Origin of the sequence: Caenispirillum salinarum AK4 (genome assembly GCF_000315795.1) — a bacterium.
GTDB classification, from domain to species: Bacteria; Pseudomonadota; Alphaproteobacteria; order Rhodospirillales; family Rhodospirillaceae; genus Caenispirillum; species Caenispirillum salinarum.
In genome coordinates, this window is sequence record NZ_ANHY01000019.1 from 1 (window position 1) to 57671 (window position 57671).

52 protein-coding genes (1 of these 52 running past the window's edge) are annotated in these 57671 nt (G+C 69.0%); 21 read left to right on the plus strand and 31 right to left on the minus strand.

All coding sequences use genetic code 11. The features are described 5' to 3' along the window. The 16 genes from C882_RS17450 to urtA form a co-directional block, all read right to left on the minus strand. The coding region (locus tag C882_RS17450; RefSeq protein WP_043646272.1) for a DnaJ domain-containing protein at nt 1–607 on the minus strand (607 nt) is incomplete at its 3' end. A gap of 248 nt (nt 608–855) precedes the next feature. Then, nucleotides 856–2142, minus strand: a complete 1287-nt coding sequence (gene serS, locus C882_RS17455; protein WP_009541984.1) for a serine--tRNA ligase — start codon at nt 2140–2142, stop codon at nt 856–858. A gap of 94 nt (nt 2143–2236) precedes the next feature. Beyond that, nucleotides 2237–2704 (minus strand): YbhB/YbcL family Raf kinase inhibitor-like protein, encoded by a 468-nt coding sequence (locus tag C882_RS23490; protein ID WP_009541985.1) that lies wholly within the window; start codon nt 2702–2704, stop codon nt 2237–2239. A gap of 99 nt (nt 2705–2803) precedes the next feature. Then, nucleotides 2804–3238: a CBS domain-containing protein gene (locus C882_RS17465; protein ID WP_043646322.1), complete on the minus strand. Its 435-nt coding sequence runs from the start codon at nt 3236–3238 to the stop codon at nt 2804–2806. 94 nt (nt 3239–3332) lie between these two features. Continuing rightward, nucleotides 3333–3968, minus strand: coding sequence for an urease accessory protein UreG (gene ureG / locus C882_RS17470; RefSeq protein WP_009541987.1), 636 nt, complete (start codon nt 3966–3968; stop codon nt 3333–3335). Beyond that, nucleotides 3965–4645: an urease accessory protein UreF gene (locus C882_RS17475; protein ID WP_009541988.1), complete on the minus strand. Its 681-nt coding sequence runs from the start codon at nt 4643–4645 to the stop codon at nt 3965–3967. The genes ureG and C882_RS17475 overlap by 4 nt, the downstream gene beginning before the upstream one ends. Beyond that, nucleotides 4638–5126: an urease accessory protein UreE gene (gene ureE, locus C882_RS17480; protein WP_009541989.1), complete on the minus strand. Its 489-nt coding sequence runs from the start codon at nt 5124–5126 to the stop codon at nt 4638–4640. The genes C882_RS17475 and ureE overlap by 8 nt, the downstream gene beginning before the upstream one ends. Before the next feature lie 216 nt (nt 5127–5342). Further along, a complete protein-coding gene (ureC, locus tag C882_RS17485) occupies nt 5343–7046 on the minus strand; it encodes an urease subunit alpha (RefSeq protein WP_009541990.1) in 1704 nt (567 codons plus the stop codon). A 5-nt stretch (nt 7047–7051) separates the two neighbouring features. Next, nucleotides 7052–7363 carry an urease subunit beta gene (locus C882_RS17490; protein WP_009541991.1) on the minus strand — a complete coding sequence of 104 codons (312 nt, stop codon included), beginning with the start codon at nt 7361–7363 and terminating at the stop codon, nt 7052–7054. Between the two features lie 19 nt (nt 7364–7382). After that, the gene (locus C882_RS17495) at nt 7383–7685 is read right to left on the minus strand and encodes an urease subunit gamma (protein ID WP_009541992.1); all 303 of its coding nucleotides are present in this window, start codon (nt 7683–7685) and stop codon (nt 7383–7385) included. 201 nt (nt 7686–7886) lie between these two features. Then, complete coding sequence (locus C882_RS17500; RefSeq protein ID WP_052000209.1) at nt 7887–8735, minus strand: urease accessory protein UreD; 849 nt, start codon at nt 8733–8735, stop codon at nt 7887–7889. After that, nucleotides 8710–9405, minus strand: coding sequence for an urea ABC transporter ATP-binding subunit UrtE (urtE, locus tag C882_RS17505; RefSeq protein WP_009541994.1), 696 nt, complete (start codon nt 9403–9405; stop codon nt 8710–8712). The genes C882_RS17500 and urtE overlap by 26 nt, the downstream gene beginning before the upstream one ends. 12 nt (nt 9406–9417) lie before the next feature. Further along, nucleotides 9418–10203: an urea ABC transporter ATP-binding protein UrtD gene (urtD, locus tag C882_RS17510; RefSeq protein WP_009541995.1), complete on the minus strand. Its 786-nt coding sequence runs from the start codon at nt 10201–10203 to the stop codon at nt 9418–9420. Further along, entirely contained in the window at nt 10196–11359 is a 1164-nt protein-coding gene (gene urtC, locus C882_RS17515; RefSeq protein WP_009541996.1) for an urea ABC transporter permease subunit UrtC, read from the minus strand. The genes urtD and urtC overlap by 8 nt, the downstream gene beginning before the upstream one ends. 27 nt (nt 11360–11386) lie before the next feature. After that, nucleotides 11387–13045 carry an urea ABC transporter permease subunit UrtB gene (urtB, locus tag C882_RS17520; protein WP_009541997.1) on the minus strand — a complete coding sequence of 553 codons (1659 nt, stop codon included), beginning with the start codon at nt 13043–13045 and terminating at the stop codon, nt 11387–11389. Nucleotides 13046–13136: 91 nt separating this feature from the next. Then, on the minus strand, nt 13137–14420 hold the full coding sequence (urtA, locus tag C882_RS17525; RefSeq protein WP_009541998.1) for an urea ABC transporter substrate-binding protein: 1284 nt from the start codon (nt 14418–14420) through the stop codon (nt 13137–13139). Nucleotides 14421–14912: 492 nt separating this feature from the next. On the opposite strand from urtA, the gene C882_RS17530 reads away from it, so the two are divergent. Next, nucleotides 14913–15620: a response regulator transcription factor gene (locus C882_RS17530; protein WP_009541999.1), complete on the plus strand. Its 708-nt coding sequence runs from the start codon at nt 14913–14915 to the stop codon at nt 15618–15620. A gap of 159 nt (nt 15621–15779) precedes the next feature. On the opposite strand, the gene C882_RS17535 is transcribed toward C882_RS17530, so the two are convergent. Both C882_RS17535 and pdxH read right to left on the minus strand, forming a co-directional pair. Beyond that, on the minus strand, nt 15780–16760 hold the full coding sequence (locus tag C882_RS17535) for a cation diffusion facilitator family transporter (RefSeq protein WP_009542000.1): 981 nt from the start codon (nt 16758–16760) through the stop codon (nt 15780–15782). A gap of 47 nt (nt 16761–16807) precedes the next feature. Beyond that, entirely contained in the window at nt 16808–17407 is a 600-nt protein-coding gene (gene pdxH / locus C882_RS17540; RefSeq protein WP_009542001.1) for a pyridoxamine 5'-phosphate oxidase, read from the minus strand. A gap of 220 nt (nt 17408–17627) precedes the next feature. Between pdxH and C882_RS17545 the strand changes: the two genes are divergently transcribed. Beyond that, nucleotides 17628–18122 (plus strand): RT0821/Lpp0805 family surface protein, encoded by a 495-nt coding sequence (locus tag C882_RS17545; protein WP_009542002.1) that lies wholly within the window; start codon nt 17628–17630, stop codon nt 18120–18122. A 142-nt stretch (nt 18123–18264) separates the two neighbouring features. Next, complete coding sequence (locus C882_RS17550; RefSeq protein ID WP_009542003.1) at nt 18265–19242, plus strand: DnaJ C-terminal domain-containing protein; 978 nt, start codon at nt 18265–18267, stop codon at nt 19240–19242. On the opposite strand, the gene C882_RS23495 is transcribed toward C882_RS17550, so the two are convergent. Continuing rightward, entirely contained in the window at nt 19239–19811 is a 573-nt protein-coding gene (locus C882_RS23495) for a GNAT family N-acetyltransferase (RefSeq protein WP_009542004.1), read from the minus strand. The genes C882_RS17550 and C882_RS23495 overlap by 4 nt on opposite strands. 120 nt (nt 19812–19931) lie before the next feature. Beyond that, a complete protein-coding gene (locus C882_RS17560; RefSeq protein ID WP_009542005.1) occupies nt 19932–20276 on the minus strand; it encodes a DUF1476 domain-containing protein in 345 nt (114 codons plus the stop codon). Between the two features lie 140 nt (nt 20277–20416). Between C882_RS17560 and C882_RS17565 the strand changes: the two genes are divergently transcribed. After that, on the plus strand, nt 20417–21169 hold the full coding sequence (locus tag C882_RS17565) for an NRDE family protein (protein WP_009542006.1): 753 nt from the start codon (nt 20417–20419) through the stop codon (nt 21167–21169). Between the two features lie 8 nt (nt 21170–21177). Here C882_RS17565 and C882_RS17570 read toward each other — a convergent pair whose 3' ends face one another. Then, on the minus strand, nt 21178–21447 hold the full coding sequence (locus tag C882_RS17570; protein ID WP_009542007.1) for a hypothetical protein: 270 nt from the start codon (nt 21445–21447) through the stop codon (nt 21178–21180). 354 nt (nt 21448–21801) lie between these two features. On the opposite strand from C882_RS17570, the gene purC reads away from it, so the two are divergent. The 5 genes from purC (at nt 21802) to C882_RS17595 (ending at nt 26186) form a co-directional block, all read left to right on the plus strand. Next, entirely contained in the window at nt 21802–22569 is a 768-nt protein-coding gene (gene purC / locus C882_RS17575; RefSeq protein WP_043646274.1) for a phosphoribosylaminoimidazolesuccinocarboxamide synthase, read from the plus strand. A 96-nt stretch (nt 22570–22665) separates the two neighbouring features. Further along, a complete protein-coding gene (gene purS / locus C882_RS17580; RefSeq protein WP_009542009.1) occupies nt 22666–22908 on the plus strand; it encodes a phosphoribosylformylglycinamidine synthase subunit PurS in 243 nt (80 codons plus the stop codon). 52 nt (nt 22909–22960) lie between these two features. Further along, on the plus strand, nt 22961–23653 hold the full coding sequence (gene purQ / locus C882_RS17585) for a phosphoribosylformylglycinamidine synthase subunit PurQ (RefSeq protein ID WP_009542010.1): 693 nt from the start codon (nt 22961–22963) through the stop codon (nt 23651–23653). Next, complete coding sequence (gene purL / locus C882_RS17590; RefSeq protein WP_009542011.1) at nt 23650–25881, plus strand: phosphoribosylformylglycinamidine synthase subunit PurL; 2232 nt, start codon at nt 23650–23652, stop codon at nt 25879–25881. Before purQ ends, purL begins: the two co-directional genes overlap by 4 nt. Before the next feature lie 65 nt (nt 25882–25946). Beyond that, nucleotides 25947–26186, plus strand: a complete 240-nt coding sequence (locus C882_RS17595; protein ID WP_009542012.1) for a BolA family protein — start codon at nt 25947–25949, stop codon at nt 26184–26186. Between the two features lie 515 nt (nt 26187–26701). On the opposite strand, the gene C882_RS17600 is transcribed toward C882_RS17595, so the two are convergent. From C882_RS17600 to C882_RS17615, 4 genes are all read right to left on the minus strand, one after another. Next, nucleotides 26702–28123 (minus strand): phosphatidylserine decarboxylase, encoded by a 1422-nt coding sequence (locus tag C882_RS17600; protein ID WP_009542013.1) that lies wholly within the window; start codon nt 28121–28123, stop codon nt 26702–26704. 106 nt (nt 28124–28229) lie between these two features. Beyond that, entirely contained in the window at nt 28230–28652 is a 423-nt protein-coding gene (locus C882_RS17605; RefSeq protein WP_009542014.1) for a response regulator, read from the minus strand. A gap of 77 nt (nt 28653–28729) precedes the next feature. After that, nucleotides 28730–30031, minus strand: coding sequence for a GGDEF domain-containing response regulator (locus tag C882_RS17610; RefSeq protein WP_009542015.1), 1302 nt, complete (start codon nt 30029–30031; stop codon nt 28730–28732). A gap of 200 nt (nt 30032–30231) precedes the next feature. Further along, entirely contained in the window at nt 30232–32652 is a 2421-nt protein-coding gene (locus C882_RS17615) for a hybrid sensor histidine kinase/response regulator (protein ID WP_009542016.1), read from the minus strand. 355 nt (nt 32653–33007) lie between these two features. On the opposite strand from C882_RS17615, the gene C882_RS17620 reads away from it, so the two are divergent. The 4 genes from C882_RS17620 (at nt 33008) to C882_RS23500 (ending at nt 38355) form a co-directional block, all read left to right on the plus strand. Beyond that, entirely contained in the window at nt 33008–34789 is a 1782-nt protein-coding gene (locus C882_RS17620; RefSeq protein WP_009542017.1) for an N-acetylglutaminylglutamine amidotransferase, read from the plus strand. A gap of 60 nt (nt 34790–34849) precedes the next feature. Continuing rightward, nucleotides 34850–36640, plus strand: coding sequence for an N-acetylglutaminylglutamine synthetase (ngg, locus tag C882_RS17625; RefSeq protein WP_009542018.1), 1791 nt, complete (start codon nt 34850–34852; stop codon nt 36638–36640). 1 nt (nt 36641) lies between these two features. Beyond that, nucleotides 36642–37775: an osmoprotectant NAGGN system M42 family peptidase gene (locus C882_RS17630; protein ID WP_009542019.1), complete on the plus strand. Its 1134-nt coding sequence runs from the start codon at nt 36642–36644 to the stop codon at nt 37773–37775. 79 nt (nt 37776–37854) lie between these two features. Continuing rightward, entirely contained in the window at nt 37855–38355 is a 501-nt protein-coding gene (locus C882_RS23500; protein WP_009542020.1) for a DUF6647 family protein, read from the plus strand. A gap of 128 nt (nt 38356–38483) precedes the next feature. On the opposite strand, the gene C882_RS17640 is transcribed toward C882_RS23500, so the two are convergent. From C882_RS17640 to C882_RS23505, 3 genes are all read right to left on the minus strand, one after another. Continuing rightward, entirely contained in the window at nt 38484–39122 is a 639-nt protein-coding gene (locus C882_RS17640; protein ID WP_009542021.1) for a biotin transporter BioY, read from the minus strand. A gap of 116 nt (nt 39123–39238) precedes the next feature. Further along, complete coding sequence (locus tag C882_RS17645) at nt 39239–41041, minus strand: ABC transporter ATP-binding protein (protein ID WP_009542022.1); 1803 nt, start codon at nt 41039–41041, stop codon at nt 39239–39241. A gap of 90 nt (nt 41042–41131) precedes the next feature. Then, nucleotides 41132–41752, minus strand: a complete 621-nt coding sequence (locus C882_RS23505) for a methyltransferase domain-containing protein (protein ID WP_052000211.1) — start codon at nt 41750–41752, stop codon at nt 41132–41134. Between the two features lie 212 nt (nt 41753–41964). On the opposite strand from C882_RS23505, the gene C882_RS17655 reads away from it, so the two are divergent. Then, a complete protein-coding gene (locus C882_RS17655) occupies nt 41965–42714 on the plus strand; it encodes an endonuclease/exonuclease/phosphatase family protein (RefSeq protein WP_009542024.1) in 750 nt (249 codons plus the stop codon). Here C882_RS17655 and C882_RS17660 read toward each other — a convergent pair. Continuing rightward, nucleotides 42711–43400 (minus strand): NnrU family protein, encoded by a 690-nt coding sequence (locus C882_RS17660; protein ID WP_009542025.1) that lies wholly within the window; start codon nt 43398–43400, stop codon nt 42711–42713. The genes C882_RS17655 and C882_RS17660 overlap by 4 nt on opposite strands. A gap of 93 nt (nt 43401–43493) precedes the next feature. Between C882_RS17660 and C882_RS17665 the strand changes: the two genes are divergently transcribed. The 4 genes from C882_RS17665 to C882_RS17680 all read left to right on the plus strand — a co-directional run bounded on the left by C882_RS17665 (nt 43494) and on the right by C882_RS17680 (nt 48591). Beyond that, nucleotides 43494–44735, plus strand: a complete 1242-nt coding sequence (locus C882_RS17665) for an NnrS family protein (protein WP_009542026.1) — start codon at nt 43494–43496, stop codon at nt 44733–44735. A 78-nt stretch (nt 44736–44813) separates the two neighbouring features. Beyond that, a complete protein-coding gene (locus C882_RS17670; protein WP_043646279.1) occupies nt 44814–45554 on the plus strand; it encodes a response regulator in 741 nt (246 codons plus the stop codon). After that, nucleotides 45551–46984, plus strand: coding sequence for an ATP-binding protein (locus tag C882_RS24125; RefSeq protein WP_009542028.1), 1434 nt, complete (start codon nt 45551–45553; stop codon nt 46982–46984). The genes C882_RS17670 and C882_RS24125 overlap by 4 nt, the downstream gene beginning before the upstream one ends. Before the next feature lie 62 nt (nt 46985–47046). Next, the gene (locus C882_RS17680; protein WP_009542029.1) at nt 47047–48591 is read left to right on the plus strand and encodes an AMP-binding protein; all 1545 of its coding nucleotides are present in this window, start codon (nt 47047–47049) and stop codon (nt 48589–48591) included. Between the two features lie 274 nt (nt 48592–48865). On the opposite strand, the gene C882_RS17685 is transcribed toward C882_RS17680, so the two are convergent. After that, nucleotides 48866–49474: a thermonuclease family protein gene (locus C882_RS17685; RefSeq protein ID WP_009542030.1), complete on the minus strand. Its 609-nt coding sequence runs from the start codon at nt 49472–49474 to the stop codon at nt 48866–48868. A gap of 81 nt (nt 49475–49555) precedes the next feature. Further along, nucleotides 49556–49861, minus strand: a complete 306-nt coding sequence (locus tag C882_RS25095) for a hypothetical protein (protein ID WP_160166795.1) — start codon at nt 49859–49861, stop codon at nt 49556–49558. An 82-nt stretch (nt 49862–49943) separates the two neighbouring features. Here C882_RS25095 and C882_RS23515 point away from each other — a divergent pair, with 82 nt between their 5' ends. The 3 genes from C882_RS23515 to C882_RS17705 form a co-directional block, all read left to right on the plus strand. Next, nucleotides 49944–54950 carry a PAS domain S-box protein gene (locus tag C882_RS23515; protein WP_160166796.1) on the plus strand — a complete coding sequence of 1669 codons (5007 nt, stop codon included), beginning with the start codon at nt 49944–49946 and terminating at the stop codon, nt 54948–54950. Between the two features lie 22 nt (nt 54951–54972). After that, complete coding sequence (locus C882_RS17700; RefSeq protein WP_009542033.1) at nt 54973–55416, plus strand: response regulator; 444 nt, start codon at nt 54973–54975, stop codon at nt 55414–55416. Between the two features lie 102 nt (nt 55417–55518). Further along, nucleotides 55519–57671: the 5' portion of a Tex family protein gene (locus C882_RS17705; RefSeq protein ID WP_009542034.1), read on the plus strand. The gene runs 226 nt beyond the window's last position; the window shows 2153 of its 2379 coding nt (coding positions 1–2153); the start codon lies at nt 55519–55521; its stop codon lies off the right edge, out of view.

Here is a 57671-nt window from a genome sequence, read left to right on the forward strand (position 1 = left end):
GGAACAGCGGGTGCGGGCGGATGTGGACCGACACCAGCGCATCGCCGGCGGGCCCGCCCTCCCGCCCCGGCCGTCCCTGGCCGCGCAGGCGCAGCGTCTGGCCGTCGGCGATACCTTCCGGCACGGTGACGTCCATGCTGTGACCGTCGGGCAGGGTCAGCCGATGGCGGCCGCCGCCCGCAGCTTCCAGGAAGTCCAGGTCCAGGCGATAGAACACATCGGCGCCCCGCCCCTGCGGCCCGCCGCCGCCCCGCCCGCCATGGCGAAAGAGGTCCGAGAACAGGTCCGAGACATCGGCGAAGTCAGCGAAGCCTTCGGTGCTGGTGTAGGGGCCGCCCTGGGTGGTGTATGTGCGCCAGGTGCGGCCGTGCGGGGCGCCGCCCGCCGCCGCTCCGGCGGCCTCTTGCCCACCGGCGTCGTAGCGGGCCCGGCGTTTCGGGTCGCGCAGGGTGTGCCACGCCGCGGCGATGTCCTTGAAGCGGCTGGCGGCCTCCGCATTTCCGGGGTTCAGGTCCGGGTGGTACTGCTTCGCGAGCTTCCGGTAGGCCTTGCGGATGTCCTCCCGCGAGGCCGTGCGGGAGACGCCGAGCACCTCGTATGGGTCCATGATGGCGGCGTCCTGACATGGAAACGGGTCCGGTCCCGCCAGCCTGCCGCCGGGGGAGCGGACCCGTCTTGATCCAGGTTAGAGCCGTTCCCGATCCAACGGAATCGGGAGCGGCGAATAGGGTCGCAAGTGCGACCCCGCGCCGGTCAGGCGCGTGACGCTGCGTGCCGCCTGGAGCCGAAGGCGTGTGCGAAGCACGCACCGCCGCTCTGACACGCACGCGTCAGAGCACATAGGACCGGACGGCTTTAGCCCCTCGGCGGCTCCAGCACGTCGACACCCAGCCACGGACGCAGCACCTCCGGCACCGCCACCGACCCGTCGGGCCGCTGGTGCTGTTCCAGGATGGCCGGGAACAGGCGGCTAGTGGCGAGGCCGGACCCGTTCAGGGTGTGGATGAACTCCGTCTGCTTGGCCCCCTTGGGCTTGAAGCGGATGTTGGCCCGCCGCGCCTGGTAGTCGCGCGCCCAGGAGACCGACGCGACTTCCTTGTAGATGCCGAGCGACGGCAGCCAGACCTCGATGTCGTAGGTCAGCGCCATGGAGGCGCTGGCGTCCTCGGCGGCCAGCAGCGAGGTGCGGTAGTGCAGGCCCAGTTCCTCCATGATGCCCTGGGCGCGGCCGACCAGTTCATCCAGCGCGGCCTTGCCGTCCTCGGGCGCGGTGAACTGGAACATCTCCACCTTGTTGAACTGGTGGCCGCGGATCATGCCGCGTTCCTCGGTGCGCGCGCTGCCCGCCTCGCGGCGGTAGCACGGCGTGTAGGCGAAGCACTTGGTGGGCAGCTGCTCGGGCTTGAGGATCTCGTCGCGATAGACGTTCAGGATCGCCGTTTCGGCCGTCGGCAGCAGGAAGCGGTCGCGCTCGCCCTCGTCCGTCTGCAGGTGGAAGACGTCGTCGGTGAACTTGGGGAACTGGCCGGCGGCGTATCCGCATTCATGCACCAGCATGTGCGGCGGCAGCAGGAACTGGTAGCCGTCCTTGAAGTGCTTCTGGCAGAAGTAGTTGAGCAGCGCCCATTCCAGCGCCGCGCCCATGCCGGTATACAGCCAGAAGCCGCTGCCGCCGATCTTCACCCCGCGCTCGTAGTCGATCAGGTTCAGGCGCTGGGACAGCTCCACGTGGTCAAGGCCCCAGTCGCCGCGGTCCGGCGCCTCGCCCCAGGTGTGGACGACCTGGTTGTTCTCCTTGCCGCCCGGCGGGACGATCTCGTCGGGAATGTTGGGCAGTTCGGCCAGCAGGCGCTGAAGCTTGTCCTTGATGGCGTCCAGTTCCGGCTCGCCGTCCTCGATGCCCTTCTTGATCTCGGCGGCGCGGGCCTCCAGGTCGGCCGAGTCCTCGCCGGCCTTCTTCTTCTGGCCGATCTGGCGCGCGATGTCCTTGCGCTCCGCCCGCAGCGCCTCGATCTGCCCGATCAACTCGCGCGAGCGCCGATCCAGCTCCAGGATCTCGCTGAAGTCCACGTCGGGCAGGCGCTTGGCGAGCCCACGGGCCACGGCGTCCGGGTCGGCTTTGATCTGCTTGAGGTCGAGCATGTGAGGCGGTCTCGATGTGTGGGTGGGACACGATGTGCGGTGCAGCGGTTATACCCACCCCCCGCCCGCCGCTCAAGAGCCGCCCGGCCCCGCCTTACGGTGCACGGGTGTAGTGGAAGGACAGCTCCGCCTCATCCTTTGCCGCCGCCTCGGCGGCCTCGATCACCGCATGGGCGTCGGCGCCGGGCGCCAAGTCCAGCGTCCGGTCCAGGGCCAGCAGGCGCAGCCGCAGGTCCAGGCGCTTGCTGATGGTGCCGACGGGCGCGTCGTAACCGGTCTTGCCGGCGTCGCCCTTGGCCTGCTCGATGGGCAGATCGTCGGGGTCGGTCTGCGACATGATGCCTTCCGGCAGGCCGCTCATGCCCGGCGCCATGCCGTAGACGCACCAGTGGACGTGCGGCGGCTGGGTTGCGGGCGTCGTCTGCTCCATCACCAGCACCAGTTCCTTCGTGCCGGCCGGAACGCCGGACCAGGAGACGGGCGGCGAGAAGGCGCGGTCGTCCTTGCTGTAGCGCTGCGGCAGCTCTCCGCCGGGCTTGATGGCGTCGCTTGTAATGTGCATTGGCTCCTCCCTTGGTGGTTGCGTCTGCGGACACAACGAACGGCGCCCCGACCGGGTGGCCGAGGCGCCGTCGTATTCGGGCGTGTGCGGGCGGATCGCCTACATCTTGCGTTCCTGACCCGACGGGCTGGCGATGTCGCGATAGGCGATGTACTCGGCGTGCTCGACGCCCGCCTTCGCCAGGTCGGCCACCGTGACCACGCCGCACATCCGCTTGTCATGATTGATGACCGGCATGCGGCGGATCTGGTGCTCGGCCATGCTCTTGGCGGCCTTCTCCACGTCGTCGTCGTCGAAACACCACAGCACGCCCTCGCTCATGGCGTCGCGCACCGTGGCGCTGGACAGGTCGGTGTCGCCGGCGACGCAGCGCACGGTGATGTCGCGATCCGTCACCACGCCGATCAGCTTGTCGTTCTCGCCCACGGGGAAGGCGCCGATGTCCTCGTCCCGCATACGCTTGGCGCATTCGCGGATGGTGGTGTTGGGGTCGACGAGGTGGACGTCCTTGCTCATGATTTCGCTGACGTTCATGGTTTCCTCCACGTCGGGTTTCTGGGGTGGACCGGCCCGGCGGCCGGACTTATCCACCCAACACCTGCCCGGCGGGACGGTTCCCCAGCTACGCCTAGCGACCGCCGAGAGCGGCCCTCAGCCCCCCTTTATGCACAAGGAAATTCACCACTTCCGCCACGCCCTTCCCCTCCTTGACCTGGGCGAAGAGAAAGGGCCGGTCGCCGCGCATCTTTTTCGCGTCCCGGTCCATCACCTCCAGCGAGGCGCCCACCAGCGGCGCGAGGTCGATTTTATTGATGATGAGAAGGTCGGATCGCGTGATGCCCGGCCCGCCCTTGCGGGGGATCTTGTCGCCGGCGGAGACGTCGATGACGTAGATGGTGATGTCCGCCAGTTCCGGCGAGAACGTGGCCGACAGGTTGTCGCCGCCGCTTTCGACGAAGATCACCTCCAGGTCCGGGAACTTCGCGTGCATGTCCGCCACCGCCGCGAGGTTGATGGAGGCGTCCTCGCGGATGGCGGTGTGGGGGCAGCCGCCGGTCTCCACCCCCGCGATGCGGTCCGGCGGAAGCGCCCCGGAGCGGGTGAGGAATTCCGCGTCCTCCCGCGTGTAGATGTCGTTGGTGATGGCGGCGATGCGCCAGTGGTCGCGCATGGTTTTGCACAGCGCGTCCAGCAGGGCCGTCTTGCCCGAGCCGACGGGGCCGCCGATGCCGACGCGAAGCGGAGAGGAAGCGGATGCGGTCATGAGCGGAAGAGCCTCGTGTATTGCGTTTCGTGGAACATGCTGAACAGGTCGACCACCGGCGCCGCCGCGCCCAGGTCGTCCCAATCCCGGCCGAGCGCCGCCGCGGCGGCCTCGTGAACGGTGTCCGCCAGCGCGGCCTGCGCCTTCTGCCCATCGGTCTGCCCCAGCGGCACCAAGCGCACGGCCGCACTCACCAAATTGGCAGCGAGCGCATGGAGGAAGGCCGTCAGCGCGGGCGCCAGCGGCACGCCGTGGGCCGAGGCGGCGACGGCCACCGCGACGGGATAGGCGGGCGGACGTTCCAGCGCCCTGCAGCGGGTCGCCAGATCCTCCAGCCTCGGATGCGGCCAGCTTGCGGTGACGGCGGTGAGGAAGGCGCGGCCCTGGTTGGCGCTCTCCATGGCCAGTTCCGCCGTGCCGCGCAGCGCGTCGGCGACCTCGATCACCCGGTCGAGCGCCGCCCCCTCCGCCCCGTGCGCCTCGCGGAACAGGTCGGCGTCGGAGCGGCCGGCGCCGTGCAGCAGCACGCCCTCCACCCAATCGGTGAGCGTCTGGCGGTCGCGCACGGCGCCTGTCTCCACCGCCCATTCCAGACCATGTGAATACGTATAAGCTCCGACGGGGAAGGAGGGCGAGAGCCACGTCATCAGGCGATAGAGGCCGGACTCGTCAAGCATGGGCGTGGCCGCCCTCATCGTGGGAGTGGGAATGCCCATGCCCGCCGCCGGAATAGGCGCCGCCCTCGGGCTGGAAGGGCTGGGTCTTGCGGGTGACGGAGGCGCCGAGGCCCTCCACCATGGCGGCGATCACATGATCCCAGCCAATGCGGAGCGTCCGGTTATCCACCACCTGAAGCGGCAGGTGCCGGTTGCCCAGGTGCCAGGCGACGCGGGCCAGATGGACGGCATCGGCGCATCCGATCTCCGCCACGTCCTCCGCCGCCGCGATGACGCGCAAGGTCCCTCCGTCCTCCAGCGCCAGCCCGTCGCCGTGGTTGAGCATGACGGCATCGGGCAGGTCCAGCAGCACCGCCCCGCCCTGGTCGGTCTCCAGCCGGATGCGCCGGCGGTGACGCTCGGCCATGGGCAGGGTGACGGAGCCGGTGGCGGATTCGGCATCCCAGGAGTGGGCGGGAAGGACGCGTGTGGCGCGGATCATTCTTGGAAGGGTCTCCTGTATGTTTCTTGAAGCCACTAAGACACAAAGAACACAAAGGCTTCGCGGCTGCGCCGCGATTGATTCGTGAGGGAGGCGCGGCCTCCCTCACACTCCCTCGGGGCGGGGGGTTCTAAGGGGCCAGGACCGGCCGGCTCAGCCAGGCGGGCTCGCTTCGTGTTCTTCGTGTCTTTGTGGCCTCGCTGCACACCGTTTGGCTCAGAACAGGAAATACCGCTGCGCCATGGGCAGCACCTCGGCCGGCTCGCAGGTCAGCAGTTCTCCGTCGGCGCGGACCTCGTAGGTTTCCGGGTCCACGTCGATCTTCGGGCAGGCGTCGTTGAGCACCATGTCGGCCTTGGTGACCGACCGGCAGCCCTCCACCGCCAGCAGCGCCCGGTTCAGCCCCAGCGCCTCTCCCAGGCCCGTGGCCGCACCGGAGACGAAGGTTACGCAGGATGCCTGCATGGACCGGCCGAAGGCGCCGAACATGGGGCGGTAGTGCACCGGCTGGGGCGTCGGGATCGATGCGTTGGGATCTCCCATCAGCGCCGACATGATGGTGCCGGCCTTCAGCACCATGTCGGGCTTGGCGCCGAAGAAGGCCGGCGACCACAGCACCAGGTCTGCCAGCTTCCCCACCTCCACAGAGCCGACGTGTTTGGAAATGCCGTGGGTGATGGCGGGATTGATGGTGTACTTGGCAATGTAGCGCCGGGCGCGGAGGTTGTCGTTCTCGCCCTGCTCCCCGTCCAAGCGGCCGCGCTGAACCTTCATCTTGTGGGCCGTCTGCCAGGTGCGGGTGATGACCTCCCCCGCTCGGCCCATGGCCTGGCTGTCCGACGCGATGATGGAAAACGCGCCCAGGTCGTGGAGGATATCCTCCGCCGCGATGGTCTCGCGCCGGATGCGGCTTTCGGCAAAGGCCACGTCCTCGGGAATTTTCGGGTCCAGGTGATGGCACACCATGAGCATGTCCAGATGCTCGTCCAGCGTGTTCACCGTGAAGGGGCGCGTGGGGTTGGTGCTGGAAGGCAGCACGTTCGCCTCGCCGGCCAGCTTGATGATGTCCGGCGCGTGCCCGCCGCCCGCGCCTTCCGTGTGGAAGGCGTGGATGGTGCGGCCCTTGAAGGCGGCCACGGTGTCTTCCACGAAGCCCGACTCGTTCAGCGTGTCGGTGTGGATGGCGACCTGCACGTCCATCTCTTCCGCCACGGTCAGGCAGCAGTCGATGGCCGACGGCGTGGTACCCCAGTCCTCGTGCAGCTTCAGGCCGATGGCGCCCGCCGCCACCTGCTCCCGAAGTGAATCGGGGCGGCTGGCGTTGCCCTTGCCGAAGAAGCCGATGTTGACCGGCAGCCCTTCCGCCGCCTGGAGCATCCGCGCCATGTGCCAGGGGCCGGGCGTGCAGGTGGTGGCGTTGGTGCCCGCCGCCGGACCGGTGCCGCCGCCCAGCATGGTTGTGACGCCCGAATGCAGGGCGTCCTCCACCTGTTGCGGGCAGATCCAGTGGATGTGGGCGTCGATGCCGCCCGCCGTCAGGATCTTGCCCTCGCCGGCGATGACCTCCGTCCCCGGCCCGATGATGATGTCGACACCGTCCTGGATGTCGGGGTTGCCGGCCTTGCCGATGGCGGCGATGCGGCCGTCCTTCAGCCCCACGTCCGCCTTCACCACGCCCCAGTGATCCAGGATCAGCGCGTTGGTGATGACGGTGTCCACCGCCCCTTGCGCTCGAGAGCGTTGCGATTGCCCCATGCCGTCGCGGATGACCTTGCCGCCGCCGAACTTCACTTCCTCGCCATGGGTGGTGAAGTCCTTTTCCACCTCGATGAACAGCTCGGAGTCCGCGAGCCGGACACGGTCGCCGGTGGTCGGGCCGAACATGCCGGCGTAGGAGCCTCGGTCGATTGTGTACGCCATGCCTGTCAGCCCTCCAGCTTGCCGTCCACGTGGCCGTTGAAGCCGATCACCACGCCGTCGCCGTCGTAAGGAATCAGTTCCACATCGCGGGACTGGCCGGGCTCGAACCGCACCGCCGAGCCGGCCGGAATGTCCAGCCGCTGGCCGCGCGCCTTGCCCCGGTCGAACTCCAGGGCCGGGTTCACTTCCGCGAAGTGGAAGTGGCTGCCCACCTGCACCGGGCGGTCGCCGGTGTTCTTGACGGTGACGGTGGTGGTCGGGCGGTCGGCGTTCAGAACGATGTCGCCGTCCGCCGGGATGATCTCGCCGGGAATCATGGTGCCGGGCTCCTTCTCGTCAGCGGATGGGCGCATGGACGGTCACCAGCTTGGTGCCGTCGGGGAAGGTGGCTTCCACCTGGATTTCGTGGATCATCTCAGCCACGCCCTCCATCACCTGGTCGCGCGTGATGACGGTGGCGCCGTCGCGCATGAGGTCCGCCACCGACCGCCCGTCGCGCGCGCCCTCCACCACGTAATCGGTGATGAGCGCCACGGCCTCGGGGTGGTTGAGCTTCACCCCCCGCTCCAGCCGCCGCCGCGCCACCATGGCGGCCATGGAGACCAGCAGCTTGTCCTTCTCGCGCGGTGTCAGGTTCATCGTCGCTCCCTCGTTCGTTAGGCGAGGCCACAAAGACACGAAGTACACAAAGGCTTCGCGGCTGCGCCGCGATGATTTGCGAGGGAGGCACGGCCTCCCTCACGCTCCCGCGATGACTTTCCGGTCGCCTGGACCAGACGGTGCCGCAGGGCGGGATAGCTTCGTGTACTTTGTGCCTTTGTGGCTGTCATTTTCCCGATGTCACACATGCCAAAGCCTCGGCAGCTTCTCCGGCAGGCCCTCGGCGCGGTGGCGGAGCCAGGCCCATGCGCGGCCGAAATCGCAGCGCATGGCTTGCGCGTCATGACCCAGCCAGCGCGCCACCAGCACGCCGCCGACCACCGTCGCCCCACGCATCGCCCCCTCCTCCGTCGGCAGATCACGGAGGCCGTCGCGCAGGTCTTCCAGGTCAGGCCCGACGAAGACCGCCGTCGCCGCCGCCACCGCCCCGCCGAAGCCCGAGGAAGCGTCCACGGCGCGGCGCAGGTCGCCCTCCAGGTGAAGCGCGTCCATCCAGGCCAGACGCCCGCCGACACGCACCTCCCACGCATCGCGCAGCAGGCCCGTGCGGACGGTCTCGCCATGAGCGGTACGGCCGAGCACCACCATCTCCCCGGCCAGCGCCCGGCCGCCCTCGGCCACGTCCAGGCGGGTGCGGCGGCGCAGGCGGGCGGCGTCGAACAGGATGGTCTCCTGCGGCAGCCATTCCAGCCACGCGCCCTCACCCGCCGTCAGCGTCACGTCCATGCGCACGTCCGGGCCGAGGGAGCGGTAGACCTTCTCCGCCGCCTGCGCCATGGCGAGCAGGCGCCCGCCGGGCTCCGCCTCCACGGCGACCGTCAGCGAGTCGCCGCCGACGAGGCCGCCGGCGGTGTTGGTGAGGCAGGCGGTCAGGGGCTCCCCCGGCGGCACGCGGGGCAGCAGGGCACGCAGGGGAGCGCGCTGCTCCAGGGCCCGAAGGCCGCGCGGACCGGCGGAAACATGCAAAAGACCGTGGAGCCGGGAGGGTTCGGCGGCGGCGCGCTCAGACGGTGAGGTAACGGCGTACATCCTCTTCCTTCATGCTCTCGCGCGTTCCGGCGAGGACGACCTCGCCCCGGTCCATGACAGCATAATCATCCGCCAGGTCGCGGGCGAACTCGAAATACTGTTCGACCAGCAGGATCGCCATGTCGCCCCGGCTCGCCAGAAGGCGGATGACGCGTTCGATGTCCTTGATGATGCTGGGCTGGATGCCCTCCGTCGGTTCGTCCAGCACCAGCAGGCGCGGCTTCGTCACCAGCGCCCGGCCGATGGCGAGCTGCTGCTGCTGCCCGCCGGAAAGATCGCCGCCGCGCCGGCCGAGCATGGACTTCAGCACAGGGAACAGCTCGAACACCTCGTCCGGCACTTTGCGCTGCCCGCGCGGCAGGCAGGCGTAGGCCGTTTCCAGGTTCTCGCGGACCGTCAGGCGGGGGAAGATTTCCCGGCCCTGGGGCACGTAGGCGATCCCCCGCCGCGCGCGCTGGTGGGTGGGCATGCGGGTGATGTCGTCGTCCTCCCACCGGATATCCCCGCGCGACACCGGATGCAGGCCCAGGATGGCGTTGAGCATGGATGTCTTGCCGACGCCGTTGCGGCCCAGCAGGCAGGTCACCTTGCCCTTCTCCGCCGTCAGCCCCACCCCGCGCAGGATGTGGGAGGCGCCGTAGTGCAGGTGGATGTCGGATGTGGTCAGCATGGCCCCTCGCCCTCAGCGCCCAAGGTAGACTTCAATGACGCGCTCGTCCGCCTGCACCTTGGCGAGCGAGCCTTCCGCCAGCACGGACCCCTCGTGCAGCACCGTGACCTTGCAGTCGAGGTTGCGGACGAACTCCATGTCGTGCTCCACCACCAGCACCGACCGGTCGCGGGCGATCTCGCGCAGAAGCTCGGCGGTCTGCTCCGTCTCGGCGTCGGTCATGCCGGCGACGGGCTCGTCCAGCATGAGGAAGCGCGGGTCCTGGGCGAACAACATGCCGATCTCCAGCCATTGCTTCTGCCCGTGGGACAGCGCCCCGGCGGAGGTATGGGCGCGGTCGGTCAGGCGGATGGTCCCCAGCACCGCGTCGATGCGGTCGCGCTGCTCTCCCATCAGGCGGGCCAGCAGCACGGCGAAGGTGCCGCGCGGGCCTTTCAGCGCCAGTTCCAGGTTCTCGAACACCGTCAGGTTCTCGAACACCGTCGGCTTCTGGAACTTGCGCCCGATGCCCATGTTGGCGATGGCGGCTTCGTCGTGTTTCGTCAGGTCCACGTTGCCGTCGTAGAGCACCGTGCCCTCGTCGGGCCGGGTCTTGCCGGTGATGACGTCCATCATGGTGGTCTTGCCGGCGCCGTTGGGGCCGATGATGGTGCGCATCTCGCCGGGCCGGACGATGAAGCTGAGCGAGTTCAGCGCCTTGAAGCCGTCGAAACTGACCGTCACGCCGTCCAGGTAGAGGATGGAGTCGGCGGCCAGCACGTCATGGCGCGGCGCCTGTTGCACGGCGTTCTCAGGCATGGGTTTCCTCCGTGGCCTTGGGGGCGGGCGTGGGGGATGCCTTGGGCATGGCACGGCGCTGGCGGCGCTTCAGCAACCCGAACAGCCCCACCAACCCCTTGGGCAGGAACAGCGTCACCACCACGAACAGCGACCCCAAGAAGAACAGCCACACCTCCGGCGCCACGCCCGTGAAGAAGGACTTGGCGGCGTTGACGCTCATGGCGCCGAGGATTGGGCCGAACAGCGTCCCACGCCCGCCGACGGCGGTCCAGATGGCGATCTCGATGGAGTTGGCGGGAGAAAACTCGGACGGGTTGATGATGCCCACCTGCGGCACATAGAGCGCCCCCGCCACCCCCGCGATCATGGCCGAGACCACGAAGGCGAACAGCTTGGCGCCCGTCACCGAATGGCCGAGGAACCGCACCCGGCTCTCGGCGTCGCGCACCGCCAGAAGCACGCGGCCCAGGCGCGAGGTCACGATGAACCGCGCGGCCAGATAGGCCGCCGCCAGCATCAGCACGGTAGCGACATAGAGGCCCACCTTGGTGCTGTCGCGGCTCATGCTGAAGCCCAGGATGTCCTTGAAGTCGGTCAGGCCGTTGTTGCCGCCGAACCCCATCTCGTTGCGGAAGAACGCCAGCATCAGCGCGTAGGTCATCGCCTGGGTGATGATGGAGAAATAGACGCCCGTGATGCGCGAGCGGAACGCCAGCCAGCCGAACACGAAGGCCAGCACGCCGGGCACGATCAGCACCATGACGGCGGTGAAGGCGAAGCTGTCAAACCCCATCCAGTACCAGGGCAGGCTGTCCCAGTTCAGGAACACCATGAAGTCCGGCAGCTCGGCGTTGCCATAGACGCCCCGGTCGCCGATCTGGCGCATCAGGTACATGCCCATGACATAGCCGCCCAGGGCGAAGAAGGCGCCGTGGCCCAAACTCAAGGCCCCGGCGAAGCCCCACACAAGGTCAAGCGCCAGCGCCAGCATGGCGTAGCAGAGGTACTTGCCCAGAAGCTGCACAACATAGGTCGGCACATGCAGCGGGTGGCCGGGCTCCAGCGCCATGTTGAGCACGGGCACCACCAGGGCGAAGCCCAGCACGGTCAGCAGGACGGCGGTCCAGCCCTTGCGGTTCTCCAGCCCGGCGAGGCGGCGGGTGATCGGTCCCATTTTGTCGGTCTCCCTTCCCGGCCGCGATCAGTTTTCGAAGGCCCGGCCGCGCAGGGCGAACAGCCCGCGGGGGCGCTTCTGGATGAACAGGATGATGAACACCAGCACCAGGATCTTGGCGAGCATGGCGCCGGCCATGGGCTCCAGGAACTTGTTGACGATGCCGAGGCTGAACGCCCCCGCCAGTGCGCCCCACAAGGATCCGACGCCGCCGAACACCACCACCAGGAAGCTGTCGACAATGTACGCCTGCCCGAGGTTGGGACTGACGTTCGCGACCTGGCTGATGGCGACGCCCGCAACGCCCGCGATGCCCGATCCCAGCCCGAAGGTCAGGGCGTCCACCCGGCCCGTCGGGATGCCCATGGCCGACGCCATGCGCCGGTTCTGGGTGACGGCGCGCATGTTCAGCCCCATGGAAGACCAGCGCAGGTAGGCCGCCAGCCCCGCCAGGACCGCCAGCGCGAACAGCACGATGGCGATGCGGTTGGCCGTCAGCGACAGGCCCAGAAGCTCCACCGATCCGCTCATCCAGTCGGGGTTGGCGACCTGCCGGTTGGTGGCGCCGAAGATGGACCGCACGGCCTGCTGAAGAATCAGACTGATGCCCCAGGTCGCCAGCAGGGTTTCCAGCGGGCGGCCGTTGAGGAAGCGGATGATGCCCCGCTCCATCGCCACGCCGACCGCGCCCGCGACCATGAAGGCGGCCGGGATCGCCACCAGCAGGTAGAGGCCGAAGACCTCCGGCGGCAGGGTGGCACGGAACACCTGCTGGACCACGAAGGTGGTGTAGGCGCCCAGCATGATCATCTCGCCGTGGGCCATGTTGATGACGCCCATGACGCCAAACGTGATGGCAAGCCCGATGGCCGCCAGCAGCAGGATGGAGCCCGCCGACAGGCCGAAGATCAGGTCCTGCCCCACCCCCAGCACCGCCAGCCGGGTGTCGATGGCCTCCACGGCATCGGCGGCGGCCAGGCGAACGGGCTCCGCCACCGCCTCGTCGTTGGCGACGCGGGTCAGTAGCGCGCGAATGGCGGGGTCGGTGGTGTCCGCAAGGGTCTCGACCGCCGCGATGCGCTCCGCCTCCGCCCCCTCACCCATGAGGCGGGAGGCCGCCAGGGCGCGCTCCATGAGCGCCTTGACGCCGGCATCGGCCTCCGCCTCCACCGCCGCCGACAGCGCTGGGATGGCATCGGCCGAGGGGTTGTCGAGGGCCTGACGGGCGGCGCTCATCCGCAAGGCCGGGTCGGCGCTGGTCAGTTGCAGGGAGCCGAGCGCGTTCTCGATCTGCACGCGGATGGTGTTGTTGGCAACGATCTTGGCGAGCTTCCGCGATGAGCTTTCCGTGCCCGCGTCCTCGCCGGTCACCGCGTCCGTCAGGGCGTAGGTGTTGCCGTTATAGGCGCCGATGACGATGCGCTCCGACCCCCGGTGGCGGAACAGCTGCCCGGCGGACAGGGCCTCCAGCACGGGCGCCGTGCGCGGATGGCCCAGCGCGGCGAGCGCCGAGACGGCGTCGGCCTTTTCGGCGAAGCTGCGCTGGTCCAGCGCTTCCACGGCCTGGGCGAAGGCGGCGTCATCGGCGGCGCGGGCCGGCAGGGCGGCGGCGACGGCCAGAACGAAGGCCAGCAGCAGCGCGCAGACCAGCGCGACCAGCCCTTGCGGCGATCGGATGCGGGACACGGGGCGGTCTCCCAGGAAGTCGGATAGGGGGAACTGGAACAGAGTGGACGCGGCCCGACCCGCGCGGGGTCGGGCCGCTCCTCAAGCCGCCTTACATGGCGGGGTCGCCGAACTTCGGCTTCTCGCAGTTGCCGCAGACCCACGGGTAGGTCCAGTCGGCGGTCAGCTTGGCCGACTCGGGCAGGAAGTCCGACCACGCATCGCCGGGCACCAGGTCATCGGTGCGCGAGACGGTGGCGAACTGGCCGTCGGGCTGGATCTCGCCGATCAGCACCGGCTTGGTGATGTGGTGGTTGGTCAGCATGGTGGAGATGCCGCCGGTCAGGTTGGGCACCTCCTGGCCGTACATGGCCTGGCGCACGGCGTCCACATCGGTGGTGCCGGCCTGCTCGACCGCCTGCTTCCACATATTGAAGCCGATGTAGTGGGCCTCCATGGGGTCGTTGGTCACCCGGCCGTCATCGCCGGTGAAGGCGTGCCACTTCTCGATGAAGGCGTCGTTCTCCGGCGTCATCTCGGACATGAAGTAGTTCCAGGCGGCCATGTGGCCGACCAGCGGGCCGGTGTCGATGCCGGCCAGTTCCTCTTCACCGACAGAGAACGCGATGACCGGAATGTCCTGGGCTTCCAGGCCCTGGTTGGCGAGTTCCTTGTAGAACGGCACGTTGGCGTCGCCGTTGATGGTGGAGACCACGGCCGTCTTCTTGCCCGCCGAGCCGAAGCTCTTGATGTCGGAGACGATCGTCTGCCAGTCGGAATGGCCGAAGGGCGTGTAGTTGATCATGATGTCGCTTTCCGCGACGCCCTTGTCCTTCAGGTACTGGGCCAGGATCTTGTTGGTGGTGCGCGGGTAGACGTAGTCGGTGCCCGCCAGCACGAAGCGCTCCACGCCCAGGTCGTTCAGCAGGTAGTCCACCGCCGGGATGGCCTGCTGGTTGGGGGCGGCACCCGTGTAGAAGATGTTGCGCGAGCTTTCCTCGCCCTCGTACTGCACGGGGTAGAACAGCAGGCCGTTCAGTTCCTCCACCACCGGCAGCACGGACTTGCGCGAGACCGAGGTCCAGCAGCCGAAGATGACGTCCACCTGCTCCTTCTCCAGCAGCTCGCGGGTCTTTTCCGCGAACAGCGGCCAGTCGGAGGCGGGGTCGACCACCACCGGCTCGATCTGCTTGCCCAGCACGCCGCCGTTGGCGTTGGCGTCCTCGATGAGCATGAGCATGGCGTCCTTCAGCGTGGTCTCGCTGATCGCCATGGTGCCGGACAGGGAATGGAGGATGCCGACCTTGATGGTGTCGGCGGCCTGGGCGGAGACGGTCACACCGGTCAGGCCGGCAAGGCAGACGGCGCCGGCGATAAGAGAGCGGATACGCTTCATCGGTCGTGGTCCTCGTTCCGTGACGTGAATGACGCCCTTCCCTTGGCAGGTTCCGTGCCAGACCGATCAAGCTGTTGATATTGCTGGAAACCCGGTGCCGCGGTGCGGCAATTCCGACCTGTCTGGCGTGTTGCACTGCCGCATAACGGCGCATTCATGCACAATGAAAAGGCATCTTACGCAAATGCTCATTCCTTCCGCTCAGGCGCATCCGAATTCCCCGAAAGGACGTATATGTATTGCGGCCTTGGCGATATCGGGCTATGTCTAGGTCTTGTCTACTTGTTTTCTATAATGTTTCCGCCCCTGCGCGACTTATCCACAGACTTTTTCTTGTTTGTGTCTCCGAATGAGCCCCGCGAACGCCCTCCGCCGCATCTTTTCCACCGCGTGTTTCCCGAGTGTGTCCGTCCGGCATTTCCACGCGGGCGGTTGGCGGCGCGCCTCGGGCGTGACACCATGGACGGACGGAGACGCCGGAGCCCCAACCCGATGATGAACCGAAAGCGCATCCTGGTCGTCGAGGACGACGGTGCGGTGCGGGAGATGATTGCCGCTTTCCTGAGCAACGCCGGCTACGACGTGCAAACGGCGGCCGACGGCTTCGCCATGCAGCAGGTGCTGGAAAGCGCGCCGGTGGACCTTCTGCTGCTGGACCTCGGCCTGCCCGACTGCGACGGGCTGGAGGTGGCGCGCGCGCTGCGGGCCCGGTCGAAGCTGGGCATCATCATGGTGACGTCCCGCGACGAACCCGACGCCCGCGCCGACGGGCTGGAGACGGGTGCGGACGACTACATCACCAAGCCCTTCTTCCCGCGCGAGCTTCTGGCCCGCGTGCGCAACGTGCTCGACCGGGCGGGCGGCGGAAACCTGGACATGGTGGCGGCGCAGACGGCCGTCTTCGGGGGCTGGATCATGGACCGCCCCAACCGCCGCGTGGTGTCGGAGGACGGCCGCGCCGCCGCGCTGACAGGGGCGGAGTTCGACCTTCTGGCCGCCCTGGTGGACCAGCCGGGCGTGCTGCTGACGCGCGAGGCCCTGGCGGCGGCGGTGGCGGAGAAAAAGCCCGGCGCCGGGCCGCGCGCCATCGACATCCTGGTCAGCCGCCTGCGCCGCAAGCTCGACGACGACGGCACGCTGATCGAGACATGCCGGGGCCATGGGTACAGGTTCGCGGGGGTCGTCGCGCGGGGCGGGTGAGGGTTACAAGAGGGGTGCGGCAGGGCGTTCCGCGTCGGAGGCCGCTTCCTGCTTTCGCAGGAATGACGGTCATTTTCATACTGCAAAACAATAGCTTATAAAATCCCGTCGCCCCTGCGAAAGCAGGAGTCCACGCGCACCGTGAGCCGCCGCCCCCTCCTACTCCTTCGGCACCTCGCCCGGCTCCAGCACCTTGTCCTGGTAGGCCAGGTCGTCGTGGTGTTCCTCCACGATGCCGACGGGGTCCTGGTGGATGAGCACGTCCGCCTGCGGGAATGCCTCGCGGATCTGGCGGTCCACCTGCTCGGCGATGGCGTGCGCCTTCACCAGCGTCAGGTCGCGGTCCAGTTCCAGGTGCAACTGGATGAACTGCTGCTGACCGGAGGATCGGGTGCGCAGGTCGTGGGCGTCGTGGACCAACGGATGCTCGCGGGCGATGGCCAGGATGCGCTCGCGATCTTCCTCCTCGAGTTCCCGATCCATCAACAGGTCCAGGCTGTCGGTAAAGATGCCCTTGGCGTTCCACAGAAGGAACGCGGCGATGCCGATGGCGAAGATCGGGTCGGCGTAGGGGAAACCGGCCAGCGTCGACAGCAGGATGGAAACGATGACGCTGACGTTGATCAGCACGTCGCCGGTGTAGTGCAGGCTATCGGCGTTCACCGCCACGGAGTTGGTGCGCGCCACCACGCTTTTCTGGTAGGCGACCAGGCCGATGGTCGCAACGATGGCGAAGATCATCACGCCAATGCCCACCCACCCCTGGGTGACGGGCTGCGGGTCCCACAGGCGGTTGAAGGCCTCGAACAGCAGGAAGACGGACGAGCCGGTGATGAATGCCGCCTGCCCCAGTCCGGCCAGCGGCTCCGCCTTGCCGTGGCCGAAGCGGTGCTCCTCGTCGGCGGGCTGGAGGGCCTGGCGCACGGCGATCAGATTGACGATGGAGGCGGCGCTGTCGAGCGCGCTGTCGATCAGGCTGGACAGCAGCGCCACCGACCCCGTCATCACGTAGGCGACCAGCTTGACCACCACCAGCGTTCCCGCCACCGCCACGGCGGCGTAGGTCGCACGGCGCATGAGGCGACCGTTGGGGCTGTCGGCGTCCGACGCGACGGCCGCGACGGCGATGTCTTCACTCATGTCGGCTCCCTCCAGCGCCGAGGCGTCCCGTTTTCAGCAGCGGGGCGTCAAGGATACAGCCGTTCGGTGCTCCAGTCCTCCCCTTCCGCCGCGCGCGAGAAGACGATGCGATCGTGCAGGCGGAACGGGCGGTCCTGCCAGAACTCGATGCGCGTCGGCGTCATGCGAAAGCCCGACCAATGCGGCGGACGCGGCACCTTGCCGATGGCGTACTTGGCGGCGAACTGGGCGACGCGCTTCTCCAGCTCGAACCGGCCTGCCATCGGGCGCGACTGCTGTGACGCCCAGGCGCCGATGCGGCTGTCGCGCGGGCGGCTGTTGAAGTATTCGTCCGCCTCGGCGTCGGGCACCAGCGCCACCGGCCCCTCGACCCGCACCTGCCGGCGCAGGGACTTCCAGTGGAAGCACAGCGCGGCGTGCGGGTTTTCCAGAAGCTCCCGCCCCTTGCGGCTTTCCAGGTTGGTGTAGAAGACGAAACCCTGCGCATCGAACCCTTTCAGCAGCACCATGCGGATGGACGGGCGGCCGTCGGGCGTGGCGGTCGCAAGGGCCATGGCGTTGGGATCGTTCAGTTCGTGCTCGCCGGCTTCGGTCAGCCACGACTCGAACAGGGCGAAGGGATCGTCGGCTTCATCAAGGGCGCTCATCGGGACAATCAATCCTTGGTGGGTACGGCGGGAAACGGGGGCAACCTCAGCCTGAAGCGGCCCGTTACGGTGCTACAGGCCCGGATTATGTGGACCATGCATGGCATTGAAAAGGGCCGCTTGCCACGGGATTGCCAGGAAGTCCCCGTCATGGGCCGCCATTTTGCCATTATCGGTCGCTATTCCTTACGCATAGACACGTCCAGCGGATTGTGAGGCCATGTTGACACTGACCCGGAAAACTCCCGCTTTCGCCGCCGCCGCCGTTGCCCTGTCGCTGGGCCTGACGGCGTGCCAGGGCATTCAGGACAACCCCAAGCAGACGGCCGGCACCGTGCTGGGCGGCGTCGGCGGTGCCGTGCTCGGCAGCCAGTTCGGCGGCGGCACCGGCCAGATCGCCGCGACGGCGGCCGGCACCATGCTGGGCGCGTGGCTGGGCAGCGAGGTGGGGGCCTCGCTCGACCGCGCCGACCGCGAATACGCCATGCAGGCCCAGCAGCGCGCCTACACCGCGCCGGTCGGCGAAACCATCACCTGGAACAACCCGCAGAGCGGCCACTACGGCTCCTATACCCCGGTCCGCGACGGCTACACCGACGCCGGCGCCTATTGCCGCCAGTATCGCACGACGGTTAATATCGACGGCCGGGCCGAAACGGCCTACGGTACGGCCTGCCGGCAGCCGGACGGCACCTGGCGCATTGTCGACAGCTGAGGCGGCACCGCCGCGCGTCGGCACCATGCGCCGGGCCGACCGGCCTGCCCGCACCCGGATGACGCTTGAAGGCGCCCGTGTTCGCACCGGGCGCCTTCGTGCGCGTTGATCCGGCCATCTGACGACGACGGCGAAAGACAGCATGCGCGATCCCTACACCGTTCTCGGCGTCTCCAAAAGCGCCTCGCAGGACGAGATCAAGAAGGCCTACCGCCGCCTGGCGCGGACCATGCACCCCGACCTGCACCCCGGCGACACCAAGGCCGCCGACCGCTTCAAGGAGATCAACGCCGCCTACGGACTGCTGGGCGACGCCGACAAGCGCGCCAGGTACGACCGCGGCGAGGTCGACGCCGACGGAAACCCGCGTCATCCGGGTTTCGGCGGGGGCGCGGGCGGCGGGTCCTATCGCTGGCGGAACACCGGGGCGGGCGGCGGCGGAAGCCGCACCGGCGGTCCCTTCGGCTTCGACTTCGACACCGCCTTCGGCGACGACGATCTGTTTTCCGACATCTTCGCCCGCGCCAGCCGCGGCCGCGGCGGACCCGGCGCCGGATCGCGCCCGCCGCCGCGCAAGGGGCCCGACAGCCACTACCGCCTGACCGTCAGCTTTGCCGAAGCGGCCACCGGCACCACGCGGCGGGTGCGCCTGTCCAACGGCAAGACGCTGGACGTCAAGATCCCGCCCCGCAGCGAGGACGGCGCAACGCTCCGCCTCAAGGGACAGGGCCTGAGCACGCCGGGGGTCGCAACACCCGGCGACGCGCTGGTGGAAATCACCATCAAGCCCGGCGGCCCGTTTCGCTACGAGGGCGCAGACGATGTGGTCGCCTCCGTCCCCGTGACGCTGAAGGAAGCCGTGCTGGGCGCCAAGGTCACGGTGCCGACGCTCACCGGCAGGGTGGCCGTGACGGTGCCCGAGGGTTCCAACGGCGGCACAACCTTGCGCCTGCGCGGCAAGGGCGCGCCCAGGAAGGACGGATCGGGCCACGGCGACCTGCTGGTGCGCCTGCAGATCGTGCTGCCCGACCCCAAGGACAAGGCGCTGAAGGACTTCCTGTCGCGCTGGAACCCGGAAGGCGCCGACGAGGACGTGCGCGCCAGGCTGTTCGAGGATTAACGGCCGCGCACCGCGCGCGCCATGAAAAGGCGGGTGTCGTCCGAAAGACCGTGAGTGGCCTCCTTCCCGGCAATGCGGGACATCTCGCCGAGCGCCTCTTCCGACAGGCCCGGCGGCGGATCGCCGAACCCAAGCCGCCGGTAGTAGGGCGCGTTCCACGGCACGGCGCGGAACGTCCGCAGCAGCAGCCAGCGGCCGCCGCGCGCCCGCGCCACATCCTCGGCGGCATCCAGCAGCCGGGCGCCCAGGCGCCGCCCCTGGAAGGCCGGCAGCACCGCCAGTTCCGCCACATAGAGGACATCCGGCCCGACCGGCCGCACCAGCACGAACGCCACCGGCCGGCGCGCCGGCGGATCGGCGGCGGCGCGGGCGACAAGCAGGTTTCCCTGCTCGGCGGCCCGCACGTAGACCTCCGCCGGCGCCGCCTGGCCGACCAGCCAGCCATGGTCTGTTTTGGCGTAGAGCGCGCTCGCCGCGCGCTCGATGTCGGGGCAGAGGTCCGCCTCCAGCGGGTCGGCGGGCTGGATCGGCGGCAGCGGGGAGTCGGCGGGCGCGGCAAGACTCTGCATGATGCCGGAAGCCTAAGGCGCGCGGGCTCGAGCACACAACAAAAAGAACGCGGCCTCCGCCAGGGCGGAAGCCGCGTCGTCATCGTGCCGTCCGACGCCGGGCGCCGGCACAGGCCCTGTCTACTGGGACTTGCCCTGCTCGATCTCGGCCATCATCTGGCGGCGCGCCTCGGCGTGGAACTTGTCCAGCTTGATGCGCAGGCGGCCCTCGGTCATGTCGACGTCATGCTGCTCCAGGTCGCGGAGGACCTTGCGGATGATGTCGTCGTCACCCTTCTCTTCCAGGTCCGCGGCCACCACCGAGCGCGCATAGGCCTCGGCACCGCCACCGGCCATGCCCATGGCCTCGGCGGCCCACAGGCCGAACAGCTTGTCGCGGCGGGCGTTGATCTTGAATTCCAGCTCTTGGTCATGCTGGAACTTCGCCTCGAAGCCCTTTTCCCGTTCGCTGAAGGCGTCGCTCATGGTAGGCAAATCCCCAGTCACTTGGTCTTTGAATGAATTGGCGATTCCGCGCTGGGCGCGCAACAGCCGGCGTTGAAATTTCCCGCCCCTTATACAGGCTGCCCACCCCCAGGTGTAGTAATTTTTGGAAGGATAGCCCCATGTGCTCCGTCGTGATCTTGCGCCGCTCCGATCACCCGTGGCCGATCGTGGTAGGGGCCAACCGCGACGAGATGCGCGACCGCCCCTGGGCGCCGCCCGCGCGCCACTGGCCGGACCGGCCGGAGGTGCGCGCCGGCCTGGACGAGCTGGCCGGCGGCACCTGGATGGGCGTCAACGACACCGGCCTGGCCGCGGCGGTGCTCAACCGTGTCAACACGCTCGGGCCCGCGCCGGGCAAGCGCAGCCGCGGCGAACTGGTGCTGGAGGCGCTGGACCATGCCGACGCGGTGGACGCGGTCGAGGCCCTGTCGCACCTGGACCCCGACGCCTACCGCCCCTTCAACATGGTCATCGCCGACAACCGCGATGCCTTCTGGCTGAAGAACGACGGCACGAGCATTCAGGCCGCGCCGATTCCCGACGGTGTCCACATGCTGACGGCCCACGACCTGGACGACACCGCCCATGACGCCCGCATCGCCCACCACCTGCCCCGCTTCCGCGCCGCGCCGGCACCGGACCCGGACGCCGGCGACTGGGACGCCTGGGCGGCGCTGCTGGCGTCGAACGACACGGCGCCGGAGGTCCGGGCCTCCGGCGCCATGTGTTTCACCTTGGAAAACGGGTTCGGAACGGTGTCGAGCAGCCTGCTCGCCCTGCCGGCCATCGGGCGCGGCGAGGAGGCGCGGCCGGTCTGGCTGTTCGCGCCCGGCCGGCCGGATCGCGCGGCATTCGAACCGGTGGCGGAGTGACGCGGCGGTCAGCGTTCGCCGGGATGCACCGCCGCCACGCGCACGTGCGCGGCCTCGTGATGCATGGCGTAGCGGGCGACCTCCACGGGGTCGGTCATCACCCCGCCTTCGCCGTTGTCCCACTGGTAGACCAGCGCCGGCGGCAGGTCGAGCGGGCTGACGGTCAGCGACTTGCCGCGCCCCCCGCCCTCGTCGTCGTCATAGGGGATGCGGCGGAACAGACGGGTGGTCTGACCGAGAATCTTGCCTTCGTAGTGGCTGGTGGCTTTGCGGGTCATGGCGCCCTCCCTTTCATTGAGGGCCGGGCCGTGCTTGGCGGTCCGGTCATTCGACCGTGGTGTGGATGAAGGCATTATACGCACAATGTGCGCTTATGTCAAAAGTATTACCGCACAGGGTGCGACAGCCCAGGGGATGCAACCGGCGGCGATCCTAGCGCATTCGGCGAGTGAGCGGGCGGCGGCGGCGGGAATGCCGGACAGCCGCATGGGCCGTTGTACCTTCGGGCGCTCCCTGCTATACACCGCGGATCACACCCAGGCGGGCGGGACGGGGCTTCCGCCCGCCCGCTTCGTTTTTCCGCTTCCGCGTCGACAGCTCCGCGCGCGGAAGCCATCCACCGGACGACGGCCATGGCACGACGCAGAATGATTTACGAAGGCAAGGCTAAGGTCATCTTCGAGGGGCCGGAGCCGGGGACCATCGTCCAGTATTTCAAGGACGACGCGACCGCCTTCAACAACCAGAAGAAGGGCACGATCACCGGCAAGGGCGTGCTGAACAACCGCATCAGCGAATACCTGATGAACCGGTTGAACCAGATGGGCGTGCCGACGCACTTCATCCGCCGTCTGAACATGCGCGAGCAACTGGTGCGCGAGGTGGAGATCATCCCCATCGAGGTGGTGATCCGCAACATCGCCGCCGGCTCCATCTCCAAGCGCTTCGGGATCGAGGAAGGCACCGCCCTGCCCCGCTCCATCGTCGAGTACTACTTCAAGAACGACCAGCTGAACGACCCGATGGTCTCGGAAGAGCACATCACGGCCTTTGGCTGGGCCACCATCCAGGAACTGGACGAGATCGTCGCGCTGTCCTTGCGCGTGAACGACTATCTGTCCGGCCTGTTCCTGGGCATCGGCATCAAGCTGGTGGACTTCAAGCTGGAATTCGGCCGCCTGTGGCACGAGAACGGCGACATGCAGATCGTGCTGGCCGACGAGATCAGCCCCGACAACTGCCGCCTGTGGGACGCCAAGACCAACGAGAAGCTGGACAAGGACCGTTTCCGCCGCGACATGGGCAACGTCGAGGGCGCCTACCAGGAGGTCGCGCGGCGCCTGGGCATCCTGCCCGAGAGCGGCCCGGCCGACGTGCAGGGCACCGACACCGTGCAGTAAGATTCCGGGCCGGCCGCCGAAAATGCGCGCCGGCCCGCTTCGCGACAGACCGTTACACTCGCAGATGCAGACCGTCAGAAGGAAGGACGTCAGGCCGTGAAAGCCAAGGTACACGTCACGCTCAAGCCCGGAGTTCTGGACCCGCAGGGCAAGGCCGTCTCCCACGCGCTGGACGCGCTGGGCTTCACGGGCGTCGAGGACGTCCGCCAGGGCAAGTACATCGAGGTGGACCTGGCCGAGACCGACCCGGCCAAGGCCCGCGAAGCGGTGGACCGCATGTGCCGCGAGCTGCTCGCCAACACCGTGATCGAGAACTACACGGTCGAGATCGAGGGCTGATCGCCCGCCGGTCCACGCCAGCCGCATTCCTTCGAAAAGGCCGATCGACGACATGAAAGCCGCCGTCATCGTATTCCCCGGCTCCAACTGCGACCGCGACGTGGCGGTGGCGCTGGAGCGGGTTGCGGGCACCAAGCCCCTCATGCTCTGGCACCGCGAGACCGAGGTGCCCTCCGACCTGGACCTGATCGTCGTGCCCGGCGGGTTCTCCTACGGGGACTACCTGCGATCGGGCGCCATGGCCGCGCACTCCCCCGTCATGGCGGGCGTGAAGGCCGCCGCCGACAAGGGCGTGCGGGTGCTGGGCATCTGCAACGGGTTCCAGATCCTCACCGAGTCGCACCTGTTGCCCGGCGCGCTGATGCGCAACCGCGACCTGAAGTTCATCTGCAAGGACGTCCACCTGACGGTGGAAAGCGCCGACAGCGACTTCACGCGCGGGTATGCGGACGGCCAGGTGGTGCGCTATCCAGTCGCCCACCACGACGGCAACTTCTTTGCCGACGACGAGACGCTGGCCGCCATCGAGGACGCCGGGCAGGTGGCCTTCCGCTACTGCCAGCCCGACGGCACGGTGGACGCCGACGCCAACATCAACGGCAGCCGCAACAACATCGCCGGCCTGTTCAACCGCGACCGCACCGTGCTCGGCCTGATGCCGCACCCGGAGCGCCTGATCGACCAACACCTGGGCGGCACCGACGGCGTGCCCATGTTCAAGTCCCTGCTGGAGGCCCTGTCGTGAGCGAGATCACCCCCGAGGTCGTCGCCCAGCACGGCCTGACCGACGACGAATACAAGCTTGTGCTCGACATCATGGGCCGCGAGCCCAACCTGACGGAGCTTGGCATCTTCTCCGTCATGTGGTCGGAGCACTGTTCCTACAAGTCGTCCAAGAAGTGGCTGAAGACCCTGCCGACGGAGGCCCCCTGGGTCATCTGCGGGCCGGGCGAGAACGCCGGCATCGTCGACATCGGCGAGGGGCTGGCGGCCGTTTTCAAGATGGAAAGCCACAACCATCCGTCCTTCATCGAGCCCTACCAGGGCGCGGCGACGGGTGTGGGCGGCATCCTGCGCGACGTCTTCACCATGGGCGCGCGGCCGGTGGCAAACCTGAACGCGCTGCGCTTCGGCAGCCCCGACAACGCCAAGACCAGGCACCTGGTGGCGGGCGTCGTCGCCGGCATCGGCGGTTACGGCAACTGCGTCGGCGTGCCGACCATCGGCGGCGAGACCAACTTCCACGCCAGCTACAACGGCAACATCCTGGTCAACGCCATGACGGTGGGCATCGCGCCCGCCGACAAGATCTTCTACTCCGCCGCCGCCGGCATCGGAAACCCGGTGGTCTACGCGGGTTCGAAGACCGGCCGCGACGGCATCCACGGCGCCACCATGGCGTCGGCCGAGTTTGATGAGAAGTCCGAGGAAAAGCGCCCCACCGTCCAGGTCGGCGACCCGTTCACCGAAAAGCTGCTCATCGAGGCGTGCCTGGAGCTGATGGCGACCGACGCCATCGTCGCCATTCAGGACATGGGCGCGGCCGGCCTGACGTCGTCGTCCTTCGAGATGGCGTCCAAGGGCGGTCTGGGCGTGGAGCTTGAGCTTGACCGCGTGCCCATGCGCGAAGAGGGCATGACGCCCTATGAGCTGATGCTGTCGGAGAGCCAGGAGCGCATGCTCATGGTCCTCAAGCCCGGCAAGGAAGAGCTGGCGCAGGCCATCTTCCACAAGTGGGAGCTGGACTTCGCGGTGATCGGCCACCTGACCGAGACCGGCCGCATGGTGCTGAAGTGGCACGGCGAGACCGTCGGCGACCTGCCGATCGACCCGCTGGCCCAGGCCTCGCCCGAATACGACCGCCCGCACGAGATCAAGCGCGAAACCCGCGGCGTGCGCGCCAACGAAACGCCGGAAGTGCCGTGGAAAGAGGCGCTGACCCAGCTGGTCGGCTGCCCCGACCTTGCCAGCCGCCGCTGGATCTGGGAGCAGTACGACCACATGGTGATGGGCGACACCGTCGTGCGCCCCGGCGGCGATGCCGGCGTGGTGCGCATCCACGGCACCAACCGGGGGCTCGCCGCCACCACCGACTGCACGCCGCGCTACGTCCAGGCCGATCCGGTCGAGGGCGGCAAGCAGGCCGTGGCGGAAGCCTGGCGCAACCTGACGGCCGTCGGTGCGCGTCCGCTGGCGATCACCGACAACATGAATTTCGGCAATCCCGAAAAGCCCGAGATCATGGGCCAGTTCGTCGGCGCCTGCCAGGGCATGGCGGAGGCCTGCAAGGCACTGGACTTCCCCGTCGTGTCGGGCAACGTCTCGCTCTACAACGAGACCGCCGGCCAGCCCATCATGCCGACGCCGGCCATCGGCGCGGTCGGGCTCATCGACGACCTGGACCGCATGGCGACCGTGCCCTTCAAGGCCTCCGACGAGATCATCGTGGTCCTGGGCGAGACCCTGGGCGAGCGCGGCTCGGGCTGGATCGCAAACTCGCTGTACCTGCGCGAACTGCTGGGCCGCGAGGAAGGCGCCCCGCCGCCGGTGGACCTGGCGCACGAGCGCAAGGTGGGCGACTTCGTGCGCGGCCTGATCGGCGCGGGCAGCGTCACCGCCTGCCATGACGTTTCCGACGGAGGGCTGATGATCGCGCTGGCCGAGATGGCCATGGCGTCGGGCATCGGCTTTGACATCACCTGCGACCCCGGGCCGCGCCACGCCTATCTGTTCGGCGAGGACCAGGGGCGCTACATTGTAACGGTGAAGGAAAACGACGTGCCGGCCGTCACCGGCGCTGCCGAGAAGGCGGGCGTGCCCGTCCGCGTCCTCGGCTACACCAACGGCGACGCCATCGTCGTCAACGGCGAGGCCGGCCCGACGGTGAGCGAGCTGCGCGCCATCAACGAACGCTGGCTGCCCGAGCTGATGTCGGCCGAGGTGGTCGAACCCGGCGGCGTGCCGGCCGAATAACCCCGATCCCGGCGGCTTTCGCGGCAACGCGAGGGCCTCGGGTCCCAGACTGGAGATGCATGCCCATGGCCATGGAAGCCGCTGAAATCGAGAAGCTGATCAAGGAAGCCTTTCCCGACGCGGAAGTGACCATCGAGGACCTGCGCGGCGACGGCGACCACTACGCCGCCCTGGTCGTGTCGTCGGCCTTCGAAGGCAAGAGCCGGGTGCAGCAACACCAGATGGTCTACGGTGCGCTCAAGGGGAAAATGGGCGGCGACCTCCACGCGCTGGCCCTCCAGACCCAGACCCCGCAGCCGGGCTGAGGCCGTCGCGCGACGGTCAAGAATGGAAACGGCCGGGCGATGTGCCCGGCCGTTTCTGTTTGAGCGCTGCGCGCTTGGGGCGGCGCCCCAAACCCCGCTTTCTCCGTGGGCGCGGCGCGCCCACACCCGCTTATTGGCGGACCGCGGTGGTGACTGGGTTTTGAATAAAACGTTTCGAATATTTGATTGGAACAGGAAAATTTCAGCCTCCGGAAGCTTTCCCTGCCTTCTCAGAGGTGACTTGTAATTATTTCTGGAAATATTCGCCATTCCTGCGAAAGCAGGAATCCACATACGCTGCCGGCCATCCTGCCGCATTTATTATCAAATGAATAACCGCCTTCCTCAACTCCCAAAAAACTGGAGGGTTCGGGAGGCTGTGCCTCCCGAGCGGGGTCGCGCCTGAGGCGCGCAAAAAGAAACATGCGGCAGCCCGCGCGGCGCAAGCCGCTCCCTTCGCCGACACCCGTTCAGCCCGCACGGCGCAAGCCGCTCCCTTCAGCGATGAACGGCCCTCAGCTGTCCGGCGTCCAGGGGGTCTTGGGCGCGGGATAGGGCGTGTTGAGGATGCCGATCTGGTTGCCCATGCGCGTCTGCACCGCCGGGCTGACCATGGTGGCGCCGTCGAAGCCTTCGATGGGCGAGAACAGCAGGATGTTCAGCGATCCGCCAAAATAGAAGTTGCCGAACTCGGTGACGCCCTTCTTCGCGATGGCGCCCTTTTCCACACCGTCGGCCAAGACGACCGAGCCGACCGTGTCCAGCCCCACCGGGACCGACGCGACGTAGCCGGTCAGCATCTCCGGCGTCTTGCCCGGCAGGTTGGCGTATTCCACCCTGATGATGATGACGCCGCGCGTGAAGCCCTGGAACTGGCTAAAGTCGGTGCCGGGGCGGCCGACGTTGCCGTCCATCGGCACCCAGTTCGGCCAGTCGCTGTAACCGAAGGTCCCGAAAGCCGCGGGCGTGCCGGCCTCGACGATCTCGGCATACTGGATCACACCGTCCACGGGGCTGTGGAAGTGGTGGTAGGTGTTGGGCATCAGCACGCAGGCGAGGCCCGTGCCGCCGGGGAACTTGGCCTTCAGGTCCGCCGGCGCGCCCGCCAGCAGGTCATCCACCGACAGCGGGATGCCCTTGACGTCCAGCACCGTGTCGTTCTGGAGCGGGTTTTCCACCAGCTTGCGGTCGACGGCACCGGCCTCGGACTTCACCACCTGAACCAGCGGGTTCATGATGCAGTCGGTGGGCGAGACGATCACGTAGTCACGCCCTGGCATCGTCACCGGGCGCGACGGATAGGTGCCGGTTTCCTCGTTGAACTTCAGGTTGCGGGCAAAGAAGTCGTTCCAGCTGCTGTATTCGGACGCCTTGGTCTTGACGTAGTCCCCGATCTCCAGCCGCGGGTCGGCAGCCCACTCGGGCACGTAGGTCGTGGAGGCCGCGCTGTCCATGTGCGCCTTGTATTCCCCGTTGAACTTGATGAGGAAGTCGCGGACCGCCGTGACCTTGCTGCCGTCCTTGGCCTGGTAGGTGCCGTCCACCAGCTGCCGGCCGTGGGCATTGTGGCAGTACAGCCACGCGAAATACTGGATGGAATCAAGGGCGTTGTCGTTGGTGCCGACGATCTGGGGCAGCAGGGTGCAGACCTGATCGTAGAAGTCGACCACCGCGTCCTTGAGCGCCTTCCCGTCCTTCGCCGAGGCCCAGGGGTTGGTCGTCTTGCCGCCGTAGGTGTAGCCGGGCGGCAGGTCTTTCAGGCCCTTCAGCGTCGCGTCGAAGGCGGCCACCATGCCGGGCGCGGACTCGTAGGCGGTGTTCAGATAGTCCAGCGAACCCTGGCATGGCGACTCCGCCGCCCCAGCGCCACCCGCGAGGCCGCCCATGCCCAGCCCCAGGGCAAGAATGCCAGCGGCCGCGTTGCTCTTGAAAGTCATGCAATCCCCCTCTCTTCCAACGTGTACCCGCTGACCGTAGCACGGATTCATCAACAAAACCGCGCAAACAATCATAAAGACACGCTAAAGAGGCAGAGGGCCACCCTCACGCCGTCGGCGGCAGCTTCACCAGCGAGCACCAGAAGTCCTCGATCCCCTTCACCACGTCGATGAAGCGGTCGAAGTCCACCGGCTTGACGATGTAGCAGTTGGCGTGGAGTTCGTAGGAGCGGGAAATGTCGGTTTCCGCCTGGCTGGTGGTCAGCACGATGACCGGCAGGCGGCGCAGCAGAGGGTCTTCCTTGATCTCGGCCAGAACCTCGCGGCCGTCCTTGCGGGGCAGGTTGAGGTCCAGCAGCACCAAATCCGGCCGCGGCGCGGACTCGTAGGGAGCCTCGCGCCGCAGAAAGGACATCGCCTCGATGCCGTCCTGCACCACATGGAGTTGGGTCGGGATGGTGCCTTCCTTGAAGGCCTCCGCCGCGAGGCGGGCGTCGCCCGGATTGTCCTCGACCAGCAGTATGTCCATCGTACCCGCAACGCTCCCGCTCAGGGCCATTCCCGCTCGTTCTCCATAGGGCATGAAGTTCAACCTGTTTTCTATGCTTATTGGACCGCGAAATGCGGCCGTTCGGGTGTATTATGCGCGGCGGAATAGAACCGGTAGCGGTTCTTGCCCGCCCGTTTGGCGCTGTACATGGCCTGGTCGGCGCAGCGCACCAGGTCTTCCGCCGCCGTCGCGTCGGCCGGATAGACGGCGATGCCCACGGATGCCGACACCTCTGCCGTCCCGGCCGACAGGGTGTAGGGCTCCGCCACGGCCGCGACGATCTTTTCCGCCACGCGGGCGGCGTCCTGGGTTTCGCGCACCTCGGTCAGCACGACGGTGAACTCATCGCCGCCAAGCCGCGCCACCTCGTCGGAAACACGCACCGTGCCGCGCAGGCGGCGGGCGACTTCCTTCAGCAGTTCGTCGCCGACGGCGTGGTCCCAGCGGTCGTTGACCTCCTTGAAGCCGTCCAGGTCGATGAACAGAACGGCGCAGGCGCGCTCCATGGAACTGGCGCGCTCCACGCTGTCTTCCAGCACATGCATGAACAGTTGCCGGTTCGCAAGGCCGGTCAGCGGATCGCGCGTCGCCTGGCGCAGAAGCTCGGTCTCAGCCTTCTTGCGGTGCGTGATGTCCGACAGGATGGCGACATAGCCCGTTATGCCGCCCTGTTCATCGGCGACGGCGTTGATGCGCAGCCACTCCGGGTAGACCTCGCCGTTCTTGCGGCGATTCCAGATCTCGCCCTCCCACGCCCCGTTTGCGTCGAGCGACGCCCACAGGTCGTCGTAGAACTCGGCGTCATGCACGCCCGACGACAGCACCTGCGGCTTGTGCCCGATCACCTCGTCGGGATCGTAGCCGGTGACGCGGGTGAAGGCGGGGTTGACGCGGATCACCCGCCAGCCGGCGTCCATGACCATGATGCCCGTGTCGGTGCACTTGAAGGCGGCCTCGGCCAGCAGCAGCTGCTTGCGCGTCCGGTGACGCTCGATGGCATACAGGATGGACCGCTTGAGCAGCATCCCGTCGGCGCGGCCCTTGGTCAGGTAGTCCTGCGCGCCCGATTGCAGGGCAGCCAGGGCCACCTCCTCGTTGTCCAGGCCCGACAGCACGACCACCGGCACGTCCAGCCCCGTCTTGCGCAGGCCTTCCACGGTTTCCAGCCCCTGGCTGTCGGGCAGCGACAGGTCGAGCAGCACGCAGGCGAATTCCTCCTGCTTGACAAGTTCGCAGGCGTCCGTCAGCCGCTCAACGTGCGTCAGGTGGAATTCCGAGCCGGCCTCCTCGGCCAGCAATACTTGGATCAACCGGGCGTCGCCCGGATTGTCCTCGACCAGCAGGATATTTGTCCCCATCGGCGTGTCCGACCGCCCCCTGTGAAACATACCGCGACGACAGGAACCGGCCCCATCCGGAGGATGACCATCGCGGGAAAACGTCGTTGTATCCCAAAACCCTAATGCCGCGCGCACGGAAACACAACCGGCAGCCGGCCGTTTTATCCCCGCAAGCGACGGGGACACAGGGGAAGAGGCTGAAAAAACGCGGAGTTGGCCTACTCGGCCGCGAGGCGCACGTCCGGATAGAGGTCCGTCACCGCCCGCAGCGACGCATCCAGGCACGCGGGAAGAGCATCCGCGACGTCGCGCACGCTTTCGGCATCATCGTTCCGGCACGCCACCTCCAGGGATTCGGCCAGGGCGCCCAGGCGGCGGAAGCCGAAGTTAATGCTGGTGGACTTCAGGTCGTGCGCGGCACGCAGGGTATCGGGATGGCGCGGCGCGGCCACCCCCGCCTCGGCCAGGTCCAGGTAACGCCGCGCCTGGACAAGGAACTCGCGCAGAAGCTCCTCCAGGTATTCCCGGCCCAGCTGCCCTTCCAGCCCCCGCAAGGCGGCGGGTTCCAGAAGGGCCAGCCCGTCGCCGATGCCGCCCTCGCCGTCGACCGTCGCGTCGCCACCCGACAGGCTGTCGTCGGCGACCGACCAGCGGGCGGCGGCGGCGGCGATCTCGCGCTCCAGCACATCGGCGTCGATGGGCTTGGCGAGGTAGCCGTCCATGCCGGCGGCCCGGCAGCGTTCCGCCTCGCCGCGCATGGCGCTGGCGGTCAGCGCCAGAATGGGCACCCGGCCGCGCGAGTCCGGCAGGGAGCGGATGCGGCTGGTCGCCTCGTAGCCGTCCATGCCGGGCATGCTGACATCCATCAGCACCACGTCGAAGCCGCCGCGCCCGGCCTGGGCCACGGCCTCGTAGCCGTCGCGGGCCACCGTCACCACATGGCCGGCGCGCTCCAGGAAGGCCATGGCGACCTTGCGGTTGACGATGTTGTCCTCGGCCAGAAGCACCTGGAGCGGGCGCGCCGGCGCACCGCCGGCTGCGGCGGGTTGCGCGCCGCGTGCCCCCGTCCCGTCGGCCGCGGCGGCGGCGCGGAGGGGCCCTGCGGCCTCCGCTTCGGTGGCGCGGCGCAGGGCCACCTCGAACCAGAAGGTGCTGCCCTGCCCTTCCCGGCTGTCGACACCGATGCGGCCGCCCATCAGGTCCACGAACCGCTGACAGATCGCCAGCCCCAGACCGGTGCCGCCGTAGCGGCGGGAGATGGACTGGTCGGCCTGGGTGAAGGCGGTGAACAGGCGCTCGCGCGCCGGCGTGGAGATCCCGATGCCGGTGTCGCGCACCTCGAACCGCAGGGCGACGCGGCCAGTCTGGTCCCCGCCGCTCGCCGCCGGCGCCTCCTGCGGTGCCACGACAAGGCTGACCGCGCCTTCGTCGGTGAACTTGATGGCGTTGCTGATGAGGTTGAGGAGCACCTGGCGCAGCCGCCCTGCATCGCCGGCCAGCACCTCTGGCACGCCCTCGGCCACGTCGTGCTCGAGCACCAGGCCCTTTTCCCGCGCCCGGCCGTCCAGCAGGTCGACGACACTGTGCAGCAGGCGCGCCGTCTCGAACACGGTTTCGTCCAGCTGCATGCGCCCGGCCTCCAGCTTGGAGAGGTCGAGCACGTCGTTGAGGATCGCCATCAGGGCCTCGCCCGAATAGCGGATGGTTTCGGCGTAGTCGCGCTGCTGCTCCGACAGTTCGGTGTCCAGCAGCAGGCGCACCATGCCGAGGATGCCGTTCATGGGGGTGCGGATTTCGTGGCTCATCACCGCCACGAACTCCGACTTGGCCCGCGCCGCCGCCTCGGCGTGCTCCTTGGCGCGGGCCATGGCCTCCTCGGCCTCCTTGCGCGAGGAGATGTCGTAGAGCCAGACCAGCAGGGCGTAGTCGTTTTCATACTGGATGGGCTGCATGGACAGCAGCACCCAGAAGGCACTGCCGTCGCCGCGCAGCATCTTCATCTCGCGGTCCAGCACCACACCGCCGTGAGAGACTTCGCGCTCCAGCCGCACGCGCTCGGCGGGCTCGACGTAGTGGTCCTCGGCCCGGCTGCCGAACAGTTCCTCCGGGGGCACGCCCAGCATTTCGCCCAGGCGGGTGTTGGCGAACAGGATTGAGCCGCCGGCGCGGGTCATGGCGACGCCGACCGGCGAGGTTTCCAGGATGGTGCGCAGGCGCTTCTCGCTTTCCCGAAGCTCGCCTTCCACGGCCTTGCGCTCGCGGGCATACGCGATGGCGCGCTCCAGAAGCTCGCCGCGCACCTGCCCCTTGATGAGGAAATCCTGCGCCCCCGCCTGCACCGCCTGCAGGCCGATGTGCGGGTCGTCGAGGCCCGTCAGCACGATCACGGGGATGTCGGTCGCGGCCTCCAGGAAGCTGCGCACGGTCTCCATGCCGCGGCTGTCGGGCAGGCCCATGTCCAGAAGGGCCACGTCGAATTCGCGCTCCGCCACATGGCCCAGTCCCTCGGCCAGGGTCTCGGCGCCGGTCACCTCGTAGACGCCCGGAGCCGCGTCATCCAGCTCGAAATGCACGAGCGCGACGTCGGACGGGTTGTCGTCGATGACCAGGACCTTGCAGATCTCGGAGGACGGCATCATTCCCTCTCATGCGGCCCCGCAACGGGCCGTCGGACGGCGGTCCGCGGTTCGCCTTGCCGCGGCGTTTCTTGCCGGAGCGCAGCATACCCGAGACTCAGGACCGAACAAAGACTGGCCAAAAGTCATGGTCGCACGACTTTTGTCTTATAACTGCGACAAAAACATGCCCGGGTCTTCGACAAAATGAGACAGCATCCTGCCTTTAGTGTAGCGCGACCAGAGACTTCCGTCCATTTCGCCGAACATGGCATCCGGTGGAGTGCTTGAACGGCGGCGGATGCGCCTCTACCTTCCAGGGACGTTCCTCCTGCTCAAGCGTTTTCAAGGCGGTACAGGCGAAGACGGAGGCGGTTCCATGTGCGGCATCTGCGGCGAGATACGGTTCGACGGCGGGGTGGCGGATGCCGGGGCCGTCTCGCGCATGGCGGAACGCCTGGCCCGGCGCGGCCCTGACGGCGCGGGCGTCTTCGCACAGGGGCGCATCGCCTTCGGCCATCGGCGGCTGAAGATCATCGACCTGTCGGACAGCGCCCAGCAGCCCATGGCGGACCCGGACCTGGGCCTCGCCATCGTCTTCAACGGCTGCATCTACAACTACCCCGAACTGCGCGAGGAGTTGTCCGCGCAGGGATACCGCTTCTTCAGCCATGGCGACACGGAAGTGATCCTGAAAGCCTTCCACGCCTGGGGGCCCATGTGCGTGAAGCGCTTTCACGGCATGTTCGCCTTCTGCATCTGGGAACGCGAGTCGGGTCGCGTGACGCTGGCCCGCGACCGCCTGGGCATCAAGCCGCTCTACACCGCCGAGGTGCCGGGCGGCCTGCGCTTTGCCTCCGCCCTGCCTGCCATCCTGGCCGGCGGGCGCGGGGAGATCGATACCGACATCGATCCGATCGCCCTGCACCACTACATGACCTTTCACGCGGTCGTGCCGGCGCCGCGCACCATCCTCAAGGGCGTGCGCAAGCTGCCGCCGGCGACCGTGCTGAGCATCGACGCCGACGGTACCCGATCCGAACAGCGGTACTGGACGCTGGAGGTCCAGCAGACGGGCGACGACCTGCGCCGGTCGCCGGAGGAGTGGCAGGACATGGTGATGGACGCCCTGCGCGTCGCCGTGAAGCGCCGGCTGGTGTCCGACGTGCCCGTCGGCGTGCTGCTGTCGGGCGGGCTCGATTCCAGCCTCATCGTCGGGCTGCTGGCCGAACAGGGGCAGACGGGGCTCAACACGTTCTCGGTCGGCTTCGAGGCCGCCGGCGGCGAGAAGGGCGACGAGTTCCAGTATTCCGACCTGGTGGCCGAGCACTTCGGCACTGACCACCACAAGCTGTTCATCCCCTCCGACCGCCTGATCGAGACCCTGCCACGCACCTTCGACGCCATGAACGAGCCCATGGTGTCCTACGACAACGTGGGCTTCTTTCTGCTATCGGAGGAGGTGTCGAAACACGTCCACGTGGTCCAGTCCGGCCAGGGCGCCGACGAGGTGTTCGGCGGCTACCACTGGTATCCGCCGCTGTTGGACAGCAACGATCCGGTGGCCGACTACGCCCGCGTCTTCTTCGACCGCGACCATGCGGAGGTCGCCCAGGCCGTCGACCCGCGCATGGTCGACGACACCGACCACAGCCGCGCCTTCGTCGCCGAGCACTTCGGGCAGCCCGGCGCCGACCGCGCCGTGGACAAGGCCCTGCGGCTGGACACGACCGTCATGCTGGTGGACGACCCGGTCAAGCGCGTCGACAACATGACCATGGCCTGGGGGCTGGAGGCGCGCGTGCCGTTCCTCGACCACGAGTTGGTGGAACTGGCCGGCCGCATCCCCGCCGAGTTGAAGGTCCGCGACGGCGGCAAATGGGTGCTGAAGGAAGGCGCGCGGAAGGTGATTCCGTCGGGCGTCATCGACCGGCCCAAGGGCTATTTCCCCGTGCCGGCGTTGAAGTACATCCAGGGGCCGTACCTGGATTTCGTGCGCGACCACCTGGACAGCCGAGCTGCCCGCCAGCGCGGGCTGTTCAGGCGCGACTACGTGGACATGCTGCTCGACGATCCCACCGGGCACATCACGCCCCTGCGCGGATCGAAGCTGTGGCAGGTGGCGCTGCTTGAGATGTGGCTCCAGACCCACGACCTGTAGACCGACGCGCTTCCTGCCCCGCCCGCTGTTCCTTCCGTTGATGACCGAAGGCCGACCCTCATGGGCAAGAAGACCCACCCGCCGCCGCACCAGCATCACCGGCTGGAAAGCAACGCTTCGCCGTCACTCAAGAACTGGGGCGAGTTGCCGCGCGATCCGGCCGCCCGCGCCATGGACAAGGCCGTCGTGGTGGAATGCGGCTGGGGGCGGCTGATCTTCGCGCAGACCTTCGACGACCCGCGCGACGCCGCCGAACTGCTGCGCACCGAGCGCCCAGGCCGGCGCGACATCGTCTTCTATATCCGCGACCCGCATGTGGCGCTGGCCCATGCGCCGCAGGAGCTGTTCCTGGACCCCAGCCACACCTTCCGCCTGTGGCTCAACCGCTACCGCCCCGCGCGGCAGCGGCGGCAGGGCTTCACGGTACGGCTGGTGCGCACGCCCGAGGAATGCGACCAGGTCAACCGCATCTACTCCAGCCGCGGCATGGTGCCCTTCCCCGACGACTTCCTGTGGGCCAACCGCAACTCGCGCGTCGTCACGGTGCTGGTGGCCGTGGACGATCACTCGGAGGACGTGGTCGGCGTGGTGACCGGCGTCGACCACAAGCGCGCCTTCAACGACCCGGACAACGGCTCCTCGCTGTGGGCGCTGGCCGTGGACGGGCAGACCCACCTGCCCGGCATCGGCGAGGCGCTGGTGCGCCAGTTGGCGGAGCATTACCAGGCGCGCGGGCGGGCCTTCATGGACCTGTCGGTCATGCACACCAACGAGATGGCGATCCGCCTGTACGAAAAACTGGGCTTCGAGCGCGTGCCCGTGTTCACGCTCAAGCACAAGAATTCCATCAACGAGCGCCTGTTCATCGGGCCCGAGCCGGAAGCCGACCTCAACCCCTACGCCCGCATCATCGTCGACGAGGCCCGCAGGCGCGGCATCGCGGTGGAGGTGCTGGACGAGGAAGCAGGATACTTCGCGCTGTCCCACGGCGGGCGGTCCATCGTCTGCCGCGAAAGCCTGACCGAGTTGACCACCGCCATCGCCATGTCGCGCTGCGACGACAAGGCTGTCACGCGCCGCCTGCTGGAAAAGGCCGGCCTGCGCGTGCCACGCCAGCAGGCGGCCGGCGCGGCGGAGGACAACGCGGCCTTCCTTCAGCGGTGCGGGCGGCTGGTGGTCAAGCCGGCGCGCGGGGAACAGGGCCAGGGTATTTCGGTCGACCTGTCCGACGCCGAGGCCGTCGAACGCGCGGTCGGGGAAGCCCGGCGCTTCTGCGAGACCGTGCTGCTGGAGGAATTCTGCGCGGGTCAGGACCTGCGCATCATCGTCATCGACAGCAAGGTCGTGGCCGCCGCCACCCGGCGCCCCGCCGCCATCACCGGCAACGGCCGCGACACGCTGCGCACCCTGATCGAGCACCAGAGCCGCCGCCGCGCCGCGGCCACCGGCGGGGAAAGCCGCATCCCGACCGACGCTGAGACCGAACGCTGCCTCGCCGACGAGGGCCTGGATTGGGACTCTGTGCCTGCGGACGGGCGCGAGATCGTCGTGCGCAAGACCGCCAACCTGCACACCGGCGGCACCATCCACGACGTGACCGAGCGCCTGCACCACACGCTGGTGGAAGCCGCCGTCAAGGGCGCGCGGGCGCTGGACATTCCCGTGGTGGGGTTCGACTTCCTGGTGCCCGACGTCGCGGGCCCGGACTACGTGATCATCGAGGCCAACGAGCGCCCCGGCCTCGCCAACCATGAACCCCAACCGACGGCCGAGCGTTTTATCGACTTGCTGTTCCCGCAGACGCGCTTCGCGCCGCTCGCCGACCGGTCCAACCAGATCAAGGGAGAGTGACTTGCGCCGCCTGGAGGTGGACACCGATTACCTGCTCCGTGTCCTTTTCATGATGCTCAACACGCCCAGCCCGACGGGCATGACGGACACCATCGTCCATTATGTCTGCGGCGAGCTTGAGAGCATGGGCATCGACTATGAATTGACCCGCCGGGGCGCCATCCGCGCCAACCTTCCCGGCGTGCGTTACAGCCCCGACCGCGCCATCATCGGCCACGTCGACACGCTGGGCGCCATCGTCAAGGGCCTGAAGGACAACGGCCGCCTGGAACTGGCGATGATCGGCCACTGGTCGGCCCGCTTCGCCGAAGGCGCGCGCTGCACCATCTATGGCGACGATCACAAGACCTTCCGCGGCACGATCATGCCGCTCAAGGCCTCCGGCCACGCCTTCAACGAGGAAATCGACACCCAGCCGACCAGTTGGCAGAACGTGGAAGTGCGGGTGGACGAATTCTGCCACACCAAGGCCGACCTTCAGCACGTCGGCATCAACATCGGCGACCACGTCTCCATCGACGCCCAGCCGGAAATCACGGACACGGGCTTCATCAACTCCCGCCACCTGGACGACAAGGCGGGTGTCGCCGCCATGCTGGCCGCCGCCAAGGCCGTCCAGGACAACGGCGTGGAGCTGCCCGTGGACTGCCACCTGCTGTTCACCATCTCCGAGGAAGTGGGTGTTGGCGCCTCGTCGATCCTGCACGGCGACGTGGCCGAAATGGTCTCGGTGGACAACGGCACCATCGCGCCTGGCCAGAACACCAGCGAATACGGCGTGACCGTTGCCATGCAGGACATGACGGGTCCCTTCGACTGGCACCTGACGCGCCGGCTGATCGGGCTGTGCAGGGAGTTCGGAATCGAGCACGAGCGCGACGTCTTCCGCTATTACCGCTCGGACGCCGCCTCGGCGCTGGAGGCGGGCAACGACATCCGCGCCGCCCTGGTCTGCTTCGCCGTCGACGGCAGCCACGGCTGGGAGCGCACCCACATGAAGAGCCTGGAGGCCATGGCGCGGCTTCTGTCGCTCTACATGCAGACCGACCCCGCCTTCAAGCGCGACCGCCGCGCCATCGGGCCGAAGGCGGACTTCCCCAGGCAGCAGATGCAGTACGAGGACGGGGCGGAGTAGGACGCCCCACCCCTGATCGGACGACGGCAGCTGCGGTGCACGCTATTCTTAAGCGAAGCCGGGACGATGGAGGGCTGTCATGGCGCCATCGCGCATTCTCTGCGCCGTGCTGGCGCTTCTGCTTCTTTCAGGGCCGGTCGGTGCCGGCTCCACCGACACCACGGTGCGCGACATGACGCACTGGGTTGCGGCGGAAATCGAAGTACCGGCACCCCCGCCCCCCGTGGTGGCGCGCACCGACCAGGCGGACCTTCGCCGGCGCTGCTTTCCGGGTTTCCGCTTCGAGGACGCGCCGGGCGTCCGGGGCGCCTATGATCCCGCGACCGGCGTCGTCCTGCTCGATGACGCCTGCGATCTGTCGCGGCTGGAGGACGCCAGCTACCTGCTGCACGAAATCGTCCACCACGTCCAGCTTCACAACGGCCTGGACAAGACGGCCCGCTGCCGTGCCGAACTGGAGGGCCAGGCGTTCCGTCTTCAGGTTCAGTGGCTCGAGGAACAGGGGGTCGCAGACCCGCTGGCCCTGCTGGGCACCGACGAGCGCACCCTCAGGATGCTGGAGACCTGCCCGCCCCGCTAATGCCCTGCGATCAAACGCGATCGAAAAAGAGCGAATAGGGTCGCGACGGCGCCCCCGCGCCGGTCAGGCGCGTGCCCCTTAGTGGCGCCTGAAGCCGAAGGCGCGCGCGGAAGCGCGCACACCGCCGATCAGGTGCGACCGCGCCTGATCGGAAATGCTCCAGGCTGCTCGCGCCGCCGCTCCACCAGCGCCCACAGGGCGGGCAGCAGGCACATGCCGAGGCAGACCTTCACCACCTCCGCCGGAAGGAAGGGCACCACGCCCACCGCCAGCGCCTCGGCCGGGCCGATCAGCGCCGCGAGCCACGCCCCGCCAGCGGCTACGATCACCGTCAGCCCCAGCGTCAAGGCGAGGCCCGCGCCGAACAGCCGGCGGTCCCATCCGCGGTCCGCCAGCGCGCCCACCAGGGCGGTAGCCAGCACGAAACCCATCAGGTAGCCGCCCGTGGGGCCCATCATGTACGCGATGCCGATGCCGCGCTCCGGCGTCCCGGCAAAGACCGGCAGCCCGGCCGCTCCCGCCGCCAGATAGGCCAGCACGGTACCCGTCCCGAGTCGCGCGCCATAGGCGCTTGCCAGCAGCAGGACAGCCAGGGTCTGAAGGGTCATCGGCACGGGCCAGAACGGCACCCGCACCCACGCCGACAGCGTCAGCACCAGCACGCCCAGTCCCACCAGAACCGCAGCCTGCGCCGCCGGATGGACGCGGGCGGGAAAGAGCGTGCGTGCCAGGGGAAGGGTGGGAACGGAGGAGCCGCTGTGCATCATGAGCAGGACCTTATGGACCGGAACCAGGGGCGCGTTTCAAGTGCTCCCATACATCCGCTTAGCCCGTAGGTGCACGGTTGTAAAGTCGCAGACCTTCGCGAACGCTGCCCTGAGACCTAAGGCGCAAGGGCGATATCCTCTCCGCCCTGCCCCGGCGCCTGTTCGGCGGCGAACTGAAGCTGGTAGAGCCGCGCGTATGCGCCGCCCTTGCGCAGCAGATCCTCGTGCGTGCCGCTCTCCACCAGGCGCCCGGCGTCGATGACGTGGATCAGGTCGGCATTGGTCACCGTGGACAGGCGGTGCGCGATGACCAGCGTTGTGCGGCCGCGCATCAGGTCTTCCAACGCCCCCTGCACCTGCCGTTCGCTTTCGGTGTCGAGCGCGCTGGTCGCCTCGTCCAGCAGCAGGATGGGGGCGTTCTTGAGCATGGCACGGGCGATGGACAGGCGCTGGCGCTGGCCGCCGGACAGCTTCAGGCCGCGCTCGCCGACGATGGTGTCGTAGCCCTGGGGCAGCGCCGCGATGAACTCGTGCGCGGCGGCGTTGCGGGCGGCGGTCTCGATTTCCTCCCGCGTTGCGCCGGGCTTCCCGAAGCCGATGTTGGCGGCCACCGTGTCGTCGAAAAGAACCACCTCCTGGCTGACCAGCGCCACGGCGTCACGCAGGCTGTCCAGCGTGACCGCCCGCACGTCCTGGCCGTCGACGGTCACCCGCCCCTCGGTGGCGTCGTAGAAGCGCGGGATCATGTTCATGACCGTCGACTTGCCGGACCCCGACGGCCCCACCAGCGCCACGGTCCTGCCCGCCGGAACGTCCAGATCCAGGCCGTGCAGCGCCGGGCGCTCGTCGGTCTCGGCGGCGTCGTAGCGGAAGGTGACCCCCTCCAGCCGCACATGCCCGCCCGACAACAGCAGCGGCTGGGCGTCGGGTGCGTCGGTGATGGCGGGGCGCGTGTCCAGCACGTCGAACAGGCGCTGGGCGGCGCCCATTCCTTCCTGGATGACCGTGTTCAGGTTCGCGAGCGCCTTCAACGGCCGGTAGGCCATCATCAACGCGGTGATGAAGGAGAAGAACGCCCCCGTGGTGGTCACGCCCTCGATCACCCGCAAGCCGCCGTAGACGATCACCACCGTCACCGCGATGCCGCCCATCATTTCCATGATGGGACTGGAGGCGGCACGGGTCAGCGCGCCCTTCTGGGTCAGGCGGTAGACGGTCTCCGTCAACTCGGCGACACGGCCCTGCTCCACCCGTTCCATGCGATAGGCCTTGACCATGCGGATGCCGGCGAAGGACTGCTCAAGCAGGGTGTTGAAGGCGCCCATCTGCTCCTGGGTGTTCACCGACACCTTCCGCATGCGCCGGCCCAGGCGGGCCACCGGATAGATGGCGATGGGAAACACCAGGAAGGCCGCCGTCGCCAGGACCCAATCCTGGTAGAACATCACGCCGATCAGCGCGGCGGCGGTCAGCGCATCCTTGCCCACGCCGGTGATCCCGTTGGAGACGGCGGCGCGCAGCAGGTTCACGTCGACCAGGAAGCGCGACACCAGCGAGCCGGTCTTGTGCGCCTGGAAGAACGCCACGTCCTGGCTGGTGAGGTGTGCATAAAGCCGGTTTTGCAGGTCGGCGATGGCGCGCAGGCCGACATGGCTCATGAGCCCGGACTGGCTGTACTCGGCGATGCCCTTGACGGCGAAGGTCGCCAGCACGGCGATCGCCACGGGCCACAGCATGGACTTGTCCTTCTGCGAGAACACCTGGTCCACCACCGGCTCCATGAGCCACGCCGTCATGCCCTGCGCGGCGGCGGCCACCGCCATGGCGACGACGGCAAGGCCGATGCGCGCGGCATAGGGGCGCACGGCCTCGCGCAGGAGGCGGCCGAACAGTGCGCGGGTGGAGTGTTTGCGAGACAAGGAAAACGGCTTTCACGGCTTGCGACAAAGCGTGTTTCTAACGCCTTGCCGCCCGCCCGTAAATGCCGGCGCGTCCTGGTCGGCCCGGCGTCAGAGCGTATAGCTGAGGCACCACAGCCGCTCGCCCATGTCCAGCCTCAGCGCGCGGGCGTCGGGAGCCGTCTCGCGCACGCGGGCGCGCAGGTCGTCTTCGGCCATGGCGCCGGAGCGGGCCTCGGGCTCGCGGGCATCCACCAACACCACCGCGGCGCCCGGCCCAAGCCGCCGGTGCAGCAGCGTCAGGACGTCGGTGCGATATGTATTCCCGCCTCCGGCGCAGAGGAAAGCGGCGAAGCCGCCATCGAAGGCCCCGCCCAGCCGCGGCAGGTCCTCGGGCGCGGCCTGCAATAGCGCCACCCGGTTGGCAGGCAGGCGACGGGCGGCGGCGCGGCGCAGGGCGGCGGGATCGTCGGTCAGGGCCGTGACGGCCTGCGCGGCCTGCGCCAGATGCGCCGTCCACCAGCCGTCGCCGCACGCCGGCTCAATCACCGAGCGCCCGGCCAGCACCCCCTGCACGCGCCCCACCACGCCGCGCAGCTCCCGCTGCACACGGGGATCGGCCAGAAGACGGTCCACCCGCCCCTGCCGGGCGCCGGACGCCGGGGGCGGGACGACACACGCATCGGGCGGCGCGGCGACCGTTGAGTGGGCGTGGTGCTGATGCGACGACATGATTCCTCCGCGCGGCGGGACCTCTGGCGGGTCCGTACCTGTTGGCTCCCCGACAGTGTATCCGGCAGGGATGACAGAACCATGACTTGGCGTTGAAACAACAGAGAAGATACCGCCGCCCGTCATATACAACTGCCTCAAGTCATCCGCCTTTACCGCATTTTGTAGAAGGGTCAGAGTAAAGAGCACTCCTTTTGCGGGAATTTCCGGCTGTGCCCTGCACCATCGTCACGCTGAACACCTGGAAGGGCGACGGCGCCTACCGCGCCCGCCTGCGGCTCATGGCCGCGGGGCTGGCCGTGCTGGCACCCGACGTTGTGCTGTTGCAGGAGGCGCTCGCCAGCGCCGACGGCGGCCTGGATACCGCCGCCCATCTGGCCGACGCCTGCGCCCTGCCCCACCGTGTCCGCCACGACGGGCGCCGGAAGGCACGCATGGTGGAGGGACGGCGGCTGGACACGACCTCGGGCCTCGCCGTCCTGTCGCGGCGGCCGATCACCGGGCACCGGGTCGTGGAGCTTCCCGCCGACCCGCGCGACGGCGACCGCCAGGCCGTGATCGCCCGCACCACGGACGCCGAGGGCGCGGCGGTGGTGATCGCGACGACGCACCTGACGCACCTGAAGGACGCCTCCGTCCTGCGGCTGGCCCAGCGCGACGCCGTGCTGGCGGCGCTGGCCGATGCCGGCGACCGGCCGGTGGTCCTGGGCGGCGACTTCAACGCCGGTCCCGACGACCCTGTGATCGCAGAGCTTTCAGGACGCCGGGCCGGCGGCGTGGATTGGACGCCGCCGACGCTGCTGCCGGATGACGGGCGCGGACGGGCGGACTGCCTCGACCACCTGTTCCTGCTGCGCGGGCCGTGGCGCGTGGCGGATGTGGCGCGGGTCCTGGACGTCGCCGACCCGGCGACGGGCCGTTATCCCAGCGACCATGCCGGGGTGATGGCCGTCTTCCGCTAGAGGACGCCGACCCAGGGCTGAACGCCGATCACCGGGCCGTGCAGGTGCAGAAGGGCGGCATAGACCACCAGCCCGCCCAGCAGCGGCACCCAGCCCGGCCAGACGTCCCGCAGCCGGGCGCGGCCGGAGACCACCGCCGCAAACGGCCAGTTGGAGGTGCGCGCGCTCAGGCGCCGCCATTCGGCCTGCCCCAGCTCCTTGCGGGCCTTGGCGTCGATGCCGTAGGGGCCGGCCAGGCTCAGGACCAGCAGAAGCCCGAACAGCACCGCCGAGGCCAGATCCTCGTTGGCGACCAGATGTCCGGCCGCCCACAGGATGAAGGCCCAGATGAGCGGATGGCGGGTGATCGCCAGCAGGCCCGGGCGGTCGGGATCGAAGCCCCGCCGCCGCACGCCCACGGAGAGCGGATTCGCCACCACCAGGGCGCCGACGCCCAGGATGCAGGCGATGGGCATGGTCACCAGCGGCACCCAGGCCGCCCATCCCTGGTAGTCCCAGACGGGCACGTAGGGCGCGCGGACGTAGGCCATGGCCACCCAGGCCAGGACCACCAGGCTCAGCACGGAATAGCCGGCCAGATAGGGACCGCGCCCGATGGTGCCGACGATGCGCGCCCGCAGGGGCCGCGCGGCGGGCAGGCTGTGGGTCAGAAGGAAGACGGCGACGGCGAGGAACAGTTCGGTCATGACAAACGTCAAGTCGTAGGAGGTTCAGTCGATGCAGCCTATCCTAAACCCGGCCAGCCGGCCTTCCTTTGATTGGGATCAAGACCACACGCCATGACAGACTCCGCCGCCGCCCCCGACGCCGACGACGCCCGCCGCCGCGCCGGGGCCTTCGACCGTCCGCCGTTGATCCTGTTCCGCTCGGGCTTTCGCGCCTTCTTCCTGCTGGCCGGCCTTCAGGGCGCCTTCGCCATGGCGCTGTGGACGCTCTGGCTGTCCGCGCCCGCCGGCGGGGCGCTCGGCGCGGCGGCCGACCCCGTGGGATGGCATGCGCACGAGATGCTGTTCGGCTACACCGTCGCGGCCGCCGCCGGTTTCCTGCTGACCGCCGTGCCCAACTGGACCGGCACCGCCGCGGCGAAAAGCTGGACCATCGTGCTTCTGGCGACGCTGTGGCTGGCGGGGCGCGTCGGCATGTGGCTGGCCGGGATCATTCCCGCCTGGTTGACGGCGGCGCTGGACCTGGCGTTCCTGCCTGCCCTGATCGCCGTCCTGGCGACGGCGCTGCTGCCGGTGGGCAACCGGCGCAACCACGTCTTCCTGCTGCTGCTGGGCGTGTGGTGGCTGTGCAGCCTGCTCGACCACGTGGCCTTCATGGGGCTGGAGCCGTCGGGCACCTACGCCCGGCGGCTGGCCGTGGACGTGGCGGCGATCATGATGATCATCGTGGGCGGCCGCATCGTGCCGTCGTTCACGCGCAACTGGCTGAAGGCGCAGGGCCGCACCGACTCGGTGCGCGTGGATACGGGGCTGGAGCGTGTCTCCATCCTGCTCGCGTTCCTGGTGATGATCCTGCACGCGCTGGGCGCCTGGGACTGGATGGTCGGCCTGGTCGCCCTGCTCGCAGGGGTTTCCGTGCTGTGGCGGCTGGGGCGCTGGAGCGGCTTTTCCACCCTGAGCGAGCCGATCCTCTTCATCCTGCACGTGGGCTATGGCTGGATCGGCATCGCCTTCCTGCTGGAGGCCGCCTCGCTGCTGGCCGACTGGGTGCCCTATACCACCGCCTGGCACGCCATGACCGCCGGGGCTGTGGGCACGCTGACTCTGGCGGTGATGACGCGCGCCGCACTGGGGCATTCCGGCCGCCCCATCGTCGCCGCACCCCTGACCATCGCCGCCTACGTCCTGGTGAACATGGCCGCCCTGGTGCGCGTCTTCGGGCCGCTCATCAAGCCCGAGGGCTACACAGCCCTCGTGAGTGCCGCAGGCTGGCTGTGGGCGCTGGCCTTCATCTGCTACCTGATCGTCTATCTGCCGCTGTACCTGCGGCCGCGCGCAGACGGCAAACCGGGATGACAACAACACTCTGTAACACAGGGTAACAGCACTGTTTTCCGGCTCGCAGGGCGGGGTGCGGGCGCCTACAATGGCGGCATGAGCACCGCCACCCCGCACCTTCTAGTGGTCGATGACGACGCCGAGATCCGCGACCTGCTGGACCGCTTCCTGACGAAGCACGGCTTCACCGTCTCCACCGCCGCCGACGGCCCCGCCATGCATGCCCGTATGGCCGAGGCCGCGCCGGACCTTTTGGTGCTCGACCTCATGCTGCCGGGCGAGGACGGGCTGTCCCTGTGCCGCGCGTTGCGTGCGGCGGGCGACCGCACGCCCATCATCATGCTGACCGCGATGGGCGAGGACGTGGACCGTATCGTCGGCCTGGAAATGGGCGCCGACGACTACCTTCCCAAACCCTTCAACCCGCGCGAGCTGGTGGCCCGCGCCAAGGCCGTCCTGCGGCGTGCCGAGCCACATGCGACGGCCGATCCCCCTGGCGGCGGCGACGCCGAGCCGCCCGCCCTTTACCGCTTCGCCGGCTTCACGCTGACCCCCGCCACCCGCGCCTGCACCGGCCCCGACGGCGCGGCGGTGGACCTGTCGGCCGGCGAGTACGACATGCTCATGGCGTTCCTGGAGCACCCCCGCCGCGTGCTCAGTCGTGACCAGCTTCTGGACCTGGCGCGCGGACGGCAGGCCATGCCGTTTGACCGCAGCGTCGACATCCAGGTCAGCCGCCTGCGCCGCAAAATCGAGCCCGACCCGAAGAACCCGACGCTCATCAAGACGGTGCGCGGCGGCGGCTACCTGTTCACGCCCGAGGTCGTCCGGCCATGACCGCCCCCGCGTCCGCCAAGGTGCCGCGCCGGCGGCTGGCCCTGCTGCCCGACAGCATTACCGGCTGGTTCCTGCTGGTGCTGGCGGGGGTGCTGATCTGCTCGCACCTGGCGGTGCTGGCCGTTTATGCCCGCGACCGGCACCAGGCGCTGGAAGCCGCCGGTTTGCGGCAGGCGGCGGCGCGCATGGCGGCCGCGGTGGAAACCGTGGGCGCCGCCCCGGCAGAGGCGCGGGCGCCCATCGTCCGCGCCATGGGCGGGCCGGGCTTCCACCTGGGCCTGACCGATACGCCCCTTGCCGAGCCGGGCCGCGGCGGCGCCCTGGCCCGCGTGCTGGCGCAGCTTCTGGCCGAGCGCCTGCCCGAAGGCACCGACATCGTCGTCGGCCGCCTGAACCGCGACGCCCTGCCCGAGCGGGGACCGGGGCATGGTCCGGGCATGGGTCCGGGCGCGCGTCACCACATGATGATGAACGCCGCCCGGCCGGGCCAGGACCTGACCCACTTGGCCGCCTCGGTCCGCCTGCCCGACGGCGCATGGCTGACGGGCCTTGCCCTGCTGGAGCGGCCGGAGCGGCTGTGGCGCCCGGCCTTCCTGGGCTGGGTGACGGGCCTCGTCCTCGTCGTCGCCGCCGTCGCCTGGTGGGGGGTCCGGCGCGCCGTGCGCCCCCTGCGGGTGCTGGAAGCCCACGCGGCGCGGCTGGGGGTGGACGTCGCCCATGCCGAGCCTCTGCCCGAGTCCGGCCCGCGCGAGGTGCGCGGCGCCGCCACCGCCTTCAACGAAATGCAGCGCCGCCTCACCCGCTACGTCGAGGACCGCACGCGGATGCTGGCGGCCATCTCCCACGACCTGCGCACGCCTATCACCCGCCTGCGCCTACGCGCCGAGCTGATGGACGACGACGGTTCGGGCGACCGCGCGAAGATGCTCCGTGACCTGGAGGACATGGAACGCATGATCGCCGCCACCCTGGCGTTCGCCCGCCAGGACGCGGCGGCAGAGCCGGTGGAGCCGCTGGACCTGGCCGCCCTCCTGCGCGACGTCGCCGAGGGCCGGACCGCCACCGCCGTCGAGGCGCCGGAGGAGCTGGACATCCTGGGCCGGCCGACGGGCCTGCGGCGGGTCTTCGCCAACCTGTTGGACAACGCCGAAGCCTATGGCCACGCCTGCCGCGTGACGCTTCGCGCTAACGAGGATGCGGCGGTCGTGACGGTGGACGACGACGGCCCCGGCATCCCCGCCGCCGAGCGCGAAAAGGTCTTCGCGCCCTTCTACCGGCTGGAGGGCTCGCGCTCGCGGGAGACGGGCGGCACGGGCCTCGGCCTGTCGGTGGCCCGCACCATCGTCCACGCCCACGGCGGCACCATCGCCCTGTCCGACGGGCCAGGGGGCAAGGGCCTGCGGGTGACGGTCGTGCTTCCGAATGGGTGACGGCGGGCACGCGCATCGCTACCCTGGTGCCCCAATAAGAATGCCAGGGAGTCACACCGTCCATGAATGTCGCCAGCCTTCTCGTCCGCGCCGCCGGATGCGCCGGGGACCGCGTCGCCGTGCAGCACGGCACCACCACGGTCGCCACCTATAGCCAACTGGCCGACCGGGTGACGCGGCTGGCGCGTGGCTTGGCCGACGAGTTGGGGCTGCACGCCGGAGACCGGGTGGCGCTGGTGATGACGAATTGTCCAGATTATGTCGACGTTTTATTCGCAATCTGGCATGCCGGCCTGGTCGCCGTTCCAATGAACGCGAAGCTCCACGCCATGGAGTTCGACTTCATGCTGGACGACGCCGGCGCGAGCGTCTGCCTCGTCACCCCCGACAAGGCCGCGACGGTGGCGGAGGCACCCTCCGTCAAGGCCGGGCAGGTGCGGCTGGTGGAGGTGGGATCGGCCGGCTACACCCGGCTGCTGCAGGCCGAGCCGCTGCCGATGGTCGAGCGCGATCAGGACGATATGGCGTGGCTGTTCTACACCAGCGGCACCACGGGCAAGCCCAAGGGCGCCATGCTGTCCAACCGCAACCTGTTGACCATGACCGCCTGCTATGCCCTGGACGTGGACGCGGTGACGCCCGACGACGGCCTGCTGCATGCGGCGCCCATGAGTCACGGATCGGGCTTCTACATCCTGCCCCACGTGGCGGCGACGGCGCGGCAGGTGATCCCGGAAAGCGGCGGGTTCGACCCGGCGGAAATCCTGGCCCTGCTGCCCCGCCAGCCCAACCTGTCCTTCTTCGCCGCGCCCACCATGGTATCGCGGCTGGTCTCGCACCCGGGGCTGGCGGAGGCGGACACGGGCAACCTGAAGACCATCGTCTACGGCGGCGGGCCGCGCTATGTGGCCGATGCCCGGGCGGCCATGGAAGCGCTGGGCCCAAAGATCGCCCAGATCTACGGCCAGGGCGAAAGCCCCATGTGCATCACGGCGATGAACAAGGCCCAGCACGCCGACACCGGCCATCCCCGCCACAAGGCGCGGCTGGCGTCGGTCGGCCAGCGGCAGGCGCTGGTGGACGTGCGCGTCGGCGATCCTTCCGGCCGGGCGCTGCCACCCGGGGAGAGCGGCGAGGTGATGGTGCGCGGGCCGGCCGTCATGCTGGGCTACTGGCGCAACCGGGACGCCACGGCAAAGACCATCCGCGACGGTTGGCTATACACCGGCGACGTGGGGGCCCTGGACGCCGACGGCTACCTGACCCTGATGGACCGCAGCAAGGACGTCATCATCTCTGGCGGCACCAACATCTATCCGCGCGAGGTCGAGGAAGTGCTGCTCACCCACCCCGGCGTGCGCGAGGTTTCGGTCGTCGGGCGGCCGCACGCCGACTGGGGCGAGGAGGTGGTGGCCTTCGTGGTGACGGACCCCGCCGTCAGCCCGGACATGGAGCCGACGCCGGAGGCGCTGGACAGCCTTTGCCTGGCGTCCATCGCCCGCTTCAAGCGCCCCAAGGATTACCGCTATCTGCCGGAACTGCCGAAGAACAACTACGGCAAGGTGCTGAAGACCGACCTGCGCCGCCTGCTGACCGACGACGGGTAAGCCCGGACCGACCGTCAGCCCCGGGCGGGCGACGGTCGACAACGCGCCCCCCGTCACAATTCAGTCATAAAGCGCAGGGGAGCCATGCGATTTTTGCATTTACTTTCGATCGCACCGTGGGGCATGGTGCGGGTTCTTCCGGCGGCGGTGCTTCTTCCAGCGCCCGCCGCGCCCGCGGCTCTCCCCCCCTTGCTGTCCGCAGGCGCGGTGTCCCCGATCCCCATCCAAGGCGCGGATGGACGCCGCCGCCGGAACTCCCGACACCCACGCTTGGCTATTCGGCCTCCGACGGTTTCCGCTCGGCGGCCTCGTCGCGTGTCTTCTCGGCCAGTTGCTCCCGCTCCGCCGGCAGACGCTCGCCCGCCAGCCATTGCTCGGGCGGCACCCAGGCGCTGCCCCAGAGGCCCAGTTCGGCCGTGCGCGCCTGTGCCTCGGCCTGGGCGTAACGGTCGCCGGTGGCCACTGCCCGCCCCTGCTTGACCAGCGTTTCCGCCACGTCGCGTCCCTCCACCAGACAGGTGACCAGGCCCGCCTCGCCGCTCGCCGCCGGCTGGCAGTCCAGCGGCTTGACGCTCAGGTCGACGATCTTGGCCAGGGCCGCCGTCGCCTGATCGCCGCAGGGCTCGAGCCGCCCGGCGCGTTCGCACTGCTGGCCCGGCACGGGCGTCTTGACGCCGGCCAACTGGACCGTGCGGCCGTCGATGCGCAGGGTGCGCCCGTCGACCACCTGGACCACCTGGCCGCCGCGCTCCAGCTTCGGGGCTTCGGCGGTCGAGGGAGCGCCGGCTGTACGCGGCTCCGCCTTCAGGTCCATGACACCACCCGCGAGCAGCGCCGCCAGGACGATGGCGCTCAGGACGGATGCTCCGGTCAGCTTGCTCATCAAGGGTCGTCTCCTGCCGGGTTCGGGTCAGGCTAGCCTCACCCGCGGGAATGGCGGCAATGGGCACGGAATGGGGCCATGTCATGGCGCGGCGTTTCCGGGACTCACGCCGTCCCGCCGCGCGGCGGGGCAGTGCTCCCGCCCGATCTGAACGGTCGCGTGGGTAATGCCGGAGCGATCCTCCGGTTCCGCTTGGATGTCCCTAAGGACGGCCCTGTCATCCGTATGCTCCGCCACTTGTGCATGCAGGCCGCCCGCCACCTCCACCGGCATGAGGCCGGTCGTCAGCGCCAGGGCGATGCGCACGCGGCGCGCGTTTCCGTCCGTCGCCGCAGCACCCATGCCGCCGCGCCGGTGGTCGGCGCCGGCCTGCATGATCGGCGTCACGTCCTTATCGCGTGGCTATCGTCCGGCGGCGTGCATGCCCTATAGTGGCAAGGGAACGATCGTTGTTGGTGGCCCGATGCCCGTGTCCGCGCCTCTTTCCTCTGCCTCCGTGTCGGCCCTGCTGGACCGCCTGTCGACCCCGGTGTGGGTGTTCGACATGGACCGCCCGCGGATCCTTTGGGCCAACGGGGCGGCCCTGACTTTGTGGGAGGCCGAGAGTCTGGAGGCGCTTTGTGCGCGGGATTTCTCCGACCGCACGGCGGCTGCGGCTGCGCGCACGGAAGCCTGTCGCGACAGCTTCGCCGCAGGCCGGATCGTGGAGGAGACCTGGACCTTCTATCCCGCCGGTCGTCCGACCGTCGCCCGCTGCCGCTGTCAGAGTATCGACTGGCCTGGCACCAATGCGGCCATGCTGGTCGAGGCCGACCGAGTCTCCGCCGCCGACGCCCCGCCCGACCTGGTCCGTGCCGCCGAGGCGCTGCGGCATGCGCCCGGCCCCATGGCGATGATCGCGCTGGACGGGCGGGTCCTTTTGCGGAACGCCGAGAGCCAGCGCCTGTTCGGAAATTCCGACAGCCTGCTGCAGGACAAGATCAACGACGACGGGCTGGCAGAAGCCATCCTGGCGCAGGCGGCCGCCGGAGAGGCCTTCGACCTGTGCCTGCCGGTCCACCCCCGCTCCGGCCCGGTTCGCTGGCACCTGATGCAGGTCACGCCCCTGAGCGACCCCGGCAGCGGCCGGCCGGTGGCGCTGCTGCACGAAACCGACATCACCGAAAGCCGCGAGACGGACCGCGCCCGCAAGGGCCAGCGGCGCATGTTCGAGCAGATCCTCGACACCCTGCCGCTGAACGTTTTCGTCAAGCGCGGCGACGGCCGCTTCGCCTTCATGAACGCGGAGACACTGCGAACCGTCGGCCGCAGCCGCGCCAATGCCGCCGGCTGCACCGACCGCGACCTGTTCCCGCCCGAGGTCGCCGCGCGCCTGGCCGAGGACGACCGCGAGGCCTGGGACACCGGCCGGCTCGACCTTAGGGAAGAGGCCCTCGTGCTGCCCGACGGGCGCACCGCCACGATGCTCGCCGGCAAGACCATCGTCCGCGACGAAACCGGCGAATGCCTGCTGGTCGGCTATTCCGTCAACATCGACGACCGCAAGGCGCTGGAGCAGGAGACGCGCCGGCAGAAGGATTTCGTGCGCGCCGTCATCGACAGCGACCCCAACCTGATCTTCGTGAAGGACCGCGCCAACCGCTTCCGGCTGGTCAACAAGGCCACCGCCGACCTGTTCGGCACCACGCCCGAGGCTCTGGAATACGCCGACAACGCCGCCGTGCACGACAACGCCGAAGAGGTCGACGGCTACGCCCGCCTGGACCGCGAGGTCATGGACACCGGTCAGCCGGTGGAGGTGGAGGAAACCTTCACCCTGCCCGACGGCCGGGTCCGCATCTACCAGACCCTGAAGCAGCCGATCGCGCTGGCCGGCGGCGGCACCGGCGCCCTGGCCGTGTGCGTCGACATCACGCGGCTCAAGCACGCCTCGCAGGATGTGGCGGCGCGCGAGGCGCGGCTGCGGGCGATCCTGTCCACCGTGGTCGACGGCATCGTGACCATCACCGCCGACGGCGTCATCCAGAGCGTCAATCCGGCCACCGAGCGCATCTTCGGCTACACCGGCGAGGCCATGGTCGGCCGCGCCGTCGATGTGCTGATGCCCGAGGCCTATGCCGCCGACCCCGGCCGCGGCATCCGGCCCCTGTTGCAGGACAACGGGCCGCGCAAGCTGGGCGTGGTGCGGCGGCTGGACGGCCGGCGCAGCGACGGCACCGTCTTTCCCATGGAAATTGCCGTGAACACCGTGGAGGAAGGCGGGCAGCGGCTGTTCATCGGCGTGGTCCGTGACGTCACCACCCGCGCCCGGGCCGAGGCGGCCCTGCGGGAAAGCCAGCAGCGGTTCCGCGACTTCGCCGAAAGCGCCTCCGACTGGTTCTGGGAGATGGGGCCCGACCTGCGGTTCGCCAACGTCATCGCGCCGGGGTTTGCCGATCCCTACCACATTCACACCCACCTCATCGGGCGCCGCCGCGACGAGTTGATGGCCCCCACGACGGAGCCCGAGGTCATCGCCGCGCACATGGCGGAGCTTGAGGCGTGGCGGCCGTTCAAGGACCTGCGCTATCGCGGCATCGACCCCGCCGGACGGGTGCGCTGGCTGCAGGTTTCCGGCAAGCCGGTCTTCTCGGTCGACGGCGCGTTCCTGGGCTATCGCGGCACCGGCCGTGATGTGACCGAGCAGATAGAGGCCGAGGAGCGCGTGGCCTCGGCCGAGCGCCGGCTGATGACCGCCATTTCCGCCATCTCCGAGGGCTTCGCCCTGTTCGACGCCGACGACCGCCTGGTGCTGTGCAACCAGCGCTACCGCGACATCTACCGCGGCATCTCGGACCTGCTGGAACCCGGCGTGTTCTTCGAGAACCTGGTGTGGGCGGCGGCGGAGCGGGGCGCCTTCGCCCAGACCGGCCAGGACCTGCGCCGCTACTGCGAGCGCCGCATTGCCGAGCACCGCAACCCGACGGGCGTGCCGCTGATCCAGCACATGGCCGACGGCCGTTGGGTCCAGAGCGTGGAGCGGCACACACCGGACGGCGGCGTGGTCGGCACCCGCGTCGACATCACCGACCTGCAGACCGCCCGCATGGCGCTGGAGCGCCTGAACCGCCGCAACGAGCTGATCCTCAACTCCGTCGCCGACGGCATCCTGGGCGTCGACCGCCGCGGCGCGTGCATCTTTGCCAACCGCTCCGCCGCCGCCATGCTGGGCTTCGCACGGGACGACCTGGTGGGGGCGCCGCTGCATCCGTTGATCCACTACAAGCACGCCGACGGCAGCTTCCTGCCGCGCGAGGCCAGCCCGCTGGTCACCGTCGCCCGCGACGGCCGCCCCCGGGCGGTGGACGAGGACGTGTTCTGGCACAGGTCCGGCACGCCGCTGGATGTGGCCTACGCTGCCGCCCCCATCATGGACGACGGCGCCGTCTCGGGCGCGGTGATCGCCTTCCGCGACATTTCGGCCCGCAAACAGGCGGAGACAGAACTGCGCGAGGCCAAGGACCTGGCGGAGGCCGGCGCGCGCGCCAAGTCGCGCTTCCTGGCCACCATCAGCCACGAAATCCGCACGCCCATGAACGGCGTCATCGGCATGACGGGCCTGCTGCTCGACACCGACCTGGACAGCCAGCAGCGCCGTTTCGCCATGACCATCCGCGACAGCGCCGACGCCCTGCTGGCCCTGCTCAACGACGTGCTGGACTTCTCCAAGATGGAGGCCGGGCGGCTGGAGCTGGAGGTCAGCCCCTTCGCCCTGGGGCCCCTGGTGGAAGGGGTGGTCGACATTCTGGCCCCGCGCGCCCTGGACAAGGCGGTGGACGTCCACGCCCACGTCGACCCCGCGGTCGCCGGCACCTACCTGGGCGACGCCGGCCGTCTGCGGCAGGTTCTGCTCAACCTCGTGGGCAACGCAGTGAAGTTCACCGACACCGGCGCGATCACGATAAGCGTCGAGTCCGCCGCCGCGCCGGGCGACGAGGACGTCGTGCGCTTCATCATTGCCGACACCGGCTGCGGCATCGCCGCCGACGTGCTGCCCACCCTGTTCCAGGAGTTCAACCAGGGCGACGGCGATGCCGCCCGCCGCGCCGGCGGCACCGGGCTGGGGCTGGCCATCAGCCGCCATCTGGCCGAGGCCATGGGCGGCGTCATCGAGGCCGAGAGCACTCTGGGCGCCGGCAGCACCTTCACCGTGACCCTGCCGCTGCCGCGCGCCCTGCACGGTGCGGGCCCGGCAGTAGCCGCCCGTCCGCTGGCCGAGGCGCGCCTGCTTCTGGTGGCCGCGCCCGGCCCCGCGCGCGATGCGCTGACCCGGCACCTGCGCGGGGCCGGTGCCGCCGTCGCCCTGGCCGACGACGGTGCCGCCGGCGCGGCGCGGCTGGCGGAACGCTCGGTGCTGGCGCCCCCCGGCGCGCCCCGGTTCGACGCCGTGGTGGTGGATGGCGCCCTGTCCGATGCCGGGGCTCCCCTCGTGCGCCGGCAGGAGGACGCGGCGCTGGCACCGGTGCGGACGCTGCTGCTTGAAGGCTGGGCCGAGCCCGCCTCCGCCGTGCGGGCCGGGGCGGACGCGGTCCTGCCGCGTCCGGCGCGCCAGAGCGAACTGCTTGCCGCGCTGGCCGATCTCATCGCTGGCCGGGTGCCCGCGCCGGGTCCAGCCACGCCGCCGCCGTGCCGCACCACGGCTGCGCGCCGGCTCCGTATCCTGGTGGCCGAGGACAACCCGGTGAACCAGCAGGTGGCCCAGCGCATGCTCGAACGCCTGGGCCATCATGTGGACCTTGCCGCCGACGGCGTGGAGGCCGTGGACGCTGTGCGTGTCCTGCCCTACGATCTGGTGGTCATGGACATGCAGATGCCCGAGATGGACGGACTGGAGGCCACGCACCGGATCCGCGCCATGGGCCCGCCGCTGGACACCATGCCCATCGTCGCGATGACCGCCAACGCCCTGCCCAGCGACCGCCAGGTCTGCCTGGATGCGGGCATGACCGACTACATCGCCAAGCCGGTGGACCTGGACGGCCTGGCAATGGTAATCGACCGGGCGATGGGCGCCGCTCCCCCGGCCGAAGGCGCCGGCGCCGCGCCGCCGCCCGTTCCGCCGGTACCTGAGGAGGCCGAGCCCGGCAGCCATGCCGGACTCATCGACGGCGAGAAGCTGCGGGAACTGGAGGACCAGATTTCTCCCGAACTGGTCCGGGAATTGCTGACTACGTGTCTCAGCGAAGCGGACGGTTTCGCCCGGGCCATTGCCGAAGGGGCAGAGGCCGGGGACCTGGATCAGGTGGAATACGCCGCGCACAGCCTGAAAGGCAGCGCGGCGAACTTCGGCCTGAAGCGCCTCGCCGACACCGCATGGCGGCTGCAGATCGCGGCCGCGGGCGGCGATGCGGCGGCGCTTCCCGATCTGGTGGGCGATCTGCGACGCACCCTGCAACGCAGCCGCGCCGCCTGCACCGACAAGCTGGCGGCCGGCTGATCCGAAAACGGAGAGACACGCCGTGCATCGCATCGCCGTCGTCGACGACAGCCTCGTCAGCGCTCTGCTGCTCAAGCACCTTTTGACCCGACTGCCCGACGTGGCGGTCGAGGCCTACCAGGACCCCATCGACCTGCTGGCCGTCTGCGCCAAGGGCGGTGTCGATCTGGTGGTGGCCGACTACCGGATGCCCGCCCTGGATGGGGCGACCCTCATCGACGCTCTGCGGCTGCTGCCCGGCTGCGAGGCCGTTCCGGTGGTCATCGTCAGCGGCCAGGCCGGCATTCGCGAGCGGGCGCTGTACGCGGGCGCCGCCGCCGTCCTGGGCAAGCCGGTGGAGCCCCTGTTCGTGCAGGAAGTCGTCGCCGGGCTGCTCGGCATCGAGGCCACCGCCCGGCCGGCGCTGCATGAAAATCGACCGACGGTGGTGGACGTGCTGGCCGAGGCCGTGCCGCCTTTGGCCTGATGCCCTCCCCGCGGCCAAGGTCAAGACTGGTTTTTGCCCGCCTGCTCGGCTACACAGCGCGCTTCCACCCTTCGCGTCCTGGACAGAACAGAGAGTGCGCGCGTGAGCCGATCCATCGCCCAGACCATCGCCACCGACCTCGGCATCCGCGAGGCCCAGGTGGCCGCCACCATCGAACTGCTCGACGGCGGCGCCACCGTGCCCTTCGTCGCCCGTTACCGGAAAGAGGTGACCGGCGGACTCGACGACACGCAGCTGCGCACCCTGGACGAGCGCCTGCGCTACCTGCGCGAGATGGAGGATCGGCGCGGCGCCATCCTCAAGTCCATCGACGAACAGGGCAAGCTGACCGACGCGCTGCGCAAGCAGATCGACGAGGCCGACAGCAAGGCGCGGCTGGAGGACCTCTACCTCCCCTACCGTCCCAAGCGCCGCACCAAGGCCATGATCGCCCGCGAACAGGGGCTGGAGCCGCTGGCCGACGGGCTGCTCGCCGACCCCTCGCAGGACCCGGAAACGGTGGCCGCCGGCTTCGTGGACGCCGAAAAGGGCGTCGCCGACACCAAGGCCGCGCTGGAGGGCGCCAAGCAGATCCTCATGGAGCGCTTCGCCGAGGACGCCGAGCTTGTGGGCTCCCTGCGTGAAGAGGTCTGGAGCACCGCGCGCCTCAAGGCCCGCGTGGTCGAGGGCAAGGAGCAGGAGGGCGCCAAGTTCTCCGACTACTTTGACTGGGGCGAGCCGATCCACAAGATCCCCTCGCACCGGGCGCTCGCCATGTTCCGCGGCCGCAAGGAAGAGTTCCTGTCGCTGACCCTGTCGGTGGACCCCGAGGACGGCGGCCCCGGGCGGTCGCACTTCGAGGACAAGGTGGCGCGCCGCTTCGGCATCGTCGACCAGGGCCGCCCGGCCGATGCGTGGCTCACCGAATGCGCCCGCTGGGCCTGGCGCGTTAAGATGAGCCTGCACATCGAGCTGGACCTGACCGGCCGCCTGTTCGAGGCGGCGGAAGAAGAAGCCATCAAGGTCTTCGCCAACAACCTGCGTGACCTGCTGCTGGCCGCCCCGGGCGGCATGCGCCCGACGCTGGCGCTTGACCCCGGCTTCCGCACGGGCGTCAAGGTGGCCGTCGTCGACGCCACCGGCAAGCTGATGGACACGGCGACCATCTACCCGCACGAGCCCAAGCGCCAGTGGGATCAGAGCCTCGCCGTCATCGCCGCGCTGTGCCAGAAGCACGGGGTGGAGCTGGTCGCCATCGGCAACGGCACCGCCAGCCGCGAGACCGACCGCCTGGTCGCCGACCTCATCCGCAACTACCCGGCGCTGAAGGTCACCAAGGTCATGGTGTCCGAGGCCGGCGCCTCGGTCTATTCGGCCAGCGAGTTCGCCGCCAAGGAATTTCCCGACCTGGACGTGTCCCTGCGCGGTGCGGTCTCCATCGGCCGCCGCCTGCAGGACCCGCTGGCGGAACTGGTGAAGATCGACCCCAAGAGCATCGGGGTCGGCCAGTACCAGCACGACGTCGGCCAGGGCAAGCTGGCCCGGTCGCTCGACAGCGTGGTGGAAGACTGCGTTAACGGCGTCGGCGTGGACATCAACACCGCCTCGGTGCCGCTGCTCGCCCGGGTCTCCGGCCTGGGCGAGAGCCTGGCGCGCAACATCGTCGCCTGGCGCGACGAGAACGGCGCCTTCCGTCAGCGCAAGCAGTTGAAGGACGTGCCGCGCCTGGGCCCCAAGGCCTTCGAGCAGGCGGCCGGCTTCCTGCGCATCACCGACGGCGGCGACCCGCTGGACCGATCGGCCGTGCACCCGGAAGCCTACCCCGTCGTGCGCCGGATCATCGAGGCGACGGGCACGCCCATCGACCAGCTCATCGGCAACGTCAAGCTGCTGCGCTCGCTGGACCCGGAGCGCTTCACCGACGAGACGTTCGGCGTGCCCACCGTCTCCGACATCCTGAAGGAACTGGAAAAGCCCGGCCGCGACCCGCGCCCCGAATTCAAGACCGCCGAGTTCAAGGAAGGCGTGGAGGAGATGAAGGACCTCAAGCCCGGCATGCTGCTGGAGGGCGTGGTGTCCAACGTCGCCAACTTCGGCGCCTTCGTGGACATCGGGGTGCACCAGGACGGGCTGGTGCACGTCTCCGCGCTCGCCGACCGCTTCGTCAAGGACCCGCGCGAAGTGGTGAAGCCAGGCGACATCGTGAAGGTGAAGGTGCTGGAGGTCGACCTGCCGCGCAAGCGCATCAGCCTGAC

Excerpts from the sequence above, each read along its gene's own strand:
- C882_RS17545 (WP_009542002.1), top strand. The coding sequence starts at position 17,628 with ATGTTGACACTGACCCGGAAAACTCCCGCTTTCGCCGCCGCCGCCGTT.
- urtA (WP_009541998.1), bottom strand. The coding sequence starts at position 14,420 with ATGAAGCGTATCCGCTCTCTTATCGCCGGCGCCGTCTGCCTTGCCGGC.
- C882_RS24125 (WP_009542028.1), top strand. The coding sequence starts at position 45,551 with ATGACCGCCCCCGCGTCCGCCAAGGTGCCGCGCCGGCGGCTGGCCCTG.
- C882_RS17475 (WP_009541988.1), bottom strand. The coding sequence starts at position 4,645 with ATGCTTGACGAGTCCGGCCTCTATCGCCTGATGACGTGGCTCTCGCCC.
- C882_RS17565 (WP_009542006.1), top strand. The coding sequence starts at position 20,417 with ATGTGCTCCGTCGTGATCTTGCGCCGCTCCGATCACCCGTGGCCGATC.
- C882_RS17600 (WP_009542013.1), bottom strand. The coding sequence starts at position 28,123 with ATGACTTTCAAGAGCAACGCGGCCGCTGGCATTCTTGCCCTGGGGCTG.
- urtD (WP_009541995.1), bottom strand. The coding sequence starts at position 10,203 with ATGCCTGAGAACGCCGTGCAACAGGCGCCGCGCCATGACGTGCTGGCC.
- C882_RS17680 (WP_009542029.1), top strand. The coding sequence starts at position 47,047 with ATGAATGTCGCCAGCCTTCTCGTCCGCGCCGCCGGATGCGCCGGGGAC.
- C882_RS17500 (WP_052000209.1), bottom strand. The coding sequence starts at position 8,735 with ATGTACGCCGTTACCTCACCGTCTGAGCGCGCCGCCGCCGAACCCTCC.
- C882_RS17615 (WP_009542016.1), bottom strand. The coding sequence starts at position 32,652 with ATGATGCCGTCCTCCGAGATCTGCAAGGTCCTGGTCATCGACGACAAC.
- C882_RS17550 (WP_009542003.1), top strand. The coding sequence starts at position 18,265 with ATGCGCGATCCCTACACCGTTCTCGGCGTCTCCAAAAGCGCCTCGCAG.
- ngg (WP_009542018.1), top strand. The coding sequence starts at position 34,850 with ATGGGCAAGAAGACCCACCCGCCGCCGCACCAGCATCACCGGCTGGAA.
- ureG (WP_009541987.1), bottom strand. The coding sequence starts at position 3,968 with ATGACCGCATCCGCTTCCTCTCCGCTTCGCGTCGGCATCGGCGGCCCC.
- C882_RS17640 (WP_009542021.1), bottom strand. The coding sequence starts at position 39,122 with ATGATGCACAGCGGCTCCTCCGTTCCCACCCTTCCCCTGGCACGCACG.
- C882_RS23490 (WP_009541985.1), bottom strand. The coding sequence starts at position 2,704 with ATGCACATTACAAGCGACGCCATCAAGCCCGGCGGAGAGCTGCCGCAG.
- C882_RS17570 (WP_009542007.1), bottom strand. The coding sequence starts at position 21,447 with ATGACCCGCAAAGCCACCAGCCACTACGAAGGCAAGATTCTCGGTCAG.
- C882_RS17535 (WP_009542000.1), bottom strand. The coding sequence starts at position 16,760 with ATGAGTGAAGACATCGCCGTCGCGGCCGTCGCGTCGGACGCCGACAGC.
- C882_RS17465 (WP_043646322.1), bottom strand. The coding sequence starts at position 3,238 with ATGAACGTCAGCGAAATCATGAGCAAGGACGTCCACCTCGTCGACCCC.
- C882_RS17605 (WP_009542014.1), bottom strand. The coding sequence starts at position 28,652 with ATGGACATACTGCTGGTCGAGGACAATCCGGGCGACGCCCGCCTCGCG.
- ureC (WP_009541990.1), bottom strand. The coding sequence starts at position 7,046 with ATGGCGTACACAATCGACCGAGGCTCCTACGCCGGCATGTTCGGCCCG.
- C882_RS17665 (WP_009542026.1), top strand. The coding sequence starts at position 43,494 with ATGACAGACTCCGCCGCCGCCCCCGACGCCGACGACGCCCGCCGCCGC.
- C882_RS23500 (WP_009542020.1), top strand. The coding sequence starts at position 37,855 with ATGGCGCCATCGCGCATTCTCTGCGCCGTGCTGGCGCTTCTGCTTCTT.
- C882_RS17610 (WP_009542015.1), bottom strand. The coding sequence starts at position 30,031 with ATGGGGACAAATATCCTGCTGGTCGAGGACAATCCGGGCGACGCCCGG.
- urtE (WP_009541994.1), bottom strand. The coding sequence starts at position 9,405 with ATGCTGACCACATCCGACATCCACCTGCACTACGGCGCCTCCCACATC.
- C882_RS23495 (WP_009542004.1), bottom strand. The coding sequence starts at position 19,811 with ATGCAGAGTCTTGCCGCGCCCGCCGACTCCCCGCTGCCGCCGATCCAG.
- C882_RS17595 (WP_009542012.1), top strand. The coding sequence starts at position 25,947 with ATGGCCATGGAAGCCGCTGAAATCGAGAAGCTGATCAAGGAAGCCTTT.
- C882_RS17620 (WP_009542017.1), top strand. The coding sequence starts at position 33,008 with ATGTGCGGCATCTGCGGCGAGATACGGTTCGACGGCGGGGTGGCGGAT.
- C882_RS23505 (WP_052000211.1), bottom strand. The coding sequence starts at position 41,752 with ATGTCGTCGCATCAGCACCACGCCCACTCAACGGTCGCCGCGCCGCCC.
- purC (WP_043646274.1), top strand. The coding sequence starts at position 21,802 with ATGGCACGACGCAGAATGATTTACGAAGGCAAGGCTAAGGTCATCTTC.
- serS (WP_009541984.1), bottom strand. The coding sequence starts at position 2,142 with ATGCTCGACCTCAAGCAGATCAAAGCCGACCCGGACGCCGTGGCCCGT.
- C882_RS17530 (WP_009541999.1), top strand. The coding sequence starts at position 14,913 with ATGATGAACCGAAAGCGCATCCTGGTCGTCGAGGACGACGGTGCGGTG.
- pdxH (WP_009542001.1), bottom strand. The coding sequence starts at position 17,407 with ATGAGCGCCCTTGATGAAGCCGACGATCCCTTCGCCCTGTTCGAGTCG.
- urtC (WP_009541996.1), bottom strand. The coding sequence starts at position 11,359 with ATGGGACCGATCACCCGCCGCCTCGCCGGGCTGGAGAACCGCAAGGGC.
- C882_RS17670 (WP_043646279.1), top strand. The coding sequence starts at position 44,814 with ATGAGCACCGCCACCCCGCACCTTCTAGTGGTCGATGACGACGCCGAG.
- ureE (WP_009541989.1), bottom strand. The coding sequence starts at position 5,126 with ATGATCCGCGCCACACGCGTCCTTCCCGCCCACTCCTGGGATGCCGAA.
- purQ (WP_009542010.1), top strand. The coding sequence starts at position 22,961 with ATGAAAGCCGCCGTCATCGTATTCCCCGGCTCCAACTGCGACCGCGAC.
- C882_RS17490 (WP_009541991.1), bottom strand. The coding sequence starts at position 7,363 with ATGATTCCCGGCGAGATCATCCCGGCGGACGGCGACATCGTTCTGAAC.
- C882_RS17560 (WP_009542005.1), bottom strand. The coding sequence starts at position 20,276 with ATGAGCGACGCCTTCAGCGAACGGGAAAAGGGCTTCGAGGCGAAGTTC.
- C882_RS17660 (WP_009542025.1), bottom strand. The coding sequence starts at position 43,400 with ATGACCGAACTGTTCCTCGCCGTCGCCGTCTTCCTTCTGACCCACAGC.
- C882_RS17685 (WP_009542030.1), bottom strand. The coding sequence starts at position 49,474 with ATGAGCAAGCTGACCGGAGCATCCGTCCTGAGCGCCATCGTCCTGGCG.
- C882_RS17495 (WP_009541992.1), bottom strand. The coding sequence starts at position 7,685 with ATGAACCTGACACCGCGCGAGAAGGACAAGCTGCTGGTCTCCATGGCC.